The following is a 57,465-nucleotide window of genomic DNA, read 5'->3' as shown; positions in this document are numbered from 1 at the left end:
GCGGCAAAGCCGGCGACGGCCGGCTGGGTGATGCCGGAAGTGGCCGTCGGGCGATCGGTTCGCCACACCTCGGGCCCAGGAAAATAGCTGTCGTTCCAGACATGAAAGACGATGTGCGGCACCATGCCGTCCGGCCACTGGTGCGCGAACAATGTCTCGATCTCGGTCCAGGCGCGTGCCTCGTCATAATGCGCAAGACCGAGCGCGGTGAGACAGGAATCCCAATTCCATTGAAACGGGTAAAGGCCCTTCGTCGGGATGGTGTAGTCGCCTTGGTCGTTCTCCCTGAGCACCTCGACGGCGCGGGCGATGATGTCACTTGTGGCAGTCATGGGCGTTCGGAGCTTTCGGCATCAAAGGGCATTGGTGGTTTCGGGATCGAACCAGCGGATGCGGTCGGGCTTGGGCGCCAAGCGCAGTGAATCACCGACCTGGACGCTGGCGTTCGAGTCCAGGATGGCGCGGAACAGGCCGCCTTCGACATCGCAAGTGACCAGCGTGTGCGGCCCGAGCGGCTCGATGACGCGCACGGTGGCGGACAGGCCCTCGGCGCCGGCGTCCACGTCCTCGGGGCGGATGGCGAATTCCAGCTTCGATCCGTCTGACTTGGGGCCGGGCAGCGTCATCCCGGCGACGCTCCAGCTACCGTTCGCGGCCTTGGTCGCGGCCAAGAAATTCATCGGCGGATTGCCGATGAAGGAGCCGACGAAGCGCGCGGCGGGATTGCGGTAGACCTCGACCGGCGAGGCTGCCTGGACGATGCGGCCCTGATGCATGACGGCGATGCGATCGGCAAGGCTCATCGCCTCGACCTGGTCATGGGTGACGTAGATGGTCGTGGTCTTCGAGGCGGCGAGCACGCCCTTGAGTTCGGCGCGCATTTCCAGCCGCAGCAGCGCGTCGAGGTTCGACAAGGGCTCGTCCATCAGGATGACGTCGGGCTCCATGGCGAGCGCGCGGGCGACGGCGACACGCTGGCGCTGGCCACCGGAAAGCTGACCGGAATAGCGCTTCAAGAGCTGCTCGATATGCATCAGCTCGGCGGTGCGGTGGACGCGGCGCTCGACGTCCTGCTGCGGCAGCTTCTTCATGCGCAGGCCGAAGGCGATGTTCTCGAACACGGTCAGATGTGGAAAGACGGCATAGTTCTGGAACACCATGGCGATGCCGCGGTCGCGCGGCGGCAGATGGTCGACGCGGCGGCCGCCGATCCAGACCTCGCCCTGGCTCGGCGTCTCCAGGCCGGCGACGATCCTGAGCAGCGTGGTCTTGCCGCAGCCAGAGGCACCGAGCAGGACCATGAATTCCTGGTCTGATATTGTGAGGTCGACCTGATGCAGCGCGGTGAAGCCGCCGAAGCGCTTGGTCACGCCCTTGATTGCGATTTCAGCCATGGGCCGTCTCCGTGTCGCGTGTCATCGGTTGGCGATCCCCCACATGGCGAACAGGTACTTTCGAACGGCGAAGATGAAGATCAGCGCCGGCACGACCAGCGCGGCGCCGCCGGCGAATTTGAGATAGAGCGGCGATTCACCAAGGCTCTGCAAAAGGAAGGCGGTGAGCGTGCGGTTCTCGATGGTGAGCACGGCGGCGGCGAACACCTCGTTCCAGGAGATGGTGAAGGCAAATACCGCCGAGGCGGCGATGCCGGGCAGCGCCAGCGGCAGGATCACCTTGCGAAACGCCTGCCAGCGCGTGCAGCCGAGCGTCCATGCCGCTTCCTCGAGCTCGACCGGAATGCCGGAGAAGAGCGAGAAGGTGATCAGCACGGCGAACGGCAGCGCCAGCGTGGTGTGGACCAGCGCCAGCCCGATGGCGGTGTCGTCGAGGCCGGTGCGGATGAACATCACCGCCAGCGGCAACGCCAGCAGCGGCAGCGGGAAAGCCCGGGTCATCAGCACCAGGAAGCGGAAGCTTTCCTTGCCCGGAAAATCGAAGCGCGACAAGGCGTAGCCGGCGGGCGCGCCGAAGCCGATGGCGAGGATCATCGTCAGCGTGGCGACGAGCACCGAGTTCCACAGCGCCCGTGCGACACCGGCGAAATTGATGAAGAAGGAGAGGCTACCGAGATCGAAGGACGGAAAGAAGCGTTTGGGGAACGCGGTGACCTCACCCGGCGACGACAGCGCATTGACGATCAGGAGATAGATCGGCAGCAGCACCCAGACGCAAAGCAGGATGGCGGTGGCGATCAGCAGCCAGCCTCCGGCGTTGCGTGCATCCACGCCCGCATCGGTGGTCACGGCAGCCGGCGCTTCGGCGACGGCGCTCATATCCGTGCCTCCTTTGGCACGCGCAGCACCCTAAGGAAGAACAAAGTGAAACCGATCGAGATGGCGAGAATGAGCAGCGCCGAGGCGGCGGCGACATTGCGGTCCTGCAGCATGAACTGCCAGTTATAGGTCTCGCCCATCAGCACCGGCAGATTGGTACCGCCAAGCGCGGCAACCACGGCGAAGACCTCGAAGGCAAGGATGACGCGCAGGATGATTGCCGTTTGCAGGCTGGGGCGAAGCAAAGGCAGTGTGATGCGCACAAAGCGCTGCCACGGGCTTGCCCCGAACACTTCCGCCGCCTCGTAATATTCCTTGGGGATCAAGCCCATGCCGGCGACGATAATGACCATCATGATCGCGGTAGCCCGCCAGATCTCGGCCAATGCCACGGCAATGAAGATGGTCAGCTTGCTCTGGTAACCCAGGAACATGATCGGCCTGTCGACGACGCCCAAGCTGGAAAGCAGCGTGTTGAGAAAGCCGGACTGATCGAAGATGGCGAGCCAGATCAGGCCGGCGGCGAGGTCGGAAATGCCGAGCGGGATGGCGAAGATGTAAAGGGCGGCACTGCGCCCGGTCTCCAGTCGCGACACCACGCTTGCCATCAACAGGGCCATGGTGAGCTGGATCGGCACCACAATGGCCGCCAGCAGCAGCGTGTTGCGGACGGTGGCGGGGAATTTCCAGCTGCCGGCCATTGTGCGGAAATTGTCGAGCGTGAAGGCGCCGTCGCGGGTCACCGCCTCGAAGGCGACCAGCGCGAACGGATAGAGGAAGAAGATGCAGAGGAACAACGTCGCCGGCATCAGCAGCAGATAGGGCAGAGCCTTGCCATGCATGTTGGTGTCCTTTGCGATGCCGGGGCCGAGTGCCGCGGTCTGGGCGCCCCGCGCCCAAAAAACACCCGGGGCCCCCAAGGGGGGGTTGCCGGTGGGGGCCGAGTTAACCCGGCAAGCGCCCTGGGATGGTTTGTCGGGTGCCCAGCACGGCGCCTTCGCCTGGTCGATGATCGCCTTGAGCGCCGTCGCCTCTTCGCCAAGCACGCCATGCACGTCCTCGCCGCCGAGAACGATGCGCTCGAAACTGTCGGTGTAGATCTGGTTGAATTTGCCGTCGAGGTCGCCGAGCCCCATCGGCAGCAGCGCCGGCAGCGCGTCGGGAGCGCCGGTCATGGTGGCGATCGCCGGGCCGAAGGCCTTGACCGAGGCCGGCATGTCGTCGGGCAGCTTGACGTCGACGACGGGGAAGAAATTGGTCGCCTTCAATGCGGCGATCTGGGTCTCGGGCTTCAGCATGTAGGCGACCACCGCCTTGGCCTTGTCGATATCAGGCGAGGTCTTCGGAATGGCGACGCCGGCCACCACGGGCATGAAGCCACGACCGGCTGGACCGGCCGGCGCCGGGAAAGCGACGAAATCGTCCGGCTTCTTGTTGAAGGCGTCGGCGAGCCGCGCCACGTGATCGAACGCCACCCAGACTTCACCGGTCAAGAGCGGCTCCTGCATGAACGCGTAGTTGGTCGAGTTCGGGTTGGTGTACTGCCAAAGCTCCTTGAACTTGTTCCACGCCGTCTCGGCTTCAGGCGAGCGGAACTTCGTGACCATCGAACCGGTGTAGGAGGGATAAAGGAAGCCCTCGAAGAAGCGATGCTTCAGCCCTTTGGGACCGGCGGGAAAGCCGAATTTCGGCGAGCCGGTCTTTTCGGCGATATTCTTCGACCATTCGATCAGCTGGTCATAGGTGATGGTGTTGAGATCGACGCCGGCCGGCAGATATTGCAGCGCCTGCTTGTTTGCCGCCATCAGGTAGGTGGCCTGCATCCATGGTATGTATTTCTGCTCGCCAGTGCCGAGCATGCCAAGCTTCTTGTACGCATCGTTGACCTTGACGCCGCCGACATCGACGCCGGACAGATCGACAAGGTTCGCGCCGATGCTGGAGAAGTCGCCATGCAGGCCACCAAGCACGCCGATCGTGCCCGAGCCGGCCTGCAGCTCGGCCTGCAAGCGGGTAAGCCAGGGGCCGGCCTCGGCGACTTGATAGTCGACCGCGCCATCAAACCCCTTCAGCACCTCCTCGCGCATCTTCTGCGTTTCCTCGACCGGGCGCGCCTGCGTCGACCAGAACAATACCTGCTGGGTCCGCGCGCTGCCGGTGGCGACCGACAGGGCCAGCACAACGCCAGCCAGTGTCTTCAACGCTTTCATCATGGTCTTCCTCCCTGGATAGGCGCCGTCGCTGCGGCGTCAGTTGCTTGCCTGCGGTGCGGGTCCATGGCTTGCCCGGGCAACGAGTGTCGGCCGGACCAGCCGCGTCAGCGGTGTCACGGGCCGGTCGGCGATGATTGTGAGCAGCATGTCGGCGATCTCGCGCGCGCACTGGCGGATAGAGGCATCGAAAGTGGTGAGGCCCGGCGGCGCATAGGCCGATGCGGCGATGTTGTCGAAACCGATGACGGAGAGATCGCGCGGCACGGTCAGGCCGGCGCGGGCGGCCTCCTCCATCACGGTCAGCGCCAGTTCGTCGAACAGGGCGACGACCGCCGTCGGCCTGTCGGGCCCTTGCAGCATCCTGTTGACGGCTTCGATGCGCGCCTCCTGGTCGAAGCGCGGCGCCGTCACCACGTCGAGCCGCACCGATGGATCGCCGCGCCGGGCGATGGCCGCAGCGAGACCGTCCTGCCGCAGATGGCGAAAGGTCATCGGTTCCGAGATCGTCATCAGGCCGAAATGGCGGTGTCCAAGATCGTAGAGCATGTCGAAAGCCTCGCCGAAGGCGTGTGCGCCATCGGTGTCGAGCCAGTTGTAGTCGAAGTCGGCGTCGAGTAGCCGGCCGTGCGCGACGAACGGAAATCCGCGCCTGTTGAGATAGGCGAGGCGCTCATCGGTCTCGGCTATACGCGTGACGACGACGCCATCGGCGCGTCCGGATTCGACGACATGGCGCAGCACCGACAGCTCGGAATGGCCAAGCGCGGCGGTGGCAAGGATAAGGTCGGCGCCATGTGACACCAGCCCTTCGCCGAGCCCGGTAACGAACTCACCGAGAAAGGAATCGACCAGGTTGGGGCCGCGTATCGGCAGCACCAGGCCGACGAAACCGCTGCGGCCGGAGACCAGCGTGCGCGCCGCCGTGTTGGGCACGTAGCCGGCCTGGCGAGCCGCCCTGGCGACACGTTCACGGGTCTTGAGAGCGATCTGCTCATGGCCGGCAAGCGCCCGTGAGACCGTCGTGATCGACAGGTCGAGATTTGCCGCAAGCTCCTTGAGCGTGATGACGCGGGTCGTCATCATTCCTCCGCTGAATGAATTTGAAACGTTTGTAATCAGCTTTCGCGAAAATGCAAACGTTTTAAATTTCGTTCATGGCATGAACGCGTGCTTGAATTCGCTCCTAATGCTGACGGTATCTGACGCATGAGGATCCAGCGCCCCTGAGGTATCTCTCAGGCAACCAGCCCGAAAATCACGGGCCGGATCAATGCGGTATTGGGAAGATCCTACTGCAACGTCCGGGCGGCGGACGGCATGGAATGGTCGTGAGCGATGCCATCGGCGTCGCCCGCGCCGAGCGCACGGTCGAGACCGGTCGCCACCACGGAAACCCTGAAGCGACCCTCCATGCTCTTGTCGAAGATCGCGCCGACGATGATATCGGCATCCTCGTAGACCTCCTCGCGAATGCGGGTGGCGGCCTCATCGACCTCGAACAGGGTCATGTCCCTGCCGCCCGATATCGAGACCAGGACGCCCTTGGCGCCCTTCATCGACATCTCATCGAGCAACGGATTGGCGATCGCGGCTTCCGCCGCCTTCATCGCGCGGCCGTCGCCGGACGCCTCGCCGGTTCCCATCATTGCGCGGCCCATGCCTCGCATGACCGATTTGACGTCGGCGAAGTCGAGATTGATCAGGCCTTCCTTGACGATCAGATCGGTGATGCAACTGACGCCGGCATAGAGCACACGGTCGGCAATGACGAAGGCATCGGCGAAGGTGGTCTTGGCGTCGGCGATCCTGAACAGGTTCTGGTTGGGGATCACGATCACCGTGTCGGCGCTTTCGCGCAGCCGCTCGATGCCCTCCTCGGCCATCTGCATGCGGCGCCGGCCCTCGAAGGTGAAAGGCTTGGTGACGACGCCCACAGTCAGGATGCCCGCCTTGCGGGCAGCCTGGGCGATGACCGGCGCAGCGCCGGTTCCCGTGCCGCCGCCCATTCCGGCGGTGACGAAACACATATGCGTTCCGGCCAGATGATCCATGATCTCGTCGAGCGATTCCTCGGCCGCGGCGCGGCCGATCTCGGGCAGCGACCCGGCACCCAGGCCTTCGGTCACGTGGGCGCCAAGCTGGATCAGCCTGGTCGCCTTGGACATGGTCAGCGCCTGGGCATCGGTGTTGGCGGCAATGAACTCGGTGCCTTCCAGCCGTTCCGCGATCATGTTGTTGATCGCGTTGCCGCCGCCGCCGCCCACGCCGACGACGGTGATCTTCGGTCTCATCTCGGAGATCTCGGGCTTCTTGAACTCCGCCATGCCGTTTTCTCCTTCGTCAATTGCGCGCGCTTCACGACCCACCCACAACTGCCCTGGGGACATTGCAATCGAGCGGCGTGACGCGAATCAGTCCGTTCGGATGGGTACCTCAAAAAGCCAGAGAGCGGCCAGAGGTGCAAGTGCGGGAACGGTCAAGAATTGTGATGAAGAGGCCGCCCCGTGCCGCCGCCTCGTCCAGACCTCGCCATGGCGCGCGATCCGACTGGATGGGGGCGGTCGCAAAACGCTGGATCCTCCCGTAGTGTGAAGGAAAAACAGGGGCACGAGGGAATTGACGAACTTGCCGTCCAGAAGATTGCGCCGGCCGGTGTCGCGGCGCGGAGTTCCATCGAGATGAAACGTCCAGTCGATCATGGCGCCATGGCCGTTTCAGGATACACGGTGCCCTGGCACGCGCCGGCCGGAACGTCCGTCGCCCTCCACCTCTCTTCGTCGCAGCAGGTCCGTAATGTGGCGATCGTGCGGCTCGACACGCCCTCGGCCGGGTTGATGGATTGGCACATCGAGCCAACCGGAAATGCCCCCTCGCATCGCGATTTCGATCATGGCTCCTTCCTGAAGATCGCCGCGCCGGAACTCGCCAAGGCCGGTGAAATCAGCGGCGTCGCCTTCGAAGTGTTTCTGACCCGCAATGATGGTGTCCGCGTGCTCTTCGAGAGCGATTCGTTGCAGCTTCAGCTGCACGATGAACGACTGACCGTCAGCCGCGACGGCGAAGCGCTTCCAACCGGCGAAAGGCTGCCGACAAGCACTTGGCTGGCCGTCGAGATTTCTTCCGATGACGGCGGGACAGTCCTCCAGATCAGCTCGGACGACCTGCTGGCGCCGTTTCGCCTGCATCGTCAATTCGCTCTGCCGTGGCGGCCTCCGTCTGGCGACCTGCTGTTCGGCGCGAGCGCGGCAAACGACGTCAGATCCCTGAACGCCAAGTTCTCGGCGATCTCCCTGCAAACCACGACCGGACGCGTCGCCTGGACCTTTCCCACATTGCTGCCGAGCGAGCCGCTCGCCTCGACGGGCGGGCACGACGTTCTCTTGCTGGAAACGGTCAACCAACCGGCATTCTGCATGACCTCGCGGCGCTGGGACGGGTCCAGTTTCGATCCCCGGCTGACGCCATCCCACTACGACGCGGTGCATTGCCATGACGACGACATGGGACCGTTGCAGTGGCCGGCCTCGTATCATCTTCATGTGCCTGCCGAGGCGCCCGCCGGCGTCTATGCCTTCGAGATCGGCCATGATGGCGGATCGGAGCGCATCGTCTTCTTCATCACCTCGTCGGCTCGCAAGGCGCCGCTGTTGTTCCTGGTGCCGACGGCAACCTATCTCGCCTACGCGGACGAATTCCTGCCGGCGCATCTCTATGAATGGCGGTGCGACGATCGCGGCCATCGCTTCGCGATCGATAACAAGCTGAAATCGCTCTATGATTATCATAGCGACCTCAGCGGCGTGTCGATCTGTTCCTACAGGAAGCCCAAGGCGACGCTGCGCGACGACTACAATTATCCGCTTTGCGGATGCCCGCACAACCTGCCCGTCGACCTGCACCTGCTGCGCTTCTGCCACGACAACGGCATCGCCTTCGATCTCATCACAGATCATGACCTGCATGAGCGCGGCCTCGCGGGCCTGCGGGACTACCGGGCTGTCGTCACCGGCAGCCATCCCGAATACATGTCGGTCGAGATGGAACATGCGTTGCGCCGGTTCGCCGCAGATGGCGGCAGCATCGCCTATCTCGGCGGCAATGGTTTTGCCGGCAAGGTCGCGTTCCAGGACGATCTGATGGAACTGCGCCGATCGCCGCTCGAGGCGGGCCGCACCTGGGATGGACCGGTCGCCGAACAATCGCTGTCGATCACCAACGAGCCGGGAGGCTATCTTCGCGCCAGCGGGCGCGGCGAATTCTCGCTGACCGGCGTCGCCATCTCGCTGATGGGGTTCGACGGCGCCCGCCCTTTCACGCGGACGCCGCAAAGCCACGAACCGCCGGCCGCCTGGCTGTTCGAGGGCGTCGACAACGAGACCTTCGGCGACGAGGGCATCGTGCTGGGCGGAGCAGCCGGCTACGAGGTCGACGCCACGGATCCGCATCTTGGCACATCGCCCGATACGATAGTCATTGCGCGTGCAACCGGCTTTCCGGACAGCTTCGTCCATGATGCGACGCGCTGGTACGAAGGCGGAGTGAGCGAATATGCTGCACGCCGCTGCGCGGAGATGGCGCTGCGCCATCTTCCGTCAGGCGGTTTGATCTTCTGCGCGAGTTCAGTCGCCTGGTGCGGCGCCTTGCCGACCGGCGATGCGATGAACGATGTCGGCAGGATCACCTTGAATTTGCTGACACGCCTGGCGGCGGCAGAGAACCAGCCAGCACCGGATCGACTGCGACAGAGCGCCAGCGCCAATGGCCTCGCCACAGGCGACCCCTTCCGGTGACGGGCTGGGTTGCAGCGCAACGATCGAAGCGTCTATCATGTGCTTCATAAATCGACTTCGGCGTCCCGCCGTGTTGGCCAACCAAGATTACCCGCGACGAATGTCGCCAAGGTAGATTTCAGAACGAATGAAGTAGCGCGCCCGCCAATGGCCGACAGAACACAATTCGGCTTGACCGCCGTCGACACCGTGCCGCTGCATGAGAAAGTCTATCTGGAGCTTGTACGGGCGCTGATGTCCGGCCAGTTCACGCCAGGCCAGAAATTGACCTCGCGGAAACTCGCCAGTGAGCTCGGGACCAGCGACATGCCGGTGCGCAGCGCCTTCATGCGCCTGCAGGCGCTGCGCGCGCTAAGCCCAATGCCGAACGGCAGCGTCGAGGTGCCGGTGATATCGGCGGAACGGTTCTCGCAGTTGACCACGGTGCGCACGATCCTCGAAGGCTCGGCGACGGCGCTTGCGACAAACCTCATCAACGGCAACAACCTGCGGACGATCCGACGCCACTGCACCGAGCTGACCATGGCGGCCCGCAAGGGCGACATAGACGACTATCTGAGGAAGAACTACCACTTCAAATTCTCGATCTATCGCCATTGCGGCAACGAGCAGATGATCTTCCTGATCGAGACGGTGTGGATGCAGGTCGGCCCATTTCTGCGAAACCTCGCCATGGGTTTCGAGGACGATCTCGCCTCGATCCTCGACATCGATTACCACGAAGAGGTCGTCGCCGCGATCGAGGCCCAGGACGGAGAGCGCGCCCGCGCGGCAATCGTTCGCGACATCGACGAGGGTGCGGCGCATATCCTGCGGCACGCCAGATTTCCGGAAGCGAGAAACTAGGATCACCAACGTCGTCATCGCTGGGCGGAGCAGGAGCAAAGCGACGCCGCGGAGACGACGATCGATCTCGCAGCCAGTCGCCGAGGCAAGCGGTCCGCCAATGCAAGCACAACCGGCCCGTCAAAGCTTCTGCACCCGGGAACTCAGGCATCCGGCTCAAGGCCGAGGCGGGTCCGACGTCACGGCTCGAAATAGCCTTGGCTTTCCGGCTTCTTACCTCTATGTTGCGATCGCAGATCGCGAAATTGGTTTTGAAATGCCTCCCGACATCCCAGTTAATGGCTTGAAAAAATAGGAAAAACGTTCCGGCTGCGGTCAGATACGGGTTCCGAAACTAACAAGCATTTTTTACCAGGGATAGCACAGCCAGTCGGTTGAGGCGCCTTCGAAACCAGAGGTTAGAAATTGAGCGATGCAATTGCGGACGTTTTGAGCTGGCTCGACAGCAGAAGCGAAATCCAGAGCCTGAGGGCGGCGGTGTGCGACCTCAACGGCATCATGCGCGGCAAGCGCATTCCGGTCGAGCAGGCACGCAAGGCGCTGGAAGGCAAGCTGCGCATGCCCTATTCGCTGATCGGCCTCGATGTCTGGGGCGAGGATATCGAAGGCAATACGCTGGTCTTTTCGACCGGCGATGCCGACGGGCTTTGCCAATGGACGGGGCGCGGCATCCTGCCGGTGGTGTGGACGGCGCATCCGACGGCGCTCGTCCCGCTTTGGCTCGCCGACGAAGCCGGCGCACCCTATCTGGGCGATCCACGCCGCGCGCTGGCCCGTATCCTCGACCGCTACAAGGCGCTGGGGCTGACCCCGGTCGCTGCCACCGAACTCGAATTCTATCTGGTCGATCCGCAGTCGCAGCGACCGGTCGGGCCCGTCTCGCCGGTAACCGGTCGCCGTCTCGATTCCGATGCGGCGTTGTCGATCGACGAGATCGACGATTTCGAAGCCTTCATCCATGACGTCTACGAAGCCTGCCGGGCCCAAGGCATTCCCGTCGATACCGCCATCGCCGAAAATGGCGTCGGCCAGTTCGAGATCAACCTGAACCACGTCGCGGACGCCTTGCGGGCGGCCGACGATGCGGTGCTCTTCAAGCGCACGGTGAAGGGTATTGCCCGCAAGCACGGCTTTGCCGCCTGCTTCATGGCCAAACCCTATGGCGACCGCGCCGGCAACGGCTTTCACGTTCATTTCAGCCTGCTCGACGCCGAAGGACGCAACATCTTCGACGACGGCACGGATCAGGGTTCGGAGATCATGCGTCATGCGGTCGGCGGCCTGCTCGCGGCGATGGCCGAGAGCACGCTGGTGTTCGCACCACACTTCAATTCGTACCGCAGGCTTCGTCCGAGATCCTACGCGCCGACCGCGGTCGCCTGGGGTTACGAGAACCGCATGGTCGCGATCCGTATTCCCGGCGGCCCGACCGGCGCGCGCCGCATCGAGCATCGCGTATCGGGAGCGGACGCCAATCCCTATCTGGTGCTTGCGGCAATATTGGGCGCAGCACTGATAGGCATTGAAAGACAGCTATCGCCCGGCGATCCGACCGGCAGCGATGGCCAGGGACTTCCGCCTGCAAAGCTGCCGCCGGACTGGGCCTCCGCCATTGCCGCCTTTGAAAGCGGGGCGCATGTGGCGGAGATCTTTCCAGCGATCCTGCGCGACTCCTTCATCGCCTGCAAACGCCAGGAACTGAACACGTTCGCCCTCAATGTCAGCGATTTCGAGATCGAGACCTATCTCGAGAGCGTGTAGGTCCGACGGCGCCCTGATGCTCTCGCTGCCGAGGAGCCTTGGCGCAGATCCAGAGAATTTGGAGACGGTACAAAACGATCGGGGCTTGCGACGCCGACCGATCATAAATATGATTATTTTTATCATGTATACTCAAGAGTGACTCGTTCCCGATATAGGAAACCAGGACTTGACCTTCATTCCACGCATGGAGAGCCGCATCGAGGGCTTTTCGGTCATTGGCGACCTGAAATGGCACGTCTGGGACGGCGTGGTCGCCGACCTCTGGGATGTTTCATGCGGCGATGGGGCCGAGGGTCATTACATTTCTCCCGACCCCCGGCTGTTTGTCGCGCTCGATGTCGACGGCGGCGGCGCTTTCTTGGTCGACGGCGTCGAGGGCGGACAGCGCCGTCACGACCAGGCATTTTCCATGGCCTACATACCGGCCGGAGTGCCGATCCGCGGCCGGGTCGAGGGGCTGCGCCGGATCCGGCATCTCGACCTGCATTTCGACGCGGCGACGCTGACGCGCCGCTTCGGCCGCAGCCTCGATCGCGAAGCCTTGCAGATCTCGCGCTTCCAGTTTCGCGACGACCGCATCGCCATGCTCGCAGGCCTCATCGCCGCCGAATGCGACAATGATCGGCCGCTGCATGATCTCTATGGCGAAGGCCTGCTCGATGCCTTGTTCGCAAGCCTTTTCCAGATCGATCCGCCGAGTGCCGTCAGGCGTCGGTCACCGCTGTCGCGGCGCAAGCTGCGTCTCGTCACCGAGTACATAGACGCGCATTGCCTGGACAGGATCCGCCTTGCCGATCTTGCCGCGCTTACCGGCCTGTCCGAAACCGCCATCAGCCATGCCTTCAAGGCAGCAACTGGCCTGCCGCCGCATCGCTGGCAGATGCAGGCGCGGGTCGGCAAGGTGAAGACAATGATGGCCCATGACACCGGCTCGCTTGGCGACATCGCCGAGGCGACCGGTTTTTTCGACCAGGCGCATCTGACGCGCGTGTTCAAGTCGGTGGTCGGACTGACGCCGGGCGCGTGGATGAGGAGCGCCCGTCGTCAGTGACATTTCCGCAACATGGCGCGGTGATGTCCCCTGTTTGGACAAGAATGAACAAGCCGCCCAAATCCATCCAATGACCCGCAGATAAGTTGAGATAAGCGATCAAGTATCTCAATGTCGACAGTCGGGGACTTTTCGTATGAGCAGAACTTACCGGATGAAGTCGCTTCTGGCAGCCGGTGTCGCCGCGGCCGCGATGATCCCGCCAACGGCCGCATTCGCGCAGCAAACCAGCACTCAGCTGGAACCGGTGGTGGTCGAGGGTGAATCGGGAGACGGCGCGACCGGGCCGGTCGACGGCGTCGTCGCCAAGAAGACCAGGACCGGCTCCAAGACGGCCACCGAAATCAAGGATATCCCCCAATCCGTCTCGGTGGTCGGTCGGCAAGAGATCGATGACCAGGGTGCGCAGAAGGCGGACGAGGCACTGCGCTACACGGCCGGCGTCTTCGCACAGCCCTTCGGCCCGGACAGCGACACCAACTGGCTTTTCATCCGCGGCTTCCAGGCGACAGCCACCGGCACCTACATGGATGGGCTGCAGCTGTTCAGCTACGGCTTCGGCGGCTTCTACGTTGACAGCTTCGGGCTGGAGCGCATCGAAGTGCTGAAGGGCCCGGCCTCGGTGCTCTATGGCGGCAGCAATCCCGGCGGCCTGGTCAACTATGTCAGCAGACGGCCGGACTTCGAACGCAAGCGCTATGTCGAAACCGGCGTCAACGATGCCGGCAATGTATATCTCGGCTTCGACATTGGCGACGTCGCCAACAGTGGCGCGGTCAGTTATCGGATGACAGGCAAGGTCGCCGGCGGCGACACCTATAGCGACCTGCAAAATGGCTGGCGCGGCTTCATCTCGCCAAGCATCACCTGGAAGCCGGACGAAGCAACCACGCTAACCATTCTGGCCAATTACAGCCACATCGACGAGAACCACAATGGTGGCAGCTTCCTGCCCTACGAAGGAACCGTCGTCGATCGGATTGTCGGCGGTGTGAACTACGGCCGCATCGACCCCGATGCGAACTTCACCGAACCCAGCATCGATCTCTACAAGCGCGAACAGGGCTCGGTCGGCTACGAGTTCGAGCACACTTTCGACAATGACTGGACGGTGCGCTCCAACGCCCGCTTCACCGCCGCCGACATCGATGAGGTCAGCGTCTATCCGAACGGCTGGTCACTCACCGGAGGGCCTACCGATCTGGCGCGCATAAATTTCGACCATGACACGCAGGCGAAGACGTTTCTTGCCGACAACCAGATCGAGGGCAAGGTGGTGACCGGTCCGGTCGAACATACGATCCTGGCCGGTCTCGACTTCAAATATTACAACATCGACCAGGTCCAGTCCTCAGGCCTCTACGATCCCACCTATGACAATCCCATTGACGCCTTCCACCCGGCATACGGCTCGCCGCTGACCCCACGCGTCAGCTACCTCAACCAGAATCTGACACAGAAGCAGCTTGGCTTCTATGCACAGGACCAGTTGCGTTTCGGCGATGGCTGGCTGGTGACGTTGAACGGCCGCTATGACCGTGGCTGGCTCGGTGCCGATAACGGCCCCACATATTATTCGGCGAGCTCCAGCACGCAGAGCAGCACGGTCGGCGATTTCTCCGGCCGTGCCGGCCTGGCCTATGAATTCGCCAACGGCGTAACCCCCTACGCCAGCATCGCCACCTTCTTCAATCCGATCATCGGCACCGACGCCATGGGCAATCTGTTCAAGCCCGAAGAGGGCACGCAATACGAGGTCGGCGAAATACGTGCCGACCTTTGTCGACGGCCTGTTCACCCTGTCGCTGTTCGACCTGACCCGTCAGAATGTGCCTTCGAACGTCACTCTCTTCACACAGATGCAGACCGGTGAGGTGCGTTCGCGCGGCATTGAACTCGAAGGCAAGGTAAACCTGACCGATGATTTCCGGGTCACAGGTGCATTCACAGCCTACGACATCGATATCACCAAGGACGCCAATCCGGCGCTTATCGGCAAGACGCCCTTCATCGTCCCCGAAGTGATGGCCTCTGCCTCGGTCGACTACACGTTGCGTGGCGACTGGTATGACGGGATCTCGATCGGCGGCGGCGTTCGCTATATCGGCTCCTCATGGGCCGACAACGAGAACACGGCGAAGGTTCCGGCCGTCGCTCTGGCCGACCTGAAGCTCGGCTACGAGAAAGAGAGCTGGGGCGTCGATTTGAACATCACCAACCTCTTCGACAAGACCTATGTGTCGAGTTGCCAGACGACGCTGACGTGCAGCTACGGCGAAGGCCGTTCGTTCAAGCTGAAGGCGCACACAAGTTGGTAGTCCGTTGCCAAACCCGCCAGCGATGATCCATCCGCCCAACCGACGGCAGGTGCTTGCGCTGGCGGCCGCGGCTCTGCTACCGCCGATTGCAGCCAACGCAGCGCCGATGCGCGTTGCCGCGATCGACTGGGGCATGCTGGAGACCTTGCTGGCGCTCGGCATCGAGCCGGTGGCGGCGACCGAACTCATCCAGTTCCGCAAACTGGCGGCGGAGCCGGCCGTTCCCCAGCCGGTGACCGACCTCGGGCTGCGCGGCGCGCCCAACTACGAACTGCTGCGTATCATCGCTCCGGATCTGATCGTCATCTCCAATTTCTACGAATATCAGCGTTCGATGCTCGAACGTATCGCGCCGGTGTTTGCGCAAGCGGTTTACGAGGCCGGGGTGCCGCCCTATGCGCTCGCCGAGGCATCAACGCTGGCACTGGGCGAAAAGCTCGGACGACAGGCCGAAGCGAAGCGTTGCGTCGATGAAGCGGCCGATGAAATCGCGCGGCTTAGCACTGCCTTGCCATCGTCGGGGCGGCCGGTCTTCGTCATCAGCCTCGGCGACTCCAGGCATTTCCGCGCCTTCGGCCGCGATGCCATGTTCGGCGATGTGCTGATCCGTCTCGGCCTCGCCAATGCCTGGACCGACGAGACAAGCTACAGCGCTGCAGCCCCGGTCGGGCTGGAGGCCCTGGCGCGTGTGCCCGATGCGTCGATCCTGATCGTCTCGCCGCTGCCGGCAGAAGTCGGGCGTTCGCTTCCGACAAATGCCTTGTGGAACGCCCTGCCGGCTGTCAGCCAGGGGCGCGTTGCGGTGCTGGAACCGATCAACCATTTCGGCTGCCTGCCGTCGGCACGCCGCTTCGCACGCTTGGCGACGGCGGCGCTTGCCGTGCAGGGCCATGGCTAAGCCGCGATGACCCATCGCGCTACCATCGCACTGTCGCCGATCGCCTTGTGGGGCCTCCTCGCAATGGTGGCCTCATTCCTGCTCGCATGGCGCGTCGGCATGCAGTGGCCGGCCGCGCTGCCGGGCGACGGCGTCGATCTCGACCGTGTCATCCTGCTCTACAGCACACTGCCGCGCGCCGCGGTGGCGGTACTGGCGGGCGCTGTGCTCGGCCTCTCCGGCCTGCTGCTGCAACATGTGCTGCGCAACCCGTTGGCCGAGCCGTCGACGCTCGGCATTTCGGCCGGCGCGCAGTTGGCCATGACAATCGCCTCGCTCTACGCCCCGTTGCTGATGGAGCGGTCGCAGGGGTTGGTCGCCTTTGCCGGTGGCATCGCCGCGGTGCTGCTGGTGCTGGCATTGACCTGGCGGCGCGGGCTGGAGCCGGTCTCGGTCGTGCTTGCCGGAATGATGGTGGCGCTGACCGCCAGTTCCGTCAGCGCCGCCCTGATCCTCGCCAACGGCGATTATCTGTTCTCGCTGTTCATCTGGGGCGGCGGATCGCTGGTCCAGCAGGATTGGGGGCCGGCCATCGCGCTAATGGTCAGGCTGGCGGCCGGCGCTGTCGCGGCGCTGACGCTGCTGCGGCCTCTGACAATCCTTGGCCTCGACGACGCCTCGGCGCGCGGCCTCGGCGTCGCCCGTCACAGCAGCCGCTTCCTTATCATCGCGCTTGCGGTGTGGATGGCGACCACCGTCGCGGCGCAAGTCGGAGTGATCGGTTTCGTCGGCCTTGCGGCGCCAGCACTGGCCACGCTCTCAGGCGCACGCACCTTGCGGCAGAAGCTGATCGCTGCGCCGCTGATCGGCGCCTTGCTGCTGTGGCTGACGGACGGATTGGTGCAACTGGCTGCCGGGTCCGGTGGCGAACGCATTCCGACCGGTGCCGGCACGGCACTTCTGGGCGGTCCCCTGCTGCTCTGGTTGTTGCCACGGCTGCGCATGTTGGAATGGCCGCATCTCGGCTCCATCGGTGCCGCACCGCGCAAGGCCAAGCGGCCATGGCTGATCATCCTGCTCCTGCTTGCGCTGACGCTTGCCGGCGCTGCCGTGGCGCTCATTGTCGGGCGCGGCCCGGTGGGCTGGTCGATTGCCAGCGGCGATATGCTGACCGACCTCGCCGCCTGGCGCGCGCCACGGATCGGCGTGGCGGCCGCCGCCGGAGCCATGCTTGCGGCGGCAGGCGTCGTTATCCAACGGGTCACCGGCAATCCATTGGCAAGCCCCGAAGTGCTGGGTGTCGGCACTGGCGCCGGTGCCGGCCTGACCGCCGTGCTGATGGTCAACGCCACTGCCGGGCTCGGCTGGCAACTCGCCGGATCCGGCCTTGGCGCACTCGCGGCATTGATCGCCATGCTGGCCATCGCCGCGCGGGCAAAGTTCGGCACCGAGCGGCTGCTGCTTGCCGGCATCGCCATGAGCGCGCTGTGTAGTGCTGCGATTACCGCGACGATCGCGATGGGCAATGCGCAGTCCTATGTGCTGCTGCGCTGGCTGAGCGGCTCGACCGGCCAGGCGACCGCCCTCGACGCATGGATAATACTGGCCTGCCTGCTGCCGCTGACGCTGCCGCTATTCCTTGCCGCGCGCTGGCTCGACATCCTGCCGCTTGGGCCCGACAGCGCGCGCGGGCTGGGCGTTCCGCTTGCCGGCGGCCGGCTGATGCTGATCGTTGTCGCTGCGCTCCTGACCGCGCTGGCCGCCATGGTCGTCGGGCCGCTGAGCTTTGTTGGATTGATCGCGCCGCACCTTGCCCGGTTCGTCGGCTTCTCCCGTGCAAATGTCCATCTTGCAGCGGCAATGCTACTCGGCACGCTGCTGATGATCGTATCGGACTGGTTGTCGCGCATGGTGGCCTTTCCATACGAACTTCCGGCCGGCCTGTTCGCCTCGCTGCTTGGCGGGCCGTATCTTGTCTATTTGCTTGCCAGGGGCGTGCCGCGCCAAGGCTGACGCGGTCCGGGCATGCTACGACGGCCGCTCGGCCTTCAGCACCGAGACCGCCGCTTCGCTGTTGTGGACATACTCGTTGGCATCCGGCTGCCTCTGCACCAGCAGGATGAACAGCAGATCGGTCAACGCCAGCTGCGCGTCGCGCGCGGTTATGGACGACGAGCGCGCGCGCTCTTCATCGGCGATGGTGTAGAGGAGGATATCCGCGACGCGGCCCAGCGGATTGTCATGCAGGCCGGTGACGGCGATCACCATCGTGCCGCGCTTGCTGGCAAGCTCGGCGATGCGCAAGGTTTCGATGCTGGCGCCGGAATAGGAGAGCGCGAAGAGGACGTCATCGGGCCCGAGCGTCGAGGCATTGGCCAACTGTATATGGCTGTCGCTGTCATGCAGCACATTACGGCCGAGTTTCATCAGCTTGTAGGAGAAATCGCGCGCCACCAGCGAGGACGCGCCGACGCCGACCAGATGGATGCGGCGCGCGCCATCCAGCAGTTCCAGCGTCCTGGAGATGATCCGATCGCTGTTGGCGGCGACGGTCCGTTGTATCGACAGGAGCTTGCTGCCGATCAGCTTCTTCAGGATGACCTGATGGTTGTCGCCGACCTCGATCGACCCGTGGATCACGCCGGCCGGCGCATGCCATTCCCGCGCCTTGGCGTCGCTGATGGCGAGCTTGAGTTCCTGATAGCTGGCATAGCCAAGCTTCTGGCTGAACTTGACGACGCTCGACTGGCTGCGCCCGATCTCGGCCGCCAATGCAGCCGTCGAAAGGCGCAGCATCTGGTCGGGATTGTCGACGATGTACTGGCCGATCTGCCGATCACCAGGCGCCATGCCGTCAAGCTTCGCATTGATCCTGTTCAGAACGGACACGGGATTCCCTCGCTTTCGAGCCAAGGAATAAAATATTCCAATTCCGATTGACAGCCAAGAACGCACAATTAATTCTCGACCTCATCACCAAGGTTTCAGCGCATGGACAGGTTGCGGATCTTCGGCGGGCAGAGATTGGAAGGCGCGGTCACCATATCCGGCGCCAAGAACGCCGCCTTGCCGCAGATAGCGGCCGCCCTGCTCAGCCCCTACCCGCTCGAACTGACGAACCTGCCCGATGTGACGGATGTCGAAAACATGCTGGGCGTGGTGCGGCTTCACGGCGCCGCAGTGACGCGATCGGCCCATGCCGCCACGATCGACACCCGTGCGGCCGTTTCCAAGGAGACGTCCTACGACACGGTGCGGAAAATGCGCGCGACGGTGCTCGTGCTGGCGCCGCTGCTCGCCCGGTTCGGCCATGCGCGGGTCTCGCTGCCAGGCGGCTGCGCGATTGGCGCGCGTCCGGTCGACATGCATGTGGCGGCTCTCGCAGCATTGGGCGCCGAGATCGCCATCGAAAACGGCTCGATCGTCGCATCAGCACCGAACGGACTGACCGGCACCCGCATCGTTCTGAGTTCTCCATCGGTCGGGGCGACGGAAACCGCCATGATGGCGGCCACGACGGCCAAGGGCGAAACCGAAATCCTCAACGCGGCGCGCGAGCCCGAAGTGGCCGACCTCGCCGCTTGCCTCAGTGCCATGGGCGCCCGCATCGAGGGCGCCGGCACGCATCGCATCCTGATCGCCGGCGACACGGACTGGTGCGCGGCCACGCACGACATCATCCCGGATCGCATCGAGGCCGGCACCTACGCCATCGCCGCGGCGATCACCGGCGGCCAACTGGAACTGACGCATGCCCGGCTCGAGCACATGGCCTCGGTGGTGCAATTGCTTGAGGCCACCGGCGTCAGCGTCTGGCCAGGCGACCGCGGGCTCATCGTCTCGCGCGAGCGGCCGCTCAAGGCCGTCGACGTCACGACGGAACCCTATCCGGGCTTTCCAACCGACCTCCAGGCGCAGTTCATGGCGCTGATGTGTTGCGCGCAGGGCGCGTCGCTGCTGCGCGAAACCATCTTCGAGAACCGCTTCATGCATGTTCCCGAACTGATGCGGCTCGGCGCCAACATCAAGCTGCAAGGCACCACGGCGCTGGTGCGCGGTGGCGGGAAGCTGCACGGCGCGCAGGTGATGGCCACCGACCTGCGCGCCTCGGTGTCGCTGGTGCTGGCGGCGCTGGTCGCCGAGGGCGAGACCATCATCAACCGCGTCTATCATCTCGACCGCGGCTACGAGCAACTGGACCGCAAGCTCCGCCTGTGCGGCGCCGACATCGAGCGGCTGAGCGCATGAGCAACGGCCGCTCCGACTATTTTCTCGGCGTCGACGGCGGCGGCACCGGATGCCGGGCCCGCATCGAGGATGCGGACGGAACCGTGCTGGGACAGGGCCTGTCAGGCCCGGCAACGACCCGGCTCGGCATCGAGGCCGCCTGGGCGTCCGTTGCGAAGGCCTTTGGCGCGGCGATCGAGGAGGCAGGGTTCGGCGCGGTCGAGACCGCCCGGACCCACGCCGGCATCGGCCTTGCCGGCATTGGCCGCAAGGGCGCGCTGGAGGCGTTGCGGGCGATCGCACATCCCTTTGCCAGCATCGACTTCGTCAGCGACGGCGTCGGCGCCTGCCTTGGCGCGCATTCGGGTCGGGATGGCGGCATCGTCATTGCCGGCACGGGTTCGATCGGCCTCGGCTTCGTCGAGGGGCGCGACCTGCGCGCCGGCGGCTATGGCTTTCCGATCTCCGACGAGGGCAGCGGCGCCGATCTTGGCTTGAAGGCCGTGCAACTGGCGTTGCGCGCCCATGACGGGCGGCATGAGCGGACGGCATTGTTGACGGAGGTCATGCAGCGTTTCGAGAACGACCCGATGCAAGCCGTCGCCTGGATGGACCGCGCCAGCGCCACCGACTATGCGGCCCTGGCGCCGATGGTGATGCGCCATGCCGACCAGGGCGATCCTGTCGGACGGCGCATCGTGCAAAGCGCGGCCGAGCAGATCGACGCGCTGGTGCGGGTTCTGTTCGAAAAGGGCGCGCCGCGCGTGACCTTGCTGGGCGGGCTCGCCAGCCCGCTCAAACCTTGGCTTTCCCCCGATGTCCGACGTCGCCTGAAGCCCGCCGATGGCGATGCGGTTTCCGGGACGATCATTCTTGCCCGCAGGTCGCTCGACAAGCGTTAGCAAGGGAGGAATAATTTATTCCATCCTTCCGTTGACGTAACGAATATGGAATTCTAAGACGTTAACGAAACGGGGTGGCGGCAACGGTAGAAGTACGCGTGCACTGGCGCCGTCGAGGAACCGCTCTCGTTACCGGCTGAGCGACCTGATTTGAAAGCATTGGGATGAGCGAGCAAGGTTTGATGTCCGAGCTGGACCGGCTGGTTTCCGAAGGCCGGAATCCGCGGACCATGGACATTGACCTGCTGCCGACCATCGACGTCCTGCGCAAGATCAATGACGAGGACCGGGTGGTCCCGGCGGCCGTCGAAAAGGTGCTGCCGGACATCGCGGCCGCGGTCGACCGGATCGTGCTCGCCTTCCAGAAAGGCGCGCGGCTGATCTACATGGGCGCCGGCACCAGCGGCCGGCTTGGCGTTCTCGACGCTTCGGAATGCCCGCCCACTTTCGGCGTGCCCGAAGGCATGGTCGTCGGCCTGATCGCCGGTGGTCCCGACGCCCTTGTGCGATCCCTGGAAGGCGTCGAGGACGATCCGAAAATGGGCGCCCAGGCGCTGCGGGAGATCGGGCTGACCCCAGACGACGTGGTGGTCGGCATCGCGGTCAGCGGGCGCACGCCCTATGTCATCGGCGGATTGAACTATGCCAGACAGGTGGGCGCGACGACGGTGGCCCTGTCCTGCAATCCGGCATCGACCATAGCCGGCGTCGCCGACATTGCCATCTCGCCGCTTGTCGGGCCGGAGGTGCTGACCGGCTCGACGCGGCTGAAATCGGGAACCGCGCAGAAGCTGGTGCTCAACATGCTGACCACAGCCAGCATGATCCGCATCGGCAAGAGCTACCAGAACCTGATGGTCGACCTCAACCCGTCCAACAAGAAGCTGGTCGCCAGAGCGATCAGGATCGTCATGCAGACGACCGGTTGCACGGCGCCGCGGGCCAGGCAGGCGCTCGGCCAGACAGGCAATGACGTGAAGCTGGCGATCCTGGTGACCATCACCGGCATGGGCGTCGAGGAGGCGCGCGCTGCGCTCGCCAAGGCTGGAGGCTTCCTGCGAAAGGCAATCAGCGACGCGATGGCGTGAAGACGCCGCGTGGGCTACGACGGCGTGAAGCCGCATAGGCTGGGCCGATACTCCAAAGCATGTGTGCCTTGGAAGGGCCCGCGGAAACTGCAAGGCAAGTTCAATCATAATGGGAGAGAGAAATGGCACGGCACCTCACAAGAACACTCCTGTCAGGCATCACGCTGGCGGCAATGCTCGGCATCGCCACCGTTTCGACGCAAGCTGCGACGCTGCACATGGCCTGGTCGCAGGACGCGACGGGACTTGATCCGCACAAGCAGACTGCCTTTTCCTCGCTGCGGCTCCTGGAGCTGATCTATGAGCCGCTGGTGCGGGTCGATGCCAGCCTGCAGATCATTCCCGCCATCGCCACGTCCTGGGAGTTCTCCAAGGACGGCAAGGAGCTGACCTTTAAGCTCGATCCCAAGGCGAAATTCCAGGACGGCACTGCCGTCACCCCGGCCGACGTCAAGGCATCGTTCGAGCGCATACTTGATGAGAAGACGGGCGCCGCGGCCCGCGCCAACTTCCTGTCGATCGCCAGCATCGACACGCCGGACGCGGCAACCGTGGTGTTTCATCTGTCGCAGCCCGATGCACCGATCCTGACGGCGATGAGCGACGTCAACGCGGCGATCGTTCCGGCAAGCGAAATCACCTCCGGCTCGATCGGCACCAAGGCGGTCGGCTCCGGCCCGTTCAAGCTCGACAAGTGGGACCCCAACGCCAAGGAGGTTCTGAGCGCCAACAAGGATTGGGCCGGAGGTGCTACCGGCGTCGACGGCATCGAGATCAGCGTGCTGCCGGACGAAGCGGCGATCCTGGCCGCCATGCGCACCAGGCAGATCGATTTCGCGCTGCTCAACGACCCGCTCGTCGCCACGCTGGTGCCGAGGGAAGCCAGCCTGCAACTGAACCGCGTGCCGGTGCTGGCCTATCACGTGCTGCAGCTCAACCCGTCGCGCAAGCCGATGACCGAGCTGAAGGTGCGACAGGCGATCTCCTGCGCCATCGACCGGCAGGAGGTGCTGGACACCGCTTCGCTCGGCGAAGGCAAGGTCACCGGACCGCTGACTATCCCTGCTCTGGCAACCGATGCGAGCCAGCTGTTCTGCTACAAGCGCGATGTCGACAAGGCCAAGAAGCTGATGACGGAGGCCGGCTTTGCCGATGGCTTTTCGGCGACCGTGATCGGCGCCACCGGCGAGCCGCCGACAGCGGCGGCGGAGGCCCAGGTCATCCAGTCGCAACTGGCTGAAATCGGGGTCAAGCTCGACATCAAGATGATGGAGCTCAACGTCTATGTCGACGCCTGGCTGAAGGGCGATTTCGACATGGCGATCGCGCTCAATGGCGGCCGTGCCGACCCTTACACCATGTACAACCGCTATTGGACCAAATCAGGCAATCTGCAGAAGGTGGCGAACTACATCGACGACACGCTCGACAGCCTGATGCAGAAGGGCCGCGCCGAGACGGACCCGGCGGCGCGCAAGGCGATCTTCGCCGAGTTCGAGAAGCACCTCGCCGAAGTGTCGCCGTGGATCTGGCTCTACACCTCCTACAGCTACACGGCCCAGCAGAAGAACATTGCCGGGTTCGTGCCGACGCCGACGGGCACGCTGTTCAGCCTGAGCAAGGTTACCATCCAGCAGTAGCCGCCTCTAGATCAAAGCGATAGAGCATGGTGTCGTCCGAAAACCGCTTCACACTTTCCGGCATGCTCTAGACGAGAGGACTTCTTCGCGTGAACTATCTGATGCGACGGCTGGCGGCATTTCCTCTCGTCCTGCTTGGCGTGTCCATCCTGGTGTTCGTGGCGATCCGGATGGTGCCGGGCGATTCGATCACCGCGATGCTGGGCACCGAAGCCGGCCTGCTGACGCCGACACAGCGTGACTCGCTCGCCGCCTATTTCGGCATCGACCAGCCCTGGTTCGTCCAGTACTGGCGGTGGATAGGAGGCATTCTGCACGGCAATTTCGGGATCTCCGTCACCTATGGCCGGCCGGTGCTGGACGTCATCCTCGAGCGCTTTCCGCTGACGCTCGAACTGGCAATCCTGTCGATGATCATCGCGCTCCTGGTCGGCATGCCAGCCGGGATTTTTGCCGCCACGCACAACGAAAAACTATCCGATCTCGGGGTGCGCGTCGTCGCCATGATCGGCCAGTCGACGCCGAGCTTCGTGCTTGGCCTGCTGATCATCTACACGCTGTCGGCCGGCTTCGGTGTGCTGCCGGCGATGGGCGAATTCGCGCCGCTTTGGCAGAACCCGCTGCGCAACCTCAGCCAGCTGATCCTGCCCGCCATCACGCTCGGCTTCGCCTTCGCGGCTTCCGTCACCCGCATCTCGCGCTCGGCCATGCTCGAGGTGTTGAGCGACGACTATGTGCGGACCGCGCGCAGCAAGGGCGCCTCGGCGCGCAGCGTCATCTGGCGGCACGCCTTGCCCAATGCGCTGATCCCGGTGGTGACGCTGAGCGGCATCGAATTCGGCTATCTCCTCGGCGGCGCCGTCATCGTCGAGCAGATCTATGCGCTGCCCGGTCTTGGCCGCATGGTGCTCGACGCGATCCAGCAGCGCGACTACGCGCTGGTGCAGGGAAGCGTGCTGTTCGTCGCCTTCAATTTCATGATCGTCAACCTCCTGGTCGATCTCGCCTATGTCGCCCTCGATCCGCGCATCCGGCTGGGAGAGCAGTGATGCGCGTCCTGCGCGCCATCTTCGGACACGGCAGCGGCCGCATTGGCGGCGTCATCGTCGGCGTCTATGTCATCATCGCCATCCTCGGCCTGCTCGGGCTGACGCCGCACAATCCCATCACGCAATACCGGATCGACCGGCTGCACGCACCCAACGGTGCCTATTGGATGGGCACCGACCTGTTCGGCCGCGACGTCGCCAGCCGGTTGATGGCCGGCATCGGTCAGTCCTTCACCGTCGCCTTCTTCTCGGTCGCCTTCGCCGCGCTTGCCGGCACCGTGCTGGGGCTGACCGCCGCCTGGCTCGGGCGCCGCTGGGACGGCGTCGTTATGCGGATCATGGATGTGCTGCTGGCTTTTCCTGCCATCCTTTTGGCGCTGCTCATCGTCACCGTTGCCGGACCGGGCACATGGACCAGCGTCGTTGCCATCGGCATCGTCTACACGCCGATCTTCACGCGCGTGGTGCGCGGCCCTGCTTTGTCGCTCAAGACACGCGAGTTCGTCGACGCCGCGCGTACTTTCGGAAGCAGCTCGAGCTACATCGTCACGCGGCATTTGCTGCTCAATCTGGTCGCGCCCTTGACCGTCCAGGTGACGCTGGCGCTGGCCTGGGCACTGCTGACCGAGGCTGGCTTGAGTTTCCTCGGCCTGGGCACGCAGCCGCCCGCCGCCTCGCTCGGCCTGATGCTAAGCGACAGCCGCAATTTGATGGAGACGGCGCCCTGGCTGATGATCTTCCCGGGGCTGACGATCATGATCAGCATCCTCGGCTTCAACCTGCTTGGCGACGCCTTGCGCGATATCCTCGATCCGAGGATGCGGACGGCGCCGGCATGACCCCGCTGCTGTCCGTCCGCGATCTGCGCGTCGGCTTCGGTCGCACTCCGCAAACCAATGAAGTGGTGCGTGGTGTCAGCTTCGAGGTGGCGGACGGCGAGACGCTGGCGATCGTCGGCGAGAGCGGTTCGGGCAAGTCCGTCACCGCATTGTCGATCAATCGGCTCATCGATTTCGGCGGCGGCCGCATCACCGGCGGCTCGATGAAGCTGAAACGGGCCGACGGCAGCCTTTTCGACCTGATGACCGCGACCGAGCCGCAACTGACCGGCATTCGCGGCGCCGAGATCGGCATGATCTTCCAGGAGCCGATGACATCGCTCAATCCGGTGCTGACCATCGGTTCGCAAATCGAGGAATCGTTTCGCCTGCATCGCGGCTTGTCCGGCCGGCAAGCCACGGCGGCGGCCAAGGATGCGCTCGACCGCGTGCGCATTCCCGATGCGGCGCGGCGGCTGAAATACACGCCCAACCAGCTGTCGGGCGGCATGCTGCAAAGGGTGATGATCGCGATTGCGCTCGCCTGCAATCCACGCCTGCTCATCGCCGACGAGCCGACCACGGCGCTCGACGTGACGGTGCAGGCGCAGATCATGGCGCTGCTTGCCGAGTTGAAGCGGGAAACCGGCATGTCGATGATCTTCATCACCCACGATATCGGCCTGGTTGCCGGCATCGCCGACAAGGTGATGGTGATGCAGAACGGGCAGGCGGTGGAGCAAGGCGAACTGAACCAGATCCTCGACAAGCCGCAGCATCCCTATACGCGGCATCTGCTGCACGACGTGCCGCATTTCGCCAACGGCCGCGCGACGCGTTCGGACGGGCGGCGCGACGAGGGCGCAGGCACGGAACCGGCCCTGGAGGTCAACGGGCTGGTGGTGCGGTTTCCCCTCAAGAGCAATTTCTTCAGCCGGGCCACGGGCGCGGTGCATGCCGTCGATGGCATCGACTTCGACCTGATGCCGGGCGAGACGCTGGCTATCGTCGGCGAGAGCGGCTCGGGCAAATCGACCACCGCGCGCGCGGTGCTCGGGCTGGTGCGGTCGACGCGTGGCAGCTTCTCGATCGGTGCCCGCAAGGCTTCCGCGCAGCAAAGCGCCAAGCCCGTCCAGATGGTGTTCCAGAACCCCTACGCCTCGCTCAACCCAAGGCTCACCATAGAGAGCATCCTGGCCGAGCCGGTGATCGCCACCAGCGGCCGGGTGAATGCCGAGACGCGGAGCAGGATGGCGAGCCTGCTGGAACGCGTCGGCCTGCCCAAGAACAGCCTGGAGCGCTATCCGCACGAGTTCTCCGGAGGCCAGCGGCAAAGGCTGTGCATTGCCCGCGCGCTGATGCTGAACCCTTCCGTGGTCGTTCTCGATGAAGCGGTGTCGGCGCTGGATGTCTCGGTTCAAGCCAAGGTGCTGGAGCTGCTGGTCGACCTGCAACGCGAGTTCGGGCTGGCCTATCTGTTCATCTCGCACGATATGGCTGTGGTCGAGCGGATCGCCCACCGCATCGCCGTCATCTATGCCGGCCAGATCGTCGAGATCGGCGACGCGGCCTCGGTGCTGTCGAAGCCGAAACATTCCTATACGAAAAAGCTCATATCAGCCGTTCCGACCATCGACCGGCGGAACGAGCGTTTCGAGATCGACACACGCCAGGTGCCCTCGCTGGTGCGCCCGCAGGGATTTGAGCCGGCGGAGGCCAGGTGGGAGCGGTTTGGTGGGGATCATATAGCGAGGGTGGAGGCGTGATGGGTTGTGCCTTTGGATGTGTGAGGTCGGCGGGACAGCGCCCCCCTCTGCCCTGCCGGGCATCTCCCCCACATGGGGGGAGATCGGCAGCTTCGGCTTTCCGCCCACCTTCCAACGCAGGAGATTGGCGAAAGCGGTGGCCACATCCAATCTCCCCCCTCGTGGGGGAGATGTCCGGCAGGACAGAGGGGGGCGCGACGGATCGCTGCCTTTCAGACGGAGGCTCGCATTGACGGAGCTCTTCGATCGCGCATTCCAGCCATTGGCAGCAGCAGTAGCCGCCAAGCGCATTCCCGGCGGCGTGCTCGGCATCGTCGACCGCAACGGCGGCCGCATCACCAGGGCGATCGGCTCCGCGCAGCTCGTGCCGCAGCAGCGACCGATGCGCGAGGAGACCTGGTTCGACTTGGCATCGCTGACCAAGGTCATCTTCACCACGCCGCGCATCCTGGCTCTGGCGCAAGACGGCGTCATCGATCTCGATGCGCCGCTGATCTCGGTGCTCCCAGACCTTCGCCAGTATGATGCAGGGGCCTGGGAACGGAAGGTGACGTTCCGCCAATGCCTCGGCCACCAGACGCCGTTCCCGGCGGTCGAGCCGATCTACACTTACGGTCGCGATCCCGAACTGCTGCGCGCCTTCATCCTGCAGCGCGAATGGCGGGCACGTGACCCGGTCTATTCCGATATCAACTTCATCCTCCTCGGTTTCGCGCTGGAGCGGCTGTCGGGAAAGACGATCCGCGACATGGAGCCCGGCCCGGGCTTTGCGTGGTCCGCCGAACCGGATACCGCCGCTGCAACGGAAGACTGCACCTGGCGCCATCGCGTGCTCTCGGGTGAAGTGCACGACGACAATTGCGCGGCGTTGCAGGGCGCCGGGCATGCCGGCCTGTTCGGTACGGCGGCCTCGGTGCTCGATTTCGCCCAAGGACTGCTGACCGGCGCACCCGAACGTTCGATCGCGCTGATGCGGCAGCCCTTGTCCGCCACCCGCACCCATGGTTGGGAGCGTCCCTATGACGGCTGGTCTGGCGGCGCTTTGTGCAGCCCGGGAACGATAGGCCACACCGGCTTTACCGGTACGGGGCTGTGGATCGACTTCGACAGCGGCAAGGCGTGGACCTTGCTCACCAACCGGATCCATCCGACACGTCATTTCGACAGCGGAATCGTTTCGCTTCGGCAGGCGGTCGGCGATCTCATTAACGGGGACTAGTGATCATGGAACCAATCTGGGCCGTGGGCCTGATGACCGGCACCGTGCTCGACGGCAACATCGATGTCGCGCTGATCAAGACCGACGGCGAACGGATCGACGATTTCGGCACCTACCGGCTGATGCCCTACCCCCCGTCGATCCGCTCCCTGCTGGAAGAGACGCTGAGGCAAGCAAGGGCCTGGAACTTCACCGGGCCGGAGCCGGCGATCTTCCGCGAGGCCGAGGAGGCGCTGACGCGCGCGCAATCGGCGGCGGTCAGGGAACTGGTCGAAGGCTATGGGATGACGATGGCGGACATCGGCGTCGTCGGCTTCCACGGCCAGACAGTGCTGCATCGCGCGCCGCAAATCGGCCGGCTCGGCCAAACCCGGCAGCTCGGCGATGGCGAACTGATGCATGCGATCCTCGGCACCAAGGTTGCCTATGATTTCCGCTCTGCCGACATACGCGCCGGCGGACAGGGCGCGCCTTTGGCGGCCGCTTATCACACCGCGTTGATGCGCAGCGCCGGCGCCAGCGGCGAGGTGGCCGTGCTCAATCTCGGCGGCGTCGCCAACATCACCTGGTGGGATGGCGCCGACAATGTCGTTGCCTTCGACACCGGCCCCGCCAACGCCCCGCTCAACGATTTCATCAAGTCGAAGGGGCTCGGCGAAATGGACCGCGACGGCGCGCTTGGCCATGCGGGCAAGGTCGACGAGGCCCGTCTCGCCAAGCTCTTGCAGCACCCCTATCTGACCAAGCCATACCCCAAATCGCTGGATCGTTTCGACTTCGGCGCCGCGATGGCGGACGGCCTGAACGCCGAGGATGGCGCGGCCCTGTTGACCGCCTTCACGGCTGCCGCAGTCGGCAAGGCGCTCGACCTTCTGCCGAGCCGGCCGAAAAAGCTGGTGGTCAGCGGCGGCGGCCGCCACAACCCGACGATGATGGCGATGCTCGCCAGCCGCGCCGGCGTCGAGGTGGTGCAGGCCGAAAGCCTCGGCTGGAGCGGCGACGCTGTGGAAGCAGAGTGCTTTGCCTTCCTCGCGGTTCGCGTGCTGCGCGGCCTGCCTATCAGCTTCCCGAGCACCACCGGCGCACCACAGCCGATGCGTGGCGGACGCCTCGCCGGCTAAGCCCCAGACAGCGTCTTCCGCAGGAAGATGCGGCTGCGGCCGACGGGGAAATCGGCAAGCGTGCCGAAGGGCTGATAACCCTGGCGCTGATAGACCCTGGCGGCGTTCGGATTGAAAGTGTCGATCCAGGCATTTTTACATCCGCGCGCCACGGCTTCCTGTTCGGCCGCGTCCAGCATCTTGCCGGTCATGTGCTGGCCGCGCAGCTTTTCATCGACCCACAGCCACTGCACGTAGAGCCAGCCCCAGGCGGTGTAGCCCGAAATACCGGCGACGATCGCTCCGGCATCATCGCGCACGAACACCGCCAGGGCCTTTTTTCCCGATGCACCGACATCGCCGTCGTTGAACGCCGTCAGGCGCTCGCCGAGAAAGGCGAGTTCTTCCGGCAGGGGGTCGGCGGTTGTTTCAAGTGTCGTGTTCATGGCTTTTTCCGACATCAACTGCTGGATGCGAGCCCAGCTTTACGAAGGGTGGCGCTTGCGTAATTCTATGTCTGTTCCCGAACAGGTTGCGCATCCGGACCGCCGCCATTGCGGAATTCGGACGCGGCAATGCCGTAGCGCTTGAGCTTGTCGTAGAACGTCTTGCGCGGCACGCCGAGCGCATCGATGGCGCCGCGCACATCGCCACCATGATCGCGCAGCGCATCGCGGATGAGCTGCGCCTCGTAGTGGCCGACCCGTTCGGGCAACGTGGCCGCAGGCTCCGGCGATTGCGCGGGGATCGCCCTCGTCTCGTCTTCCGGGCCGAGACCGAGCACAACGCGATCGGCAAAATGCGCGAGCTCGCGCACATTGCCGGGCCAGTCATGCGACTGAAGGTGGTCGCTCACCGCGGCGTTCACCTTCGCGACGGGCCGGCCGAACCGCTCCGCCGCCTTGCCGAGAAAATGCCCGAACAGCATCGGAATGTCGCCGCGCCGCTCGCGCAGCGGCGGGATGCGCAGCGTCACCACGTTGAGGCGAAAATAGAGATCCTCGCGAAAATCGCCGCGCTGGTCTGGCCGGCCGAGATCGACCTTCGTCGCCGCGACGACCCTCAAATCGATACGCCTGATCTCGTTCGAGCCAAGCGGGGTGAGGCTGCGCGTTTCGAGCACTCGCAGCAGCTTGACCTGGAGGGCCGGCGGCATGGATTCGATCTCGTCGAGGAACAGCGTGCCGCCGCTGGAATGCTCGATGCGGCCGATGCGCCGCCGTTGCGCCCCGGTGAATGCGCCAGCCTCATGGCCGAACAGCTCGCTTTCTATGACGGTCTCGGGCAGCGCGCCGCAATTCAGCGCCACGAAGGGTTTCGCGCGCCGCCGCCCCCATCTGTGCAGAAGGTCCGCCACCACCTCCTTGCCGGTTCCGGTCTCCCCTTCCACCAGCACGTCGACATCCATGTCGGCGATCTGGCGCAAGGTCTCGCGCAGCCGCCGGATGGCGGGTGCTTCGCCGATCAGCGGCAGGCCGTCGGCGGCCTGCGTGGCGGCTTCGCGCAGCCGCCGGTTTTCCATGACCAGCCGCCGCTTCTCCGAAGCCCGCCGCAACGCCTCGACAAGCCGGTCGCCGGCATAGGGCTTGGAAATGAAATCGTAGACGCCGTCCTTGAGTGCCGCCACGGCGAGATCGACGTCGCCATGCCCGGTGACCAGGATCACCGGTATATCGGGGTCGATCGCCTTGACCCGATCGAACAGCTGCAAACCGTTCATGCCCGGCATGCGGATATCGCTGACGACCACGCCGTCGAAATTCCCATCGACGACGGCAAGCGCCGCCTCGGCGGCATCCAGCGCGATCACTGTAAAGCCGGCAAGCTCGAGCAATTGCGTGGTGGCGTGAAGCAGGTCCGCGTCGTCGTCGACGAGCGCCACCAGCCGTGATCCCTCTGTCATTCAATCCGCCTCAAATCGATGGTAAAGGATGCGCCGATGCCGCTGCCGGAATCGAACCGCAGCGTGCCGCCGAGTTCCTGGGCGATCTCCTGCGAAATCACCAGCCCGAGGCCCAGCCCCTTCTCCTTGGTGGTCTGGAACGGCATGAACAGATTGCCGGCCGCCTCCGGACCGAGGCCGGGACCATTGTCGCGCACCGAAATCAGCACATGATCGTCGTGCTCGGCGAGTTCGATCTCGATGCGGGGATCGGGTTGGTCCTTCATGGCGTCCAGCGCGTTCTGCAGCAGGTTGACCAGGATCTGCTCCAGCCGGATGCGGCTGGCCATCACCATCGGCGAGGCGGTGCCGCGCGGCTTGACGATGGTAACGCCGGAATCGCGGATGCGGCCGGACAGCAGCGACAGCGCGCCGTCGATCGCCTCGCGCACCGGCAGCGGCGAGGCGGCAACGCCGGGCCGGCGGGCGAAGGTACGCAACGTGCTGGTGATCGCGCCGATGCGCTCGGTCATCGAGACGATCGAGGTCAGGTTGGTGCTGGCCGGCACCGTCTTGCCGCGTTCGAGAAAACGCCCGGCATTTTCAGCGTAAGTGCGGATCGCGGCGACCGGCTGATTGATCTCATGCGCCACGCCGGCGGCGATCTGGCCGAGGATGGAGAGCCGGTTGGCCTGGGCGAGATCGTCGCGCAGCGCCCGGACCTTGGCCTCGGCGTTTTCGCGCTCGGCGATTTCCTCGGCCAGTGCTGTGTTGGAGCGCGTCAGTTCGGCCGTTCGCGTGCTGACCCGGCTCTCGAGCTCGACGTTCATGCGCGCCAGCGCCTCCTGCCGCAACAGGCGAGCGCGCCGGCGCCGGGTGAGTATGAAGGCGAGCAATCCGGTCAGCAGCAGCCCGAGCAGCGTGGTCAGCCGAGCCGTGTTGGCGGCGGTGGTGAGAGCGGCGTCGGCTGGCGTGAGCAGCCACAAACGCCAGCCGGGAACCGCACCCGGCAAATCCTGCACCACCTCGACGAACTGGCGCGGCTTTCCGGCAATGCCGATCGTCGCCAGGCCATCACCGGCACCGCGCCGTATCGGCAGCGGTTCGAAGCCGGCATCGGGCAGTTGCAGCTGTTCGTGGGCAGCGGCGGCGTCCTGTGCCGACAACGGCGCCAGCGCATGAAACCGCCATTCGGGCTGGCTGGTTGCCAGCACCACGCCGCGTTCGTCGGTGACGAAGACGAGAAAGCCGCTGGAGCGCCAATTGGCTTCGACGCTGTCGAGTTCGACCTTCAGCACCGCAACGCCGAGCGGCTTGTCGCCATCATCTACCCGGCTGGCGAGATAAAGACCCGGCCGGCCGCTGATCGTGCCGAGGCCATACTGGCTGGCGGCGCCCGTCGCCATTGCTTCGTTGAAGTAATGTCGAAAATTATAGTCGATGCCGACAAAGCTCGCCGGCTCGCCGGCATTGCTGGCTGATATGGCGATGCCTGACGTGTCGATGACATAGATGGCGGACGCCGATGCATCGCCGGCAATCGCCCTGAGCTTGTTGTTGAGGGCCGTTTCTTCCGTTCTTCCGGCGCGGCGAAGTGCCTCGCGCACCGCATCGTCGCGTGCCAGCACCAGTGGCACCAGGCGCTGCTTTTCGATTTCGCCGGTTAGGGTTCCCGCCGCCAGCGGCAGGGCGGCAAGCGCTGTGTCGCGCAGATTGTCGGCCGCCTCGCCGGAGGCGATGCGCCCGGCAATGACGATCGCACCCGTCAGGACCGCGAGGGCGATCGCGACGACAAGCCAGCGGCCATCGCGCAGCCGGGCTGCCATCTCACGCAGCAGGTCACTGCCGGAAGCGGAGCCGCTATCTGTGCCTGCTTGCGGCGTCTGCCCTCTCCATTTTTTGTCGCGACCTCGCCCGGCCACTCTAATGCGAAATTCCGCCCAGGCACAATGTCGCCTGTGCGGAAATCCGCACAAGTATTCTCGGCGGGACCTCGAAAAGCGCCGAAATGCCGGGGTTTCAGGCTTTCCCCGATCTGGCACAGGGCTTGCAAAAGTTGTTCCCAGCGGCGTGCGACCGGAACGCCGCGATGGGAGAAGTCACGCAGGGCGGTGCATTCCGTCCATCCGGCCAGGGAGAGTTCGATGCACATCGCAGACCAATCAGGCGCGCCCGCCGCGCAGCGGAAGCCTTTCTACGCCCAACTCTACGTGCAGGTACTCGTCGCCATCACCGTCGGCATCTTGCTCGGCCATTACTACCCGTCGATCGGCGAGAGCATGAAGCCGCTTGGCGACGCCTTCATCAAGCTGGTCAAGATGATCATCGCCCCGGTGATCTTCCTGACGGTGGCGACCGGCATCGCCGGCATGAGAGACCTGCAGAAGGTCGGGCGTGTCGCCGGCAAGGCGATGCTCTATTTCCTCACCTTCTCGACGCTCGCCCTCATCATCGGCCTCGTCGTCGCCAATGTCGTGCAGCCGGGCGCCGGCTTCAACATCGATCCGGCAACGCTCGATGCCTCGACTGTCAACACCTACGCGGCCAAAGCGCATGACCAGTCGGTCACCGGCTTCCTGATGAACATCATCCCGGGGACGATCGTCGGCGCCTTCGCCGATGGCGACATCCTGCAGGTGCTGTTCTTCTCGGTTCTGTTCGGCATCGCGCTGGCGCTGGTCGGCGACCGGGGCGCGCCGGTGCTCAACTTCCTGCAGGCGCTGATGGCGCCGATGTTCAAGCTGGTCAGCGTGTTGATGAAGGCGGCCCCCATCGGCGCTTTCGGCGCCATGGCCTTCACCATCGGCAAATACGGCATCGGCTCGGTCATCAACCTCGCAATGCTGGTCGGCACCTTCTACGTGACGTCGCTGCTGTTCGTGTTCGTCGTGCTGGGTGCGGTCTGCCGCTACAACGGGTTCTCCATCCTGTCCCTGATCCGCTACATCAAGGAAGAGCTGCTGCTGGTGCTGGGAACGTCCTCTTCGGAAGCCGCCCTGCCCTCGCTGATGGAAAAGATGGAGAAGGCCGGCGCCAAGCGTTCGGTGGTCGGGCTGGTCATTCCGACCGGCTATTCCTTCAACCTCGACGGCACCAACATCTACATGACGCTGGCGGCATTGTTCATCGCGCAGGCGACGAACATCCATCTGTCCTTCGGCGACCAGATCCTGCTGCTGCTGGTTGCGATGCTTTCGTCCAAGGGTGCCGCGGGCATCACCGGCGCCGGTTTCATCACCCTTGCCGCCACGCTTTCGGTCGTTCCGTCGGTGCCGGTCGCCGGCATGGCGCTGATCCTCGGCGTCGACCGCTTCATGTCGGAGTGCCGGGCGCTGACCAATTTCGTCGGCAACGCCGTCGCCACGCTGGTTGTCGCCCGCTGGGAAGGCGAACTCGACGAAGCCAAGCTGGCGAGCGCATTGGCGGGCAAGGCCGACGACAGCCTGCCGGCGGACATCGTTCCCGCCGAGTAGGCTGCGCGGTTCAAATGCCAATGCCGACGGCCGGAAGCATGCCGCTTTCGGCCGTTGGAGCTATCTCGGCATCGCTGTGGGACGTGCGCACGCCGCGCAGCCTGAGCTCAGCCGGTGAAGTCCCTCCTCGTGTTCGGATATGTGCTTGGACCGACAGGCATGCGGGCCGCCAAAGTACCCCCGTCATCGAACAGGACAAGGCTGGCGGCGCCGACCAGCCCGGCGTGGCGGCCAAGCTGGGCCTGGACGACGGGGACGTCGCGATAGGCACGCATGGCCCGCTGCCTGATGGTCGCCTCTATTGCCGGAGCCATGAGGTCGAGGCCATTGGCGATGCCGCCGCCGACGACCAGCACGTCAGGCGAATAGAGATGCAAGAGGTTGGTGAAGCCGATGCCCAGCCAGCGGGCTTCCTCCTCCAGCAAGGCCAGAGCGAGATCGTCCCGCAGCCGCGCCGCCTCGACCACGTGGCGGCCGGTCACCTCACCGTCCGCCGAGAGGCGCCGCAGCGTCGAGCCATCAAAGGCTGATGTCGCGGCATTGGCGCGGCGGCCAAGTGCTGTGCCCGAGGCGATGGCCTCGAAGCAGCCGACGGCGCCGCACATGCAGCGTTCACCTTCATTGGTAATGGTCATGTGGCCGATCTCGGCGGCAAGCCCGCGGCGACCGTGCAGGATGCGCCCGTCGACGACGACGCCGCCGCCGATACCGGTCGAGACGGTGACGAAGACCAGCGAGCGCGCGCCGTGGCCGGCACCGAAGCGCCATTCGCCGAGCGCCGCTGCATTGGCATCGTTCTCCAGCCGCACCGGCAGGCCGAGCCGCCGTTCGAGAATGTCGGCGAGTGGTACGTCCAGCCAGCCGGCGAGTGTCGGCGGGCCGACCGCGATGCCGGCCAGCGGATCGAGCGGTCCCGGCGCACCGACGCCGACGCCAAGGATGGCGAGCGCCGGTGCCTCGGCATGGACGGTCGCCGCCAGCGCCTCGATCTGGCCGATCACCACGTCGGGGCCAGCCTGCGCCTGCGTCGGCACCGCAGCGAACGCCAGGATCTTGCCGTCACGGTCAACCAGCGCGGCACGAAGCTCGGTGCCGCCAAGGTCGATCGCGAGAGCGGCCTCGTTGCTCATGCCGCGACCTTCAACCCATGCAGCCAGCCGATGCGGCCGGCCAGATCCTTGTCGCCAAAGGCGAGCGAACCAAGAACCACGGTTTCGGCGCCGGCGGCGCGAAGCCGCGGCACCGTCTCGTGGCGGATGCCGCCGTCGGCCGCGAGCACCACGGCATCCTCACGTCCTGCTTTCCGCAAGACAGCGCGGGCGGCGCCTAGCCTGTCGCAGGCCTCGTCCGAAAGGCCCTGGCCCTTGACGCCGATCGCCGTTCCGAGAAGCGTGACGAAAGCGACTTCCGGGACGAAAGGCGCCACCGTCTCGACCGGCGTCTCCAGCCGGAGCACGACGCCGGCTTCGGCGCCGAGTTCACGGGCCAACCGAACCGCGCGCAAACCCGCCTCGCCGTTTTCGGCATGGACGCTGATCATGTCGGCACCCGCCTCGATGAACTGGCGCGTCTGTGCCTCGACGATGTCGGCATCGACCATCAGGTGGACGTGGATGGGCTTCGCCGTCAGCCTGGCGATGCGGGCGACGAGATCGGGAAAGAACAGGAAGGACGGCGCGAAATGGCCGTCCGCCACGTCGACGTGATGAAGGTCGACATAGGGCTCGATGCGCCTGAGGTCGCTTTCGAAATTGGCGAGATCGGCCGACCAGAGCGAGAATTCGGCGATCATGCGGTCGCGCGGCAATGCGCCGATGGCGGCCGGGCCTGAGAGTGGCTTCGAGATCATGACTGGTCCTGTTGGTTGAAATTTGTGTCGAGAAAGGCGCCGATAGCGGCACGGATCTCGGCAAAGTGGCGGTCCTTGTCGGCAGCCTTCGGCGTCACCTCGACAAAGGCGGCATCGGGGATGGCGTCGGCGAGGCTGCGAGCGGCCGCCAGCGGATGGACGAGGTCGATGCCGCAGCCGATGACCAAAGTGGGGATTGCGAGGCCGGCGGCTTCGGCCCGCGTGACACCGGGCCCGTCATTGGCGATCGCCTGCATCACCTCGGCGAAGACGGTTGCGTTTTCGCGCGCGAAGAAACCAAGCAGCGAAGCGAGATTGTCCGGCGCTTCGTCGCGAAACCGGGACGCGGTCGCGGAAGCCGCGAAGATGTCGCGCGCTTCGTCCAGCGGATGGTTTCGGATGAGTTCCGCCGCTTCGGCGTAGGGGCGCATGTTTTGCGGCGCCACATCGAAGGTCCAGGCAGGACGCACCAGCACCAGGCCAAGGATGCGGTCCGGGTGACGGCTTGCAAGCCGCAGCGCCATTGCCGCGCCCATAGAGATGCCGCCGGCGACGAAGCGTTCGAAGCCAGCCGCATCGGCGGCCGCCAGCACGTCGTCGGTGAACATGGCGATCGAGAAGGGGCGGCGGCTGCCGGCGCCGGAACCGCCTTGCGCCCGGCATTCGACGGTGAGCCGGCGACGTGATGGGCTGTCGGGAAAGTTCTGGGCCACCTGGGCGGCATCACCGCCGAGACCATGCTGGAAGACCAGGGGAACCCCGCCCTGCCCCGTGTCGAATATCCGAAGCGCAGCATCGTCGCGCAGCATGACCGACGCCACCCCCATCAGAGCAGCCCCCGCAGGAAGGCGGCAACGCCGGGGGCTTCGTCGGCGGACAGTCCGTGCGTAACAAGCGGGCCATCGAATCCCACAGCCTTCAGCCGCGCGACGAAATCTGGAAAATCGACGATGCCTTGTCCTGCGGTGGCGAAGCGGCCGTCACCGTGGCGGTCCTTGGCGTGCGCCATGACGATGTGGCCGGCGGCCTCGTCGATCGCTGCGGCGACGATGGCGCGCGCCTCGCCCGGTGTCGCGTGCTCGAAGAGGTTTGCCGGATCCAGCACGATCTTGAGGTGATTCGATCCCAAGTCGGCGATCAGCCGCGTCGCATCCTTCGCCGAGGTGACGATGTTGGCCTGCTCGGGCTCGATGCCGAGATCGACGCCGGCATTTTCGGCCAACGCCAGCGCCTTCGCCATTTCGGCGGCCATGTCGGACCAGGCTGCCGGGGTGGCATTGTCGGGGTGATAGGCCCATTGATCGGCGGCGTTGCGCGAGCCGGTGCAGAGGGTCACCAGCGGAATGCCGAGGGCCGCCGCCGTCTCGATGACGACGGCGAGACGCCGGAGCCCATCGTCGCGGACCGCCTTGTCGGGATGCGCCATGTTGTAGGTGCCGGACAGCGCGACGATCGAAACACCGGTCGATTGCCCGGCGGCGCGGATGGCCTGAATGGCTGCATCAGGCACGGCATCAGGCATCGACGGCAGGCCCGCGCAGGCGAGATTGAACTGCGTCGTCTCATAGCCCGCCTGCCGCACGGCTTTCAGCACGGCAGCCGGCTCGGTGCCCGCAAACGTCTTGGCGAAGATACCGAGACGCATCAGACCGCACCCGAGACCGGGGCGAGTTCGACCCGTTCACCCGTCTCTACCGAGCGCGCGATCGCCACCATGGCGCGGATCGAGGCGATGCCGTCCTCGACATTGGCGCCGCGCATCGGCGCGCCTGTCAGCACCGTGTCGGCGAGACCTTCCAACTGGCGGCGGAAGAAATGGCCGTCGGCGCCGAGCGGTTTTCGCGAGGTCGCGTCCTTCTCGTGGAAGATATCGACCTCGCTGGCGCGGAAATACCAGGGGTTGAAGGTCTTGGCGATCACCGAACCGTTCTCGCCATAGAGCTGAAAACCTTCGTGCCAGTCCATGCGCACGGCGACGGTAAGATCGAGATGGCCGAGCGCGCCGCTGGCGAACTCGGTCTCGACGAACCAGCAATAGGCGCCGAAACGTTCGTTGAGGCGGGCGCGCACGGCGGTGATCTCGCCGCACAGGAAGCGCGCCGTATCGACGAGATGTGAGCCATGCGCCAGCATGAAATATCGCCGGAGATCCGCCTTCGGATTGCCCGAAGGCTTCCTCGCGAGCTTGCTGGTGACCGGCAGCGGCTGCACCGCATCAGTGTTGGTGTAGCGGTGGGTGGAATCGCAATACCAGGCCTTCAGGGCCAGCACCTCGCCCATTTCGTCGCGCACGAAGTCGCGAGCCGCCTCCAGCGCCGGATCGAAGCGCTTCATGTGGCCGACCTGCAGGATCTTGCCGGAGCGCTTCACCGCTGCCGCCAGCGCCTCGCCCTCCTCGACCGAAGTGCCGATCGGCTTTTCGCACAGCACATGCTTGCCGGCTTCGAGCGCCTTGACTGACATCGGCACGTGATAGGCGTCCGACGTGGCGACGATGACCGCTTCCAGTTCGGGATCGGCGAGCATCGCGTCATAGTCGCCATATATTTTTTCGGGCTCGTAGGTGGCGCCCATGCGGGCGAGCAGGTCGGGCGCGGCGTCGCATATGGCGTAGAGGTCGGCATTGCCTGCTTTGACGCAGGATTCCAGGTGCGCGAACTGCGCGATGGGGCCGCAGCCGAGCACGCCGACCCTGAGCCGTCTGTCCTGTTTCTTGATCATCGTCTCAGGCCTCGTAGCCGCGCATCGTCTGGCGATTGGTCTTGACCGCGCCGGCAGGATCGGCGGCAGCCGTGTCGGATTCTTCTTCCAGCACCAGCCAACCGTTGAAGCGCGGCGCGGTGCCGGCGATCTCGATCACCTCACGCGTGTCGCAGACCCCTTTACCCAGCATGGCCCAATTGCCCTTGGCGTCGACGTCCTTCAGGTGGATGTAGCGGATGCGGTCGCGGTGGGTGGTGAGCGTATCGGACATGTCCTTGTGGCCGCGCAGGATGTGGCCGGTATCGGGCACCCAGCCGACCAGATCGGGGTCGAGCAAGGCAAAGATCCTGTCGTAGTCGGCGCGGTCGAACAGCAGCGTGTTGTGGTGCGAACTCGGATGCACGGCGACCTGGACGCCGGCCTTGCGCCCGAGCTCGCCGGCCCTGTTGTAAACCTCCGCCGCAACGGCGAATTTGTCGTCGCGCGGCCCGTCGGAGACGACGGTCGCCGAGCCCATCGAGACAAGCGCGCCTGGGAAGGCGGCGGCGAAGTTGATCCAACGCTTGGCAGTTTCGAGGTCGTCGCCGATCTTTTCCTTCAAAGTGAAACCGCTCTTGGAACCGAAGGCGAAGGAGACCAGCGTCAGGCCGGATGCCCCGAGCGCCGTGGCGAATTCCGCCGGCTTGCCGGCGTAGCGGCCGATCATGGTGTCGGTGATCTCGATGCCGGCATAGCCGCCGTCGGCGATCGCCCTCAGCAGATCGTCGGGACCGCCGGTCCAGGCCTTGCCGAGCATTTCCCAGGTGAAGGTCTGGCAGCCGACTTTGAGGTCTTTCACGTTCATCCTTTCATTCCTTGATACCGCCTATTTCTTGATGCGCCCTGCGTCAGCCGTTCGATGATGTGGTGCGGGAAGAGCAACACGAGCACGGTCGGCGGAACGGTGACGACGGCCGCGGCCGCGGCGATATCGCCTGCCGGCAGACAGGCCCAATCATTCGATTGCGGCACGCGGGGGCCTGCTCCTTCGGTTCTCCTTGGGATGGACATCCTACTTGACCGAGCCCGCGGTCATGCCGGCGAGGAAGTACCTCTGGGCAACGAGGTAGATGAGCAAGAGCGGCAGCGAGCCGAGCACGCTCATCGCCATCATCTGGTTCCATTCGAAGGCGTGCTGCCCCATCAACAGCTGGATGCCGATCGGGACGGTGCGCATGGACGTCGACTTCGTCAGCGTCAGCGCAAAGAGAAATTCGTTCCAGCACAACAGGAAGGTGTAGACGGACGTCGCCACGATACCAGGCAATGAAATCGGGACAATCACCTGCCAAAGCGCTGTCCAACTGGTGCCGCCATCGACAGCCACGGCTTCATCGAGATCGCGGGGCAAGGTGTTCAGATATCCCGTCATCAGCAGGATCGCGTACGGCAGTGTAAAAACCAGGTAAGTCAGGATAAGTGCGACATAGGTATCGAAGATACCGTATGAGACGACAAGCCCGAAGAAGGGGATCAAAAGCGTGATCGGCGGAATGGTCTGCGTGCTGATGATGAGTGTGTTCAGGCTGCCTTTGCCGCGGAAGTTGAAGCGGCTGAACCCGTAGGCCGCCAGCAAGGCGATCAGCACCGTTAGCACGGTCACCGCTCCCGCCACGAAATAGCTGTTGAAGAAGAAGCGCAGCTTTACCGGGTCGCCAAGGATGGCTGCATACGCTTCCAGAGTGAAGGCCTTTGGCAGGATGGTTGGTGGCAGGGCAAAGATTTCGGTATTCGATTTGAACGAACTGCTCAGCATCCAGTAGATCGGGAATGCTGCAAAAAAGAGCCCCGCTGCAAGCGCTGCATGGAGCGCGACGGTGATCAGCCTGTCTTTCGGCGTATGCCTTGTCCTCATGACTACCGAGCCTTTTGATAGCGAATGTAGAACAGCGTCAGGCCGAGAGAGATCAACAAGATGACCACAGCGCTCGCCGAAGCCTGCGACAGGTTGTAGCTCGAAAACGCCAGCTTGTACGTGTAGGTGCTGAGGACCTCGGTCGAGTAGATCGGGCCACCGCCCGTCGTTATCCAGATTAACGGGAAGACCTGCATGGTCCAGATGAAGTCGAGCAGCGAGATGCTGATGATGATCGGCATCAGCTGCGGGATGGTGATGAAGATCAGCTTCTGGTAGGCCTTCGCCCCGTCGATATCGGCGGCCTCGTAGAAATCCTTGGGAATGCCCTGCAACCCAGCGAGCAGGCTGACCATGAAGAGCGGATAACCCGCCCAGATATTGGCGAAGGTGACGGCGTGCAGCGCGGTCTCGGGCGAGGAAAACCATTCGACCTTGGAACCGATGATGCCGATTTGCATGAGAATGCTGTTCACGACACCGTTCGGCTCAAGCAGGAGGCGCCAGATCACGGCGATAATCACCGCGGTGAACAGCCAGGGCAGTATGTAGAGAACGCGCAGAATATTGCGCAGCGTCGGATTGATGCGGTCGCTGTTCAGCATGAGCGCGAAGAGCATGCCGATGGTCATGTGGAAAATGACACTCATGCATGTGAAGTAGAGCGTGTGCCACAGCGAAGCCCAGAACACGGGGTCGTCGAAGATCGCCTGGTAGTGTTTCAGTCCGGCAAAGGATGGGTCACGACGCAGCACCGCGCTGTTCTGGAACGAGTAGGCAATCACCGTCACCATCGGCAGCAGCATCAGAAGCCCGATTATGAGCAGCGAGGGCGACAGATAGAGGTAGGGTGCGACCGCTCGTTTCAGCTTGTGGTGGGAGCGCTTTTGCCGGGTCATGTGCCAACCTTGGAATACGCCTTCAAGAGAAGGGAAGCTTCGTAGACAGATCCATCCATCTCGAATTGCCGATCCGTTGTTGCCGGGTGGCCTGCCAGAAGCCAGGCCACCCGGTCGGAGATTGCAAACGGGAACAGGCCGATCAGAATTTCGCCATCCAGCCCTTCTGAGTGGTGGCTGCGGCTTGTTCCGGAGACTGCTCGCCGGCGAGCATCTTCTGGGCTTGCACGTCCAACTGGGTCATCAGGTCTTCAGCCACCGGCAGGCCGGTGAACTCATTGGCGAGATAACCGGTCTTGAAGATTTCGAAAGCCTTGCCGAAAGCCTTGTCCGAGGTCACGAAATCGGGCTTGGCGTTGACGTTGCCCGGGAAGGCGTTTGCAAGCGACACGAGCTTGGCGTTCACCTTTTCACTCATCAGATATTGGACGAGTTTCCAGGCCTCTTCCTGATGTTTCGAGGCAGCAGAGATGCCGATGCCCCAGGAGGCATAGGGAAGTCCGCGCTTGCCGGTATAGTTTTCCACGACCGGGACCGGGATGAGGTCGAAGTTCAGCTTGGGATTGCGCTTGCGGATGAGGTTCACATGCGCGAGCGAGTCGATCATCATCCCGACGCGGTCGTTGACGAACTCCTCGACCTTTTCCTGCTCGGTCTTCGTGGCGATGCCGGGCGAGATGGTGCCGGCGTCGTTGAGTGATTTGACGAAGGTGAGCATATCCACCACCGGTTTGCTCTCAAGGTCTGGCTTGCCGTTCGCCATCATCGACTGACCCGAAGCCCAAACCCACGACATCATGTCGTTCTGGACGCCGGATGGCGTTTGCAGCGACAGGGGCAGCACCCAGCCATACTGGTTCTTGTCGGCGTTCGTCATCTTCTTGGCGGCTTCGAGAAACTCCGCACGGGTCGACGGCAGCTTGGTCACGCCTGCCTGGGCGGCGAGGTCCAAATTCACGAAGACCGGATAGACGAAGGAAGCCACGGGAAACATCACTGCCTTGCCGTCCACCTTGATGATGTCGGCGACCTGGCCCTTGTCGAAACCGCTCGCATCCATCATCGGATTCATGTCGGCGAGTGCGTTCTGCGCATTCAGATTGTTCACCCAGGCACCGTCGAGACCGACGACGTCGCTGAGCGTTCCGGTTGCAGCACCAACCGAGATCTGGTCTCGCGTGGTCGCGTAGGGGCCGCTGACCAGCGTCACCTTGATTCCGGGGTTTGCGGCCTCGAAGTCATCCATGATTGCCCTGAGCGAGCCAGCCGGCAATTCGGGCTCCCACCATTGGGTGAATTCCAGCGTCGTATCCGCCATGGCGCCGGTCGCACCAAGCAACCATGCGGCCGCGGCTATTTTCAGCATCGCGGGTCTTATACGAAACGTCATTTTCTCCTCCTTCTTTAGGATCGACCGCACAATGCGGCCGATCGTCTGCTTATTCAGAAGTCTTCTTATGCAGGCGCCTCACCCTCTCCCGCGGGTCTTGTCGCCGATATTCAGATCGCCAGATGCGTCCCGGGATCGAAGAAATGGAGCTTGGCGTCATCCAGGGCCAAGCTGATTTCCGAGCCGGAGCGGACTGTGCTGACCGGTTCGAATTTCGCCACCGCATTCGACGCCAGGCCGAAATCCTGCACCGCGTCAGGGTCGCCGGAGTCCACCCGGACCGCGTCGATGTTGAGATGGACGATATGTTCGGATCCGAGTTCTTCGATCGAGGTCACCTTTGCCGGTATCGTCTGATACTTGCGGCCGGATTCGAGGCTGCTGTCATAGAGATCCTCCGGTCGTATCCCGAACACGACTTTGCGCCCCGCATACGACCTCAAGTCCGGCCTGCGCACGAAGGCTGCATCCTGCAGCCGGATGGCTAAGGCGCCGGACATCAGTTCGTCGCCCGTCAGGGTCGCCTCGAAAAGGTTCATCGAAGGAGACCCGATGAAGCCGGCAACGAAGGCGTTCACCGGCGATTCATAGAGCCTCTTGGGTGTGTCGACCTGCTGCAGCACGCCGCCTTTCAACACCGCGACCCTGTCGCCCATCGTCATGGCTTCGGTTTGGTCGTGGGTCACATATATGGTCGTTACGCCGAGCTGCTTTTGCAGGCTGGTGATTTCGGCGCGCATTTGAACACGTAGTTTCGCGTCCAGATTGGAAAGGGGTTCGTCCATGAGAAAGGCTGCCGGCTCGCGCACCATGGCGCGGCCCATGGCAACCCTTTGACGCTGTCCGCCTGAAAGGTTCGCGGGTTTGCTGTCCAGCAGAGACGTCAGTTGAAGGGTTTTGGCGATCTCGTCCACGCGCTTTTTGCGCTCGGCCTTCGGCTTGCCTGCCAGCCGCATCGAAAAGGCGATGTTTTCGAACACCGTCATATGAGGGTACAGGGCGTAGCTCTGGAAGACCATCGCGATGTCGCGGTCCTTGGGCGGCATGTCGACGACGTCGACTCCGCCGATCCGAAGGCTGCCGCTGGTGACGTCCTCCAGTCCCGCGATCATCCGCAACGCGGTGGATTTGCCACAGCCGGACGGCCCGACGAGAATCAAGAACTCGCCGTTCTCGACCGACAGGTTCAATTGGTCGATTGCGTGAAAATTGTTCCCGTACGTCTTGCAGATATTCTCAAGAACGACTTCTGCCATATTCCTCCCTCCACAAGTCTAAGCCACTGATTTTTGTGATTGTCCTCGGCTTATGTTCACCTGCGAAATGTTTCCTCGGATAGTTCGGGCTATGTTCCCGTATCGAGCCCCGCATATTTCAGTTCGACTGCCGACGGCGCGTTCGTCGATGCCAGGAGTTCCGTGACCTGGTCGTCGGTCGGAAGCGCCTCGCGCCCGCCCCGCCCCGTTATCGAAAGGGCCGCCGCCGCGGCCGCGAATGCGACCCGGCCTGCGGTGTCGGCCCCGCGCGTCAATGCAAGGGCATAGGCGCCATGAAAGCAGTCACCGGCGCCGGTCGAGTCGACGACGGCAACCCGGTGCGGAGGCAGGTGCCAGAGCCCTGTCTCGTCGCGTCCGCGATAGAAGACGCCCCTGTCGCCATCCGTCAGGACCACGGCGGACCGCGACGGCAACCATAATGCATCGAGTATTTCGGCCGGCGACCGGCGGCCCGTGGCGGTCCGCGCAAAGCCGAGCGGAAGAATGAGATGGTCGCAGAGCCCGATCAGTCTCTCGGTGGCCGGGCCGCGGCTCCATTCTACATCGCCGAGGATCGCAAGGCCGAGATCGCGAGCCCGAGCCACGACATCCAGCGACCCGATCCCGTAACTATCGACGATCAGGACGGTCGCGCGGCTGAGGACCTCGTCCGGAAAGTCCGGCGCGGTACCCAGCATCGCTTCGTCGTCATACGCGATGAACCGCTCCCCATCCGAACCGACGGTGATCCGCGAGCGCACCGGGCGCGCGTGCGGGTGGCGCGGCGCGAACGCGGTTTCAACGCCGCTCGCAACGAGATCGCACAACACGGCGTCGTCGGCGGCACTGCCCAGCCATCCGATGAACCCGGCGGTTCCGCCGAGCCGCGCGACGGCGGCAAGTGCCGTCGCGACATTTCCCCCGAAAGCTCGGGCACTTTGCAGAACCTTTCCCTTGCCCGCCGACAACGGCTGATCGACATAGACGATGTCGTCGATCGCAATCGCTCCGAAGCCGAGGATTGAAGGGACGGCGGGCATCGTTCAGGCACCCGCCTTCGCCAAGGCGTCTTGCGCCGAAAGGCCGTCATGGATGACGCCTCGAAAGGCAATCGCTGCCTTTTCCGGATCGCCGTGCCCCCAGAGATTGCGGCCCACCACGGCACCGCGCGCGCCGGCACGGATGGCGTCCGCCGTCTGCTGAAGAGCGCCGAGCAGCGTGTCGGTCTTCGGACCTCCGGCGATCACAACCGGCACCGGGCAGGTCCGAACGGTCTCTCGAAACGACTCGAAATCGCCCGTGTAGCCGATCTTGATCACGTCGACGCCGGACTCGTAACCGATGCGTGCCGCATAGGCGATCTCGTCGGGGGTGAAGACGATTTTTGCCCCGTCGGTGAAATCGCGGGGGTAGATATGCGCCACCACCGGCATGCCGTAACGGGCCGCCGCATTCACCGAATCGGTCAGCCAGCGTATGTATCTTCCCTCTGTCGCGCCGCGCACCGGAATGGCCACGGCCAACGCATCGGCGCCAGCGCGCACCGCATCCTCGGGCGTTGCAATCAGTTCACTGATGCGATCGTCCGGGGTGAAGCAGCCGGCCTGGATCACCAAGGAAGCCTTGCCCGAGTATTGCGGCCACAGATGGCGCGCGGTGCCGGGCTGAATGCTGACGTAGTCGGGTTTGCCCACCATGACGCGCGCAAGCGCGCCCGGCAGGTCGGCAAGACCTCCTTTGCGCACGTCGCCATAGCCGACAAAGTGGTCGACCGCGCCGCCAAAAAGATTCCCCGATGGATGTGAGAAGAGGCGCGCCAGGCGCACCTTGGTTCCGAGGCTCATGAGTCCAAAACTCTCCAATCGATTGATTTCAAAATCCCGGACCAGTGTTTTCGAAAGAAAGAATAAATGCAATCTTTCGAAATCTTTCGATTTCGCGTATTTTTGATAGAGTGAACCGAGGCCAGGGCGATCGCTTGGCGCATGGAGGCAAGAACAGGGCAATGTTGTCAGAGCAGAGACGCCAATCGATCCTGGGTGAAGTGCAACGCAGCGGACAGGTTCGCATCAAGGACCTGTCAGACGATTTTGGCGTGTCGGAAGTCACGGTGCGCTCCGACCTCGAGATACTGGACCGCAAGGGACTGCTGACGAAGACCCGTGGAGGGGCGGTGATCCGGACCACAGATTCGACCACGGCCGCGTTCGCCCGGCGGATGCAAACGAACCTCGATGCAAAGAAACGCATCGCCCGGGCAGCGGTAGAACTGTTCGAGGACAACCAATCGGTCATCTTCGACGGCGGCTCGACATTGATGCAGGTTGCCATGCTGTTACCGCCGCTCAGCAATGTCGTGGTCGCGGCCACGGCGATGAATATCGTGCAGCATCTGATGCATCGGCCCGGGCTCGATGTTCACATGATCGGTGGCCGGGTCTATCCGGACACGGTGAGCACGCTGATCACCAATGCCGACACGGCTCTCGGCGGCTTGGTAGCGCATCAGGTCTTTGTTGGAGCGCATGCGATTGACTCGTCACTGGATGTGGTCGACGTGAACGAAGACATGGCGCGAACGAAGCGAAACCTCGTGCGCATGGCCCGGCGCGTTGTCCTCCTTGCGGATTCGAGCAAATGGGGCGTCAGCGGAACCTCCAAGGCATTTTCGCTGTCGAGCGTCGATGTCGTAATCACCGACGATGGCCTGTCCGGCCCGATACGCGGCCAGCTTGATAGGACCGGAGCCAAGGTGATCTATGCCTGACCCCCGTCGCGGTCCTTGGCGCCGACGCAAATATCCAATGCGCGCATGACCCACAGGCTTAGTACCGGCGGTCGGCCGCTTTTGATGTCTATCATTTTCTTTTCTCCTCCCAGGGCTGGCAGCCTCCCTATATCGCGCCAGCATTCCGCATGTTCTACAAAAATTTTACGCGCGTCAATATTCAAAACGTTGTATAGCGCTTGGAACGCGACCCGTTACCGCCACGGCGGATCCGGCAGAGCATGACCGCATTGGGAGGAACGATCGAAATGCAGGCGGAATCGAAACAGAAACTCGGGATCGGCGTCATCGGCTGCGGCAACATCTCGATGACCTATCTGCGCAATGCCGCACTCTTCGGCGGCATCGAGTTGCGCGCCTGCGCCGATATTTCGGCCGACATGGTGGCGTTGCGGGCGAAGGAATACGGCATCCGGCCGCTTGGCGTCGACGCGCTGCTGGCCGATCCCGAGATCGACCTTGTTCTCAACCTGACCGTTCCGGCGGCGCATTTCGACATTTCCTTTTCTGCGCTTTCGGCGGGAAAACATGTCTTCACCGAGAAGCCGCTGGCGACCTCGGCCGGCGACGGGCGCCGGCTGGTGGCGGAGGCGGCAAAGCGCGGCCTGCTGCTCGGCTCGGCCCCCGACACCTTTCTCGGCGCCGCCGGACGGCGGGCGCGCCGCCTGATGGACGACGGCGCCATCGGCCGACCGGTCACCGGCACGGCTTTCATGATGGGGCGCGGCATGGAGCACTGGCATCCGAACCCGCAATTCTACTACCAGCCGGGCGGCGGCCCGGTGTTCGATATGGGCCCTTATTACCTGACCATGCTGGTCAATTTGCTCGGCCCGGTCGAGCGCGTCATGGCGATGGCGACCCGGGGCCAGGAGGAGCGGCTGATATCAGCCGAGGGGCCGTTCAAGAACACGACATTCAAGGTCGGCACGCAGACCAACGTGCTGTCGCTGCTCGAATTCCGCTCGGGCGCCACCGTCACCTTCGGCGCTTCCTGGGATGTCTTTCGCCACTCCAACCATCCGATCGAATTGCACGGTACGGAAGGGTCGCTGCGCCTGCCTGACCCCGACACGTTCGGCGGCACCGTCTCGCTTTCCGAACGCGGCGCCGACTGGAGGGATTTTGGCAGCGAGGACGGGTTCTTCGGCGCCCGCAACTGGCCTTACGCGGCGCCCGACCGCGCCAATTACCGCATGCTCGGCGTCGCCGATCTGGTGCGCTCGCTCAAGACCGGTGCGACGCCCCGCGCGTCCGGCAATCTGGCGCTGCATGTGCTGGAGGTCATGGAGGCGATCCTGCATTCCGGCGAGACGCAAAGTTCGGTCGCCATTGCCGGCGACGTCGTCCAGCCGGCCCTACTCTCGGAGGACGAGGCCCGCGGCCTGCTGGCCTAGATGCAATCATGACGGAGATGGCGATGACGCTCGACCCCGATGCTTTGCGCGCCCTCGAAATCGGCCGTGCGGCCTGCGGCGAGCCGTTCGAGAATGGCAGCGTCGAAGCCGCGCGGGGCGCCTACAACGCTGCGTTCCCGACGCAGCAGGGCGAACATGAGCCGGTCGCGGCGACTTCGCAGCGGCAGATCGACGGACCGAACGGCTTGGTTCCGATCCGCATCCATCGCGGCATCGGCGCGCCACGAACCGGCGCGCGCGCCATGCTCTATCTGCATGGCGGCGGCTGGGTCATCGGCAATCTCGATTCGCATGACGAGATCTGCCGCTGGCTGGCCAATCTGAGCAACGCCGTCATCATCTGTCCCGATTATCGCCTGGCACCGGAACACAAGTTTCCTGCTGGGCTCGAGGATTGCATGGCGGCGCTCCGCTTCATGGCGGAGCATGCCGGGGAACTCGGCATAGACCCGACCCGCATCGGCGTCGCCGGCGACAGCGCCGGCGGCAATCTGGCCGCCGTGCTGGCGCTGCTTTCGCGCGACGGGATGGTGCCGCCGCTCGCCGCCCAGATCCTGTTCTATCCGAACACCGATGCCCGCCAGACGGCGGACAGCTACCGGCGTTTCGGCGACGGCTTCGGGCTCACCGCCGCAACCATGGCCTGGTTCCGCGACCACTATGTGCGAACGCTCGACGACATTCTGGAGTGGCGCGTTTCGCCGCTGCTGGCGCCAAGCCTTGCCGGCGCCGCGCCGGCCTTCATCGCGGTCGCTGGCTGCGACATCCTCGCCGATGAGGGCACAGCCTATGCGGAGCGGCTGCGGGCCGAAGGCGTGCCGGTGGTGCTGCGGCTTTGGCCGGGCCTGATCCACGGCTTCGTCTCGATGGGCCGCCATATCCCCGCTGCACGGCAAGCGGTGAGCGAGACGGCGGCCTGGCTCCGGCAGATACCGGATGCTCAGGCCGACTGACGCATCACCAGGGTGGCGCCAAGCTTGACGCTTCGCACCATGTCCTGTCGGGGCGGATCGGCCTCGTCCAGCAAAGCCAACAGTATCTCCACGCTGCGGCCGGCCATGGTGGCGAAATCCTGGGCCATGGTGGTCAATGGCGGGCAGGTGTAGCGGCTCAACGGATGATCGTCATGGGCGGCGACACGAAAATCGCAATCGGGCCGGCGGCCGATCTTCAGCCCGCGCGAGTAGGCGGCGGACATGACGCCAAAGGCCAGACGATCGTTGGCGCACAGGATCGTGCGGCCGGGCAGGCCTGCGGCCGCGAGCGTCCTTTCCATCCATTCATGGCCGATGCGCTCGAAGTCCCAGGTATAGTCGAGCGCCGCTTCCATGACGACCGGCTCGAAACCAGCGGCCTCCATCGTCTCGATATAGCTTTGCAGGCGCTCGCTCGAATTGTGATTGACATGGGGAATGTCGACATAGACCGGCGGCTCGCCGGACCGGCAGAGATAATCGACCATGGTCGACGTGCTCTGATGGTTGTTGTTGCCGACGAAAGGCGTGTTGCCCTCGATGTAAGTGTCGAAATAGACGATCGGAATGTTCTCGCCCATCCTGTCGAAGACGCCCGGTTCGGAAACCGACCCCAACGGCGCGACGATGGCGCCCGCGATCTTCAGCGACATCAGCGTCCTGACCGATTCCGCCTCCAGTTTCGGCGAGCCGTGCGAAGAGATGACGATCGGCCAGAAGCCTTCATCGCGGCAACGCAACTCGATGCGGCTGACCATCTCGGCATAGAACGGATCGGTGACCGTCGGCACGACGATGCCGACATTGCGCGTGCGCTTGCGGTTGAGGTTGCGCGCGAAAAGGTTCGGCTGATAGTCCGATGAGCGCAGCGCCGCTTCTATGCGCGCCCGCGTCGCCGGCTTGACGCTCTCCGGATCGTCGAAATATTTCGACAGCGTCGGCCGCGACACGCCGCATGCCTGGGCGAAGTCATCCATTGTGCGATGCGTCTTCTCCGCCATCGATTAAAGCCTCCCTGCCGTCGCGCGCCAGCCTTGTCGTCCAGCCAGCTTGCGGCCGTAGCCGCAATGCGGCAATGCTTGACGGAACTTATTCAGTTAAATTCCACACTTCTCGATACAATGCAAAATCATCGCACACGTCAAAGTATTTATTTACGCCCTAAAAATTGGTGACCGACGCGATCGCCTACCGGCGGAGCGCGCCCAGCACTCGCCGGGACATCGCGCGAGCTGCCGCAATTCGTCTTCGAGGCGCATTCGATGACGCGTAGGCGCATGAGATCTCCTCGGCGCCAATGGCGGTCGAAGCTCAGTGGGGCAAGCCGACATAGTTTTCGGCAAGCGCGGTCGATGCGGCCCTGGAGTGCACGAGATAGTCGAGTTCGGCTTCCTGGATGCGCTGGCCGAAGTCGCCGGTATCGGGAAAGCGGTGCAGCATGGTCGTCATCCACCAGGAAAAACGCACCGCCTTCCAGACCCGCGCCAGCGCCTTGCCTGAATAGGCGTCGATGCCGGCCGTGGATTTTTCGCGGTAGAAATCGCGCAAGCCCGCAAACAAATAGCGCACGTCGCTGGCGGCGAGGTTGAGACCCTTGGCGCCGGTCGGCGGCACGATGTGGGCGGCGTCGCCAACCAGGAAAAGCCGTCCGAAGCGCAACGGCTCGGCGACGAAGGAACGCAACGGCGCGATCGACTTTTCGAACGATGGACCGGTGACGACGCTCGCCGCCGTCTGTTCCGGCAAGCGGCGGCGCAACTCGTCCCAGAAGCGGTCGTCCGACCATGCCTCGACACGGTCGCCCTCGGGGCATTGCAGGTAGTAGCGGCTGCGGCGGGTCGAGCGCATCGAACACAGCGCAAAACCCCTCTCGTGGTTGGCGTAGACCAGCTCGCGATCGGCCGGCGGCACTTCGGCCAGCACGCCGAGCCAGCCGAACGGATACTGCCGCTCGAAGCTTTTCAGCGCGCGCTGCGGCACCGACTTGCGGCTGACGCCGTGGTAGCCGTCGCAGCCGGCGATGAAGTCGCAATCGATGCGATGCGTGACGCCATCCCTGTCATAGGTGGCGAAAGGCGCCTCGCCGTCGAAATCGTGCAGCGCGACATCAGCCGCTTGGTAGATCGTGGTCAGTCCGGCTGCATCACGCTTGTCCATCAGGTCGTGAGTCACTTCGGTCTGGCCGTAGACGGTGACATGCCTGCCGCCGGTGAGCGCCGCCATGTCGATGCGATGCAGGCGTCCGTCGAACGCGAGCGAGATGCCGGAATGCGGCAGCCCCTCGGCGTGCAGCCGTGCCGCAGCACCCGCTTCTTCCAGCAACTCGACCGTGCCTTGTTCGAGTACGCCTGCGCGTACGCGGCCGAGCACGTGGTCGCGGCTTGCACGTTCCAGGATGACCGTCTCGACGCCGGTGCCGTGGAGCAGCTGTCCGAGCAGCAGGCCGGACGGTCCCGAGCCGACAATAGCGACCTGCGTGCGCATCAATGTCCCAGGCTTTCGACCTCTGCGGCCAGTTCGGCGGCGAGGCGCAGCGACGCTGCCGTTGCGACGGCCATCTGGGGCAGCAGCAGCCACTCCAGCGTCCAGGCGGCGCCCGACCGTTCCTGCTCGTGCACGAGCGCCTGATGCATGCCGGAAAGCTGCGTGGCGTTGAAGCGGGCAAGCGCCACCAGGGCCTCTGCCTTCACCGGGTTCTGCTTGTGCGGCATGGCCGACGAGCCGCCACCGCCCGAGAGCGCGATGTCGGTTCCGCCTTGCGCCATCAGCGCGATGTCCTGGCCGAACTTGCCGAGACTGCCGGCCACCAGCGACAGCCAGCCGGCAAAATCGGCGAGCGTATCGCGCTGGCTGTGCCATTGCGGCGCGTCGGCAAGGCCGAGTTTTGTCGCAAGGGCCGCACGCACCGCTGGTCCTTTCTCGCCGAGCTTTTCCAGCGTGCCGGCGGCACCGCCGAACTGCACCACCAACAAGCGCCTGGACTGTTCCGACAATCTTTCCTGGTGCCGTTGCAGCGGCGCCCGCCACGCCCTGACGCGATCGGCCACTTCGATCGGGATCGCCTTCTGCATGCGCGTCGCCCCGGTCAGCGCCTTGCCGCCAAAACGTTCTTCGAGCGAGGTGAGCCGGATGACGGTTTCGGTCAGGAGCAAGCCGAGATGCTCTACGACCGGCTTCAGCCGAAGCACAAGGCCGGTGTCGACAACGTCCTGGCTGGTGGCGCCGAAATGCACCTTCTGGCCATGCGGTTCGCCGACCGCGGCCCTGATCTGGCGTACCAGTTCCGGCACCATGACGCCGTCCCGGGCGACACCCGCCCGCAGCAGGGCCGTGTCCGGCCGGAACGTGGCAAGCGCCGCCGCGATGGCTGCCGCCGCGTCCTTCGTGATGATGCCGCTTTCGGCCTCCGCTTCCGCCAGCGCGCGCTCGAAGGCCAGCATCGCCTGGATTTCCGCCTCGACGGAAAAATGCCGGCTTGCTTCCTCATCGCCGAGAAGGCCGGAAAGCAGCGGATGGTCGAAAGGCGATACGGTCATGTCCTGCTCCTCCTGACCATCAGCTGTCGAAGAAGACCGTTTCCTTCTCCCCCTGGAGATGGACGTCGAAGACGTAGGTGTCGCCGGTGCGCTCGGCGATCAGCGTCGGCACGCGAATGCGATGCTCGATGCGCGCCAGTATCGGATCCTGCGCATTGGCCGTTTCCTCGTCGGAGAAATAGAGCCTCGTGTGCAGGCCGAGATTGATGCCGCGCGCGACGATCCAGAGCGTGATGTGCGACGCCATCAGGCGGCCATCCCGGAAAGGAACGCGGCCCGGCTTGATCGTCTCGAACGTGCACAGGCCGGTTTCCATGTCGGCCGGGCAACGGCCCCAGCCGATAAAGTTCGGATCGGCGGCACCGCGCAGTTCGGCCGGTGAATTGTAGAGCCCATCCGCATCCGCTTGCCAGATCTCGATCAGCGCGTCCTTCAAAGGCGTGCCGGTGCCGTCGAGCACCCGGATGCGCAGGCCGATGCGTTCGCCCCTGGTCTTGTCGTTGACCATGGTCACACCGAGGTCGCTCGCATAGACGCCGGCGATGCCGCAGAAATTCGGCGTCAGTCCGATATGGACGTATGGTCCGGCGGTCTGCGAGGGGCTTTCCCTGAGCCGATCCAGCGACTGGACCATCAATTGCCCTCCAGCCTGTTTTCGAACAGCGACGAGCGGCGCCCGCGCAGCACGATGTCGAACTTGTAGGCGCGCGCGTCGAAGGGGATGGTGGCTTGCATGTCCAGCGCGGCGATCAGCGTTTCGATGGCTGCCTTGTCGGGGATGCCGCGTGCGATCGGGCATTGCCAGATCAGCGGGTCGCCCTCGAAATACATCTGCGTGATCAGCCGCTGCGCGAAGCCATGGCCGAACACGGAAAAATGGATATGCGAGGGCCGCCAGTCGTTCGGCCCGTTCGGCCAGGGATAGGGGCCGGGCTTGACGGTGCGAAAGGCATAGCCGCCGTCCTCGCCTGATATTGCGCGTCCGCAGCCGCCGAAATTCGGATCGAGCGGCGCCAGATAACCGTCGCTCTTGTGGCGGTAACGGCCGCCGGCATTGGCCTGCCAGAATTCGAGCAGCGCGCCGGGCACGCCGACGCCGCGTTCGTCGAGCACCCGCCCATAGACGATGATGCGTTCGCCGAGCGCGCTCTCGCCGGGCCTGGCGAAATTGTGGATCAGGTCGGCGTCGAGTTCGCCCAGCATGGCGTGGCCGAAGACAGGGCCGGCTATTTCCGACAGCGTGTTGTCGAAGGCGAGCGGCGCTTTCTGCGGCGAGCGCAGCACTGAGGTCTTGTAGTTCGGCGTCAGGGCCGGCGGATGCCATGTCCGGTCGCGCCGGAAAAAGGCGCCGGTCTCTGGCCCCCGGTTCGATCCGGACTTAACGGGCATTCCTGGCTTCGTCCATTTCCGAAAACACCTCCTTGGCTATTCTGAAGGCACGGTTGGCGGCCGGCACGCCGGCATAGATGGCGACATGCAGGAACGCCTCGCGGATATCGTCACGCGAGGCGCCGGTGTTGGCGGTGGCGCGCACATGCATCGCGACCTCCTCATCATGGCCGAGTGCCGCCAGCAGCGCCAGCGTGACGATCGATCGCTCGCGCTTGGTGAAGCCCGGCCGTGCCCACACCGTTCCCCAGGCGGCCTCGGTGATCAGTTCCTGGAAAGGCTGGTCGAAACCGGTGGCGGCGACTTCAGCCCGGTCGACATGGCTTTCGCCGAGCACCGACCGGCGCACCGCGAGGCCGGCGCGGTATCTGGCAGCATTGCCGGGGACTTCATCCATGGTTTTCAGCACCCGAGGGAAGCGATGCGATGAAATCGCGGATCAAGGCGGTGAGCGCCTCAGGTTGCTCAATGCAAGGGATGTGCCCGGCGCCGCGGATGATCTCGAAACGCGCGCCGGGGATCAGATCGGCGAGCGAGCGGACGAGATCGGGAGGCGTCGAGCCATCCTGGTCGCCGACGGCACAGAGCGTCGGCACCGCGATGCGCCGTGCGCTGTCGGTGAGATCGGCGTCGCGGACCGCCATGCAGGTACCGACATAGCCGGGCAGCGCTTGCCTGACCAGCATGTTGCGGCAGCCGGCAAGCTCGGCAGCACGCGCGGCATGGAAATCCGGTGTGAACCACACTTTCATCACACCGTCGGCGATCGCCTCGATGCCGTCGCGCTCCACGATCGAGATGCGGCTGTTCCAGCTCTCGGCGGTGCCGATCTTGTGGGCGGTGTCGCTGAGGATCAGCGCCTGGACTATTTCAGGCCGGCGGGCATAAAGCCGCTGCGCGATCATGCCGCCGACCGACAGGCCGAACAGCACCACCCTATCGAATCCGAAATGGTCGAGAAGACCACTGAGATCGTCGACATGGTCGTCGATCGAACGCACGCCGCCGCCGATATCCGACAGGCCGTGACCGCGTTTGTCGTAGACGAGCCGAGGCACCTCACCGGATAGCCGCGTCACGACCTCGTCCCAGATCCGAAAATCGGTGCCGAGCGAATTGATGAACACGATCGGGTGCGCCGCGCCGTTTGCCTCCACGTGAAGGTGGTGCAGCGTGATGCCGTCGATGGTGACGAATGGCACGATTTCGATCCTCCATCTCCAGATTGCACGAGGCATTTGGTTCGGTAAAATGATATTTTGTGCCGTTTCATTAACTTACAGGTTATCGAACTCATGTCCGAAGGCCGCATCCGCTTCCGTCACCTGCAAGCATTTCTCGAGGTTGCGCGGCAAGGAAGCGTGGTGAGGGCGGCCGACTTCCTGCACGTCAGCCCCCCGGCGGTGACCAAGACCTTGCGCGAACTGGAAGAGGCGCTGGGCGTCGCCGTGGTCGAACGCGATGGCCGCGGCATCCGCCTGACGCGTGTCGGCGAGATCTTCCTTCGCCATGCCGGCACGGCGGTCACGGCGCTGAAGCAAGGAGTCGATTCCGTCAGGCAGGACGGGTCGGTCAATCGCCACCCGATCCGCATCGGGGCGTTGCCGACAGTGTCAGTGCGCGTGATGCCGCTCGCCATGAGCCTGTTTCTCAAGGAAGGAACCAAGGCCGCGATCAAGATCGTCACCGGCGAGAACGCGGTACTGCTCGAACAATTGCGCATCGGCGCGCTCGATCTCGTCGTCGGCCGGCTGGCGGCGCCGGAAAACATGACCGGCTTCTTCTTCGAGCACCTCTATTCCGAACAGGTGCTGTTCGTGGTGCGCGCCGGACATCCGCTGCTCGATCCCGGGCAGGACGTGTTCACGCGCCTCGATGAATTCCCGATGCTGATGCCGACACGGGAATCGGTCATCCGCCCCTTCGTCGACCGGCTGTTCATCACCAACGGCATGACCGCGCCGGCCACCGAAATCGAAACCGTCTCGGACTCCTTCGGCCGCGCCTTCCTGCGGCAAAGCAATGCCGTCTGGATCATCTCGGCCGGTGTCGTCGCCAATGAGCTCGGCAGCG

The 57,465-nt window shown here is 64.2% G+C and carries 49 protein-coding genes and 2 pseudogenes (2 of these 51 only partly in view); 21 read left to right on the top strand and 30 right to left on the bottom strand.

Features of this window, described 5'->3' with window-relative positions:
* The 7 genes and pseudogenes from NKJ26_RS10180 to ftsZ form a co-directional block, all read right to left on the bottom strand.
* A protein-coding gene (locus tag NKJ26_RS10180; RefSeq protein ID WP_352695150.1) for an amylo-alpha-1,6-glucosidase crosses the window boundary here: on the bottom strand, positions 1-332 show its start. Its footprint begins 943 nt before the window's first position; the window shows 332 of its 1,275 coding nt (coding positions 1-332); its start codon is at positions 330-332; its stop codon lies off the left edge, out of view.
* 21 nt (positions 333-353) lie between these two features.
* A complete protein-coding gene (locus NKJ26_RS10175) occupies positions 354-1,394 on the bottom strand; it encodes an ABC transporter ATP-binding protein (RefSeq protein WP_352695149.1) in 1,041 nt (346 codons plus the stop codon).
* 21 nt (positions 1,395-1,415) lie between these two features.
* Positions 1,416-2,273, bottom strand: a complete 858-nt coding sequence (locus NKJ26_RS10170; RefSeq protein WP_352695148.1) for a carbohydrate ABC transporter permease — start codon at positions 2,271-2,273, stop codon at positions 1,416-1,418.
* Entirely contained in the window at positions 2,270-3,115 is an 846-nt protein-coding gene (locus NKJ26_RS10165; RefSeq protein ID WP_352598875.1) for a carbohydrate ABC transporter permease, read from the bottom strand. The genes NKJ26_RS10170 and NKJ26_RS10165 overlap by 4 nt, the downstream gene beginning before the upstream one ends.
* A 402-nt stretch (positions 3,116-3,517) precedes the next feature.
* Positions 3,518-4,360: pseudogene (locus NKJ26_RS10160) on the bottom strand (ABC transporter substrate-binding protein); the annotation flags it as partial.
* A gap of 162 nt (positions 4,361-4,522) precedes the next feature.
* Positions 4,523-5,566, bottom strand: a complete 1,044-nt coding sequence (locus tag NKJ26_RS10155) for a substrate-binding domain-containing protein (protein WP_352695147.1) — start codon at positions 5,564-5,566, stop codon at positions 4,523-4,525.
* 209 nt (positions 5,567-5,775) lie between these two features.
* Entirely contained in the window at positions 5,776-6,810 is a 1,035-nt protein-coding gene (gene ftsZ / locus NKJ26_RS10150; protein ID WP_352598881.1) for a cell division protein FtsZ, read from the bottom strand.
* 354 nt (positions 6,811-7,164) lie between these two features.
* On the opposite strand from ftsZ, the gene NKJ26_RS10145 reads away from it, so the two are divergent.
* The 7 genes and pseudogenes from NKJ26_RS10145 (at position 7,165) to fhuB (ending at position 18,145) form a co-directional block, all read left to right on the top strand.
* Complete coding sequence (locus NKJ26_RS10145) at positions 7,165-9,276, top strand: N,N-dimethylformamidase beta subunit family domain-containing protein (RefSeq protein ID WP_352695146.1); 2,112 nt, start codon at positions 7,165-7,167, stop codon at positions 9,274-9,276.
* Positions 9,277-9,423: 147 nt separating this feature from the next.
* Positions 9,424-10,122, top strand: a complete 699-nt coding sequence (locus NKJ26_RS10140; protein WP_352695145.1) for a GntR family transcriptional regulator — start codon at positions 9,424-9,426, stop codon at positions 10,120-10,122.
* A 405-nt stretch (positions 10,123-10,527) separates the two neighbouring features.
* Positions 10,528-11,883, top strand: a complete 1,356-nt coding sequence (locus tag NKJ26_RS10135; protein WP_352598889.1) for a glutamine synthetase family protein — start codon at positions 10,528-10,530, stop codon at positions 11,881-11,883.
* Between the two features lie 169 nt (positions 11,884-12,052).
* Positions 12,053-12,937 (top strand): helix-turn-helix domain-containing protein, encoded by an 885-nt coding sequence (locus NKJ26_RS10130; RefSeq protein WP_352695144.1) that lies wholly within the window; start codon positions 12,053-12,055, stop codon positions 12,935-12,937.
* 154 nt (positions 12,938-13,091) lie between these two features.
* Positions 13,092-15,255 (top strand): annotated as a pseudogene (locus NKJ26_RS10125) (TonB-dependent siderophore receptor).
* A 22-nt stretch (positions 15,256-15,277) separates the two neighbouring features.
* Positions 15,278-16,153 (top strand): ABC transporter substrate-binding protein, encoded by an 876-nt coding sequence (locus NKJ26_RS10120; protein ID WP_502903101.1) that lies wholly within the window; start codon positions 15,278-15,280, stop codon positions 16,151-16,153.
* 6 nt (positions 16,154-16,159) lie between these two features.
* Positions 16,160-18,145, top strand: a complete 1,986-nt coding sequence (gene fhuB, locus NKJ26_RS10115; RefSeq protein WP_352695142.1) for a Fe(3+)-hydroxamate ABC transporter permease FhuB — start codon at positions 16,160-16,162, stop codon at positions 18,143-18,145.
* 15 nt (positions 18,146-18,160) lie between these two features.
* Here the strand turns inward: fhuB and NKJ26_RS10110 are convergent, their stop codons facing one another.
* A complete protein-coding gene (locus NKJ26_RS10110) occupies positions 18,161-19,021 on the bottom strand; it encodes a MurR/RpiR family transcriptional regulator (RefSeq protein WP_352695141.1) in 861 nt (286 codons plus the stop codon).
* A gap of 102 nt (positions 19,022-19,123) precedes the next feature.
* On the opposite strand from NKJ26_RS10110, the gene murA reads away from it, so the two are divergent.
* The 9 genes from murA to NKJ26_RS10065 all read left to right on the top strand — a co-directional run bounded on the left by murA (position 19,124) and on the right by NKJ26_RS10065 (position 29,962).
* Positions 19,124-20,380, top strand: coding sequence for a UDP-N-acetylglucosamine 1-carboxyvinyltransferase (gene murA / locus NKJ26_RS10105; protein ID WP_352695140.1), 1,257 nt, complete (start codon positions 19,124-19,126; stop codon positions 20,378-20,380).
* Entirely contained in the window at positions 20,377-21,261 is an 885-nt protein-coding gene (locus NKJ26_RS10100) for a glucosamine kinase nucleotide-binding domain-containing protein (RefSeq protein WP_352695139.1), read from the top strand. Before murA ends, NKJ26_RS10100 begins: the two co-directional genes overlap by 4 nt.
* A 164-nt stretch (positions 21,262-21,425) precedes the next feature.
* Positions 21,426-22,349: an N-acetylmuramic acid 6-phosphate etherase gene (gene murQ, locus NKJ26_RS10095; RefSeq protein ID WP_352695138.1), complete on the top strand. Its 924-nt coding sequence runs from the start codon at positions 21,426-21,428 to the stop codon at positions 22,347-22,349.
* Positions 22,350-22,471: 122 nt separating this feature from the next.
* The gene (locus NKJ26_RS10090) at positions 22,472-23,989 is read left to right on the top strand and encodes an ABC transporter substrate-binding protein (protein WP_352695137.1); all 1,518 of its coding nucleotides are present in this window, start codon (positions 22,472-22,474) and stop codon (positions 23,987-23,989) included.
* Between the two features lie 89 nt (positions 23,990-24,078).
* Positions 24,079-25,038 (top strand): ABC transporter permease, encoded by a 960-nt coding sequence (locus NKJ26_RS10085; RefSeq protein ID WP_352695136.1) that lies wholly within the window; start codon positions 24,079-24,081, stop codon positions 25,036-25,038.
* Positions 25,038-25,877, top strand: coding sequence for an ABC transporter permease (locus NKJ26_RS10080; protein ID WP_352695135.1), 840 nt, complete (start codon positions 25,038-25,040; stop codon positions 25,875-25,877). The genes NKJ26_RS10085 and NKJ26_RS10080 overlap by 1 nt, the downstream gene beginning before the upstream one ends.
* The gene (locus tag NKJ26_RS10075; RefSeq protein WP_352695134.1) at positions 25,874-27,622 is read left to right on the top strand and encodes an ABC transporter ATP-binding protein; all 1,749 of its coding nucleotides are present in this window, start codon (positions 25,874-25,876) and stop codon (positions 27,620-27,622) included. The genes NKJ26_RS10080 and NKJ26_RS10075 overlap by 4 nt, the downstream gene beginning before the upstream one ends.
* Positions 27,623-27,851: 229 nt before the next feature.
* Complete coding sequence (locus NKJ26_RS10070) at positions 27,852-28,841, top strand: serine hydrolase domain-containing protein (protein ID WP_352695133.1); 990 nt, start codon at positions 27,852-27,854, stop codon at positions 28,839-28,841.
* A 5-nt stretch (positions 28,842-28,846) separates the two neighbouring features.
* Positions 28,847-29,962, top strand: coding sequence for an anhydro-N-acetylmuramic acid kinase (locus tag NKJ26_RS10065; RefSeq protein ID WP_352695132.1), 1,116 nt, complete (start codon positions 28,847-28,849; stop codon positions 29,960-29,962).
* Here NKJ26_RS10065 and NKJ26_RS10060 read toward each other — a convergent pair.
* From NKJ26_RS10060 to NKJ26_RS10050, 3 genes are all read right to left on the bottom strand, one after another.
* Positions 29,959-30,387 carry a GNAT family N-acetyltransferase gene (locus NKJ26_RS10060; protein ID WP_352695131.1) on the bottom strand — a complete coding sequence of 143 codons (429 nt, stop codon included), beginning with the start codon at positions 30,385-30,387 and terminating at the stop codon, positions 29,959-29,961. The two genes, NKJ26_RS10065 and NKJ26_RS10060, sit on opposite strands and share 4 nt — an antisense overlap.
* A gap of 65 nt (positions 30,388-30,452) precedes the next feature.
* On the bottom strand, positions 30,453-31,844 hold the full coding sequence (locus NKJ26_RS10055; RefSeq protein WP_352695130.1) for a sigma-54-dependent transcriptional regulator: 1,392 nt from the start codon (positions 31,842-31,844) through the stop codon (positions 30,453-30,455).
* Positions 31,841-33,649 (bottom strand): sensor histidine kinase, encoded by a 1,809-nt coding sequence (locus tag NKJ26_RS10050; RefSeq protein WP_352695129.1) that lies wholly within the window; start codon positions 33,647-33,649, stop codon positions 31,841-31,843. Before NKJ26_RS10050 ends, NKJ26_RS10055 begins: the two co-directional genes overlap by 4 nt.
* Positions 33,650-33,967: 318 nt before the next feature.
* Between NKJ26_RS10050 and NKJ26_RS10045 the strand changes: the two genes are divergently transcribed.
* Positions 33,968-35,296: a dicarboxylate/amino acid:cation symporter gene (locus tag NKJ26_RS10045; protein WP_352598923.1), complete on the top strand. Its 1,329-nt coding sequence runs from the start codon at positions 33,968-33,970 to the stop codon at positions 35,294-35,296.
* Positions 35,297-35,403: 107 nt separating this feature from the next.
* Here NKJ26_RS10045 and NKJ26_RS10040 read toward each other — a convergent pair whose 3' ends face one another.
* From NKJ26_RS10040 to NKJ26_RS09985, 12 genes are all read right to left on the bottom strand, one after another.
* Entirely contained in the window at positions 35,404-36,426 is a 1,023-nt protein-coding gene (locus NKJ26_RS10040; RefSeq protein WP_352695128.1) for an ROK family protein, read from the bottom strand.
* On the bottom strand, positions 36,423-37,145 hold the full coding sequence (locus NKJ26_RS10035; RefSeq protein ID WP_352695127.1) for a ribulose-phosphate 3-epimerase: 723 nt from the start codon (positions 37,143-37,145) through the stop codon (positions 36,423-36,425). Before NKJ26_RS10035 ends, NKJ26_RS10040 begins: the two co-directional genes overlap by 4 nt.
* Positions 37,142-37,972, bottom strand: coding sequence for an alpha/beta fold hydrolase (locus NKJ26_RS10030; protein WP_352603869.1), 831 nt, complete (start codon positions 37,970-37,972; stop codon positions 37,142-37,144). Before NKJ26_RS10030 ends, NKJ26_RS10035 begins: the two co-directional genes overlap by 4 nt.
* Positions 37,972-38,790, bottom strand: coding sequence for a sugar phosphate isomerase/epimerase family protein (locus tag NKJ26_RS10025; RefSeq protein WP_352695126.1), 819 nt, complete (start codon positions 38,788-38,790; stop codon positions 37,972-37,974). Before NKJ26_RS10025 ends, NKJ26_RS10030 begins: the two co-directional genes overlap by 1 nt.
* A complete protein-coding gene (locus NKJ26_RS10020) occupies positions 38,790-39,866 on the bottom strand; it encodes a Gfo/Idh/MocA family protein (protein ID WP_352695125.1) in 1,077 nt (358 codons plus the stop codon). The genes NKJ26_RS10025 and NKJ26_RS10020 overlap by 1 nt, the downstream gene beginning before the upstream one ends.
* 4 nt (positions 39,867-39,870) lie before the next feature.
* Complete coding sequence (locus tag NKJ26_RS10015) at positions 39,871-40,692, bottom strand: sugar phosphate isomerase/epimerase family protein (RefSeq protein WP_352695124.1); 822 nt, start codon at positions 40,690-40,692, stop codon at positions 39,871-39,873.
* A gap of 207 nt (positions 40,693-40,899) precedes the next feature.
* Complete coding sequence (locus NKJ26_RS10010; protein WP_352695123.1) at positions 40,900-41,742, bottom strand: carbohydrate ABC transporter permease; 843 nt, start codon at positions 41,740-41,742, stop codon at positions 40,900-40,902.
* Positions 41,743-41,744: 2 nt separating this feature from the next.
* Positions 41,745-42,641, bottom strand: coding sequence for a carbohydrate ABC transporter permease (locus NKJ26_RS10005; RefSeq protein WP_027023146.1), 897 nt, complete (start codon positions 42,639-42,641; stop codon positions 41,745-41,747).
* A gap of 142 nt (positions 42,642-42,783) precedes the next feature.
* On the bottom strand, positions 42,784-44,031 hold the full coding sequence (locus tag NKJ26_RS10000) for an ABC transporter substrate-binding protein (protein WP_352695122.1): 1,248 nt from the start codon (positions 44,029-44,031) through the stop codon (positions 42,784-42,786).
* 110 nt (positions 44,032-44,141) lie between these two features.
* Entirely contained in the window at positions 44,142-45,287 is a 1,146-nt protein-coding gene (locus tag NKJ26_RS09995; RefSeq protein WP_352695121.1) for an ABC transporter ATP-binding protein, read from the bottom strand.
* Between the two features lie 89 nt (positions 45,288-45,376).
* Complete coding sequence (locus NKJ26_RS09990; protein ID WP_352695120.1) at positions 45,377-46,327, bottom strand: PfkB family carbohydrate kinase; 951 nt, start codon at positions 46,325-46,327, stop codon at positions 45,377-45,379.
* A gap of 3 nt (positions 46,328-46,330) precedes the next feature.
* The gene (locus tag NKJ26_RS09985; RefSeq protein WP_352695119.1) at positions 46,331-47,131 is read right to left on the bottom strand and encodes a beta/alpha barrel domain-containing protein; all 801 of its coding nucleotides are present in this window, start codon (positions 47,129-47,131) and stop codon (positions 46,331-46,333) included.
* Between the two features lie 161 nt (positions 47,132-47,292).
* Between NKJ26_RS09985 and NKJ26_RS09980 the strand changes: the two genes are divergently transcribed.
* The 3 genes from NKJ26_RS09980 (at position 47,293) to NKJ26_RS09970 (ending at position 50,446) form a co-directional block, all read left to right on the top strand.
* Positions 47,293-48,054, top strand: coding sequence for a DeoR/GlpR family DNA-binding transcription regulator (locus NKJ26_RS09980; RefSeq protein ID WP_352603886.1), 762 nt, complete (start codon positions 47,293-47,295; stop codon positions 48,052-48,054).
* Between the two features lie 269 nt (positions 48,055-48,323).
* Positions 48,324-49,472 carry a Gfo/Idh/MocA family protein gene (locus NKJ26_RS09975; RefSeq protein WP_352695234.1) on the top strand — a complete coding sequence of 383 codons (1,149 nt, stop codon included), beginning with the start codon at positions 48,324-48,326 and terminating at the stop codon, positions 49,470-49,472.
* 8 nt (positions 49,473-49,480) lie between these two features.
* The gene (locus NKJ26_RS09970; protein ID WP_352695118.1) at positions 49,481-50,446 is read left to right on the top strand and encodes an alpha/beta hydrolase; all 966 of its coding nucleotides are present in this window, start codon (positions 49,481-49,483) and stop codon (positions 50,444-50,446) included.
* Here the strand turns inward: NKJ26_RS09970 and NKJ26_RS09965 are convergent.
* From NKJ26_RS09965 to pcaD, 7 genes are all read right to left on the bottom strand, one after another.
* The gene (locus tag NKJ26_RS09965) at positions 50,434-51,468 is read right to left on the bottom strand and encodes a LacI family DNA-binding transcriptional regulator (RefSeq protein WP_352695117.1); all 1,035 of its coding nucleotides are present in this window, start codon (positions 51,466-51,468) and stop codon (positions 50,434-50,436) included. The two genes, NKJ26_RS09970 and NKJ26_RS09965, sit on opposite strands and share 13 nt — an antisense overlap.
* A 310-nt stretch (positions 51,469-51,778) precedes the next feature.
* On the bottom strand, positions 51,779-52,951 hold the full coding sequence (gene pobA, locus NKJ26_RS09960) for a 4-hydroxybenzoate 3-monooxygenase (RefSeq protein ID WP_352695116.1): 1,173 nt from the start codon (positions 52,949-52,951) through the stop codon (positions 51,779-51,781).
* Complete coding sequence (locus tag NKJ26_RS09955; RefSeq protein WP_352603894.1) at positions 52,951-54,003, bottom strand: 3-carboxy-cis,cis-muconate cycloisomerase; 1,053 nt, start codon at positions 54,001-54,003, stop codon at positions 52,951-52,953. Before NKJ26_RS09955 ends, pobA begins: the two co-directional genes overlap by 1 nt.
* A 19-nt stretch (positions 54,004-54,022) precedes the next feature.
* Positions 54,023-54,637 (bottom strand): protocatechuate 3,4-dioxygenase subunit alpha, encoded by a 615-nt coding sequence (gene pcaG / locus NKJ26_RS09950; protein WP_352695115.1) that lies wholly within the window; start codon positions 54,635-54,637, stop codon positions 54,023-54,025.
* On the bottom strand, positions 54,637-55,392 hold the full coding sequence (gene pcaH, locus NKJ26_RS09945; protein WP_352695114.1) for a protocatechuate 3,4-dioxygenase subunit beta: 756 nt from the start codon (positions 55,390-55,392) through the stop codon (positions 54,637-54,639). Before pcaH ends, pcaG begins: the two co-directional genes overlap by 1 nt.
* Positions 55,382-55,789, bottom strand: a complete 408-nt coding sequence (gene pcaC, locus NKJ26_RS09940; protein WP_352695113.1) for a 4-carboxymuconolactone decarboxylase — start codon at positions 55,787-55,789, stop codon at positions 55,382-55,384. The genes pcaH and pcaC overlap by 11 nt, the downstream gene beginning before the upstream one ends.
* The gene (pcaD, locus tag NKJ26_RS09935) at positions 55,782-56,594 is read right to left on the bottom strand and encodes a 3-oxoadipate enol-lactonase (RefSeq protein WP_352695112.1); all 813 of its coding nucleotides are present in this window, start codon (positions 56,592-56,594) and stop codon (positions 55,782-55,784) included. The genes pcaC and pcaD overlap by 8 nt, the downstream gene beginning before the upstream one ends.
* A 93-nt stretch (positions 56,595-56,687) precedes the next feature.
* Between pcaD and pcaQ the strand changes: the two genes are divergently transcribed.
* Positions 56,688-57,465, top strand: the 5' portion of a protein-coding gene (gene pcaQ / locus NKJ26_RS09930; RefSeq protein WP_352695111.1) for a pca operon transcription factor PcaQ. 140 nt of this gene lie beyond the right edge of the window; the window shows 778 of its 918 coding nt (coding positions 1-778); the start codon lies at positions 56,688-56,690; its stop codon lies beyond the right edge, outside the window.

The organism is Mesorhizobium sp. M0152 (assembly GCF_040322415.1).
In the GTDB taxonomy this organism is placed as follows: Bacteria; Pseudomonadota; Alphaproteobacteria; order Rhizobiales; family Rhizobiaceae; genus Mesorhizobium.
The sequence above is the reverse complement of the archived record's forward strand: the minus strand, read 5'-3'. Positions and strand labels throughout refer to the sequence as shown.

What these genes read in the sequence shown, in the direction of transcription:
- NKJ26_RS10140 (WP_352695145.1), top strand. Translation starts at nt 9,424, where the DNA reads ATGGCCGACAGAACACAATTCGGCTTGACCGCCGTCGACACCGTGCCG.
- NKJ26_RS09970 (WP_352695118.1), top strand. Translation starts at nt 49,481, where the DNA reads ATGACGGAGATGGCGATGACGCTCGACCCCGATGCTTTGCGCGCCCTC.
- NKJ26_RS10040 (WP_352695128.1), bottom strand. Translation starts at nt 36,426, where the DNA reads ATGAGCAACGAGGCCGCTCTCGCGATCGACCTTGGCGGCACCGAGCTT.
- fhuB (WP_352695142.1), top strand. Translation starts at nt 16,160, where the DNA reads ATGACCCATCGCGCTACCATCGCACTGTCGCCGATCGCCTTGTGGGGC.
- NKJ26_RS10080 (WP_352695135.1), top strand. Translation starts at nt 25,038, where the DNA reads ATGCGCGTCCTGCGCGCCATCTTCGGACACGGCAGCGGCCGCATTGGC.
- NKJ26_RS10060 (WP_352695131.1), bottom strand. Translation starts at nt 30,387, where the DNA reads ATGAACACGACACTTGAAACAACCGCCGACCCCCTGCCGGAAGAACTC.
- NKJ26_RS10145 (WP_352695146.1), top strand. Translation starts at nt 7,165, where the DNA reads ATGAAACGTCCAGTCGATCATGGCGCCATGGCCGTTTCAGGATACACG.
- NKJ26_RS10010 (WP_352695123.1), bottom strand. Translation starts at nt 41,742, where the DNA reads ATGAGGACAAGGCATACGCCGAAAGACAGGCTGATCACCGTCGCGCTC.
- NKJ26_RS10165 (WP_352598875.1), bottom strand. Translation starts at nt 3,115, where the DNA reads ATGCATGGCAAGGCTCTGCCCTATCTGCTGCTGATGCCGGCGACGTTG.
- NKJ26_RS09990 (WP_352695120.1), bottom strand. Translation starts at nt 46,327, where the DNA reads ATGCCCGCCGTCCCTTCAATCCTCGGCTTCGGAGCGATTGCGATCGAC.
- NKJ26_RS09965 (WP_352695117.1), bottom strand. Translation starts at nt 51,468, where the DNA reads ATGGCGGAGAAGACGCATCGCACAATGGATGACTTCGCCCAGGCATGC.
- NKJ26_RS10045 (WP_352598923.1), top strand. Translation starts at nt 33,968, where the DNA reads ATGCACATCGCAGACCAATCAGGCGCGCCCGCCGCGCAGCGGAAGCCT.
- pcaG (WP_352695115.1), bottom strand. Translation starts at nt 54,637, where the DNA reads ATGGTCCAGTCGCTGGATCGGCTCAGGGAAAGCCCCTCGCAGACCGCC.
- NKJ26_RS10075 (WP_352695134.1), top strand. Translation starts at nt 25,874, where the DNA reads ATGACCCCGCTGCTGTCCGTCCGCGATCTGCGCGTCGGCTTCGGTCGC.
- NKJ26_RS10065 (WP_352695132.1), top strand. Translation starts at nt 28,847, where the DNA reads ATGGAACCAATCTGGGCCGTGGGCCTGATGACCGGCACCGTGCTCGAC.
- NKJ26_RS09955 (WP_352603894.1), bottom strand. Translation starts at nt 54,003, where the DNA reads ATGACCGTATCGCCTTTCGACCATCCGCTGCTTTCCGGCCTTCTCGGC.
- NKJ26_RS10000 (WP_352695122.1), bottom strand. Translation starts at nt 44,031, where the DNA reads ATGACGTTTCGTATAAGACCCGCGATGCTGAAAATAGCCGCGGCCGCA.
- NKJ26_RS10055 (WP_352695130.1), bottom strand. Translation starts at nt 31,844, where the DNA reads ATGACAGAGGGATCACGGCTGGTGGCGCTCGTCGACGACGACGCGGAC.
- NKJ26_RS09995 (WP_352695121.1), bottom strand. Translation starts at nt 45,287, where the DNA reads ATGGCAGAAGTCGTTCTTGAGAATATCTGCAAGACGTACGGGAACAAT.
- NKJ26_RS10035 (WP_352695127.1), bottom strand. Translation starts at nt 37,145, where the DNA reads ATGATCTCGAAGCCACTCTCAGGCCCGGCCGCCATCGGCGCATTGCCG.
- NKJ26_RS10050 (WP_352695129.1), bottom strand. Translation starts at nt 33,649, where the DNA reads ATGGCAGCCCGGCTGCGCGATGGCCGCTGGCTTGTCGTCGCGATCGCC.
- NKJ26_RS10120 (WP_502903101.1), top strand. Translation starts at nt 15,278, where the DNA reads ATGATCCATCCGCCCAACCGACGGCAGGTGCTTGCGCTGGCGGCCGCG.
- NKJ26_RS09980 (WP_352603886.1), top strand. Translation starts at nt 47,293, where the DNA reads ATGTTGTCAGAGCAGAGACGCCAATCGATCCTGGGTGAAGTGCAACGC.
- pcaC (WP_352695113.1), bottom strand. Translation starts at nt 55,789, where the DNA reads ATGGATGAAGTCCCCGGCAATGCTGCCAGATACCGCGCCGGCCTCGCG.
- NKJ26_RS10100 (WP_352695139.1), top strand. Translation starts at nt 20,377, where the DNA reads ATGAGCAACGGCCGCTCCGACTATTTTCTCGGCGTCGACGGCGGCGGC.
- NKJ26_RS09975 (WP_352695234.1), top strand. Translation starts at nt 48,324, where the DNA reads ATGCAGGCGGAATCGAAACAGAAACTCGGGATCGGCGTCATCGGCTGC.
- NKJ26_RS10170 (WP_352695148.1), bottom strand. Translation starts at nt 2,273, where the DNA reads ATGAGCGCCGTCGCCGAAGCGCCGGCTGCCGTGACCACCGATGCGGGC.
- ftsZ (WP_352598881.1), bottom strand. Translation starts at nt 6,810, where the DNA reads ATGGCGGAGTTCAAGAAGCCCGAGATCTCCGAGATGAGACCGAAGATC.
- pcaH (WP_352695114.1), bottom strand. Translation starts at nt 55,392, where the DNA reads ATGCCCGTTAAGTCCGGATCGAACCGGGGGCCAGAGACCGGCGCCTTT.
- NKJ26_RS10030 (WP_352603869.1), bottom strand. Translation starts at nt 37,972, where the DNA reads ATGGGGGTGGCGTCGGTCATGCTGCGCGACGATGCTGCGCTTCGGATA.
- NKJ26_RS10015 (WP_352695124.1), bottom strand. Translation starts at nt 40,692, where the DNA reads ATGAACGTGAAAGACCTCAAAGTCGGCTGCCAGACCTTCACCTGGGAA.
- murQ (WP_352695138.1), top strand. Translation starts at nt 21,426, where the DNA reads ATGAGCGAGCAAGGTTTGATGTCCGAGCTGGACCGGCTGGTTTCCGAA.
- NKJ26_RS10090 (WP_352695137.1), top strand. Translation starts at nt 22,472, where the DNA reads ATGGCACGGCACCTCACAAGAACACTCCTGTCAGGCATCACGCTGGCG.
- NKJ26_RS10175 (WP_352695149.1), bottom strand. Translation starts at nt 1,394, where the DNA reads ATGGCTGAAATCGCAATCAAGGGCGTGACCAAGCGCTTCGGCGGCTTC.
- NKJ26_RS10005 (WP_027023146.1), bottom strand. Translation starts at nt 42,641, where the DNA reads ATGACCCGGCAAAAGCGCTCCCACCACAAGCTGAAACGAGCGGTCGCA.
- pobA (WP_352695116.1), bottom strand. Translation starts at nt 52,951, where the DNA reads ATGCGCACGCAGGTCGCTATTGTCGGCTCGGGACCGTCCGGCCTGCTG.
- NKJ26_RS10025 (WP_352695126.1), bottom strand. Translation starts at nt 38,790, where the DNA reads ATGCGTCTCGGTATCTTCGCCAAGACGTTTGCGGGCACCGAGCCGGCT.
- murA (WP_352695140.1), top strand. Translation starts at nt 19,124, where the DNA reads ATGGACAGGTTGCGGATCTTCGGCGGGCAGAGATTGGAAGGCGCGGTC.
- NKJ26_RS10155 (WP_352695147.1), bottom strand. Translation starts at nt 5,566, where the DNA reads ATGACGACCCGCGTCATCACGCTCAAGGAGCTTGCGGCAAATCTCGAC.
- NKJ26_RS10020 (WP_352695125.1), bottom strand. Translation starts at nt 39,866, where the DNA reads ATGATCAAGAAACAGGACAGACGGCTCAGGGTCGGCGTGCTCGGCTGC.
- NKJ26_RS09985 (WP_352695119.1), bottom strand. Translation starts at nt 47,131, where the DNA reads ATGAGCCTCGGAACCAAGGTGCGCCTGGCGCGCCTCTTCTCACATCCA.